General features: G+C 38.3%; 62 protein-coding genes and 1 riboswitch (1 of these 63 running past the window's edge). Of the genes, 25 read left to right on the forward strand and 37 right to left on the reverse strand.

The window, feature by feature from the left end; genetic code table 11:
- A protein-coding gene (tkt, locus tag CKJ95_RS13725) for a transketolase (protein ID WP_099354004.1) crosses the window boundary here: on the reverse strand, positions 1-763 show its 5' end (the start). The gene continues 1,247 nt to the left of window position 1, outside the view; 763 of the gene's 2,010 nt are visible here — the first part of the coding sequence; it begins with the start codon at positions 761-763; its stop codon lies off the left edge, out of view.
- Positions 764-1,083: 320 nt separating this feature from the next.
- Between tkt and CKJ95_RS13730 the strand changes: the two genes are divergently transcribed.
- Positions 1,084-2,247 (forward strand): ROK family protein, encoded by a 1,164-nt coding sequence (locus CKJ95_RS13730; protein ID WP_099354005.1) that lies wholly within the window; start codon positions 1,084-1,086, stop codon positions 2,245-2,247.
- A gap of 33 nt (positions 2,248-2,280) precedes the next feature.
- Here CKJ95_RS13730 and CKJ95_RS13735 read toward each other — a convergent pair whose 3' ends face one another.
- The 7 genes from CKJ95_RS13735 to CKJ95_RS13765 all read right to left on the reverse strand — a co-directional run bounded on the left by CKJ95_RS13735 (position 2,281) and on the right by CKJ95_RS13765 (position 7,967).
- A complete protein-coding gene (locus CKJ95_RS13735) occupies positions 2,281-3,066 on the reverse strand; it encodes an ABC transporter permease subunit (RefSeq protein ID WP_099354006.1) in 786 nt (261 codons plus the stop codon).
- Between the two features lie 16 nt (positions 3,067-3,082).
- Complete coding sequence (locus CKJ95_RS13740) at positions 3,083-3,877, reverse strand: ABC transporter permease subunit (RefSeq protein WP_099354007.1); 795 nt, start codon at positions 3,875-3,877, stop codon at positions 3,083-3,085.
- Positions 3,878-3,883: 6 nt separating this feature from the next.
- On the reverse strand, positions 3,884-4,768 hold the full coding sequence (locus CKJ95_RS13745; RefSeq protein ID WP_099354008.1) for an ABC transporter ATP-binding protein: 885 nt from the start codon (positions 4,766-4,768) through the stop codon (positions 3,884-3,886).
- A gap of 152 nt (positions 4,769-4,920) precedes the next feature.
- Complete coding sequence (locus tag CKJ95_RS13750; RefSeq protein ID WP_099354009.1) at positions 4,921-5,457, reverse strand: HD domain-containing protein; 537 nt, start codon at positions 5,455-5,457, stop codon at positions 4,921-4,923.
- A gap of 230 nt (positions 5,458-5,687) precedes the next feature.
- The gene (locus CKJ95_RS13755) at positions 5,688-6,410 is read right to left on the reverse strand and encodes an amino acid ABC transporter ATP-binding protein (protein ID WP_099354010.1); all 723 of its coding nucleotides are present in this window, start codon (positions 6,408-6,410) and stop codon (positions 5,688-5,690) included.
- On the reverse strand, positions 6,407-7,063 hold the full coding sequence (locus tag CKJ95_RS13760; protein WP_099354011.1) for an amino acid ABC transporter permease: 657 nt from the start codon (positions 7,061-7,063) through the stop codon (positions 6,407-6,409). Before CKJ95_RS13760 ends, CKJ95_RS13755 begins: the two co-directional genes overlap by 4 nt.
- A gap of 70 nt (positions 7,064-7,133) precedes the next feature.
- Positions 7,134-7,967 carry a basic amino acid ABC transporter substrate-binding protein gene (locus CKJ95_RS13765; RefSeq protein ID WP_099354012.1) on the reverse strand — a complete coding sequence of 278 codons (834 nt, stop codon included), beginning with the start codon at positions 7,965-7,967 and terminating at the stop codon, positions 7,134-7,136.
- A 243-nt stretch (positions 7,968-8,210) separates the two neighbouring features.
- On the opposite strand from CKJ95_RS13765, the gene CKJ95_RS13770 reads away from it, so the two are divergent.
- The 3 genes from CKJ95_RS13770 (at position 8,211) to CKJ95_RS13780 (ending at position 10,458) form a co-directional block, all read left to right on the forward strand.
- Positions 8,211-9,128 carry an ABC transporter permease subunit gene (locus tag CKJ95_RS13770; RefSeq protein ID WP_099354013.1) on the forward strand — a complete coding sequence of 306 codons (918 nt, stop codon included), beginning with the start codon at positions 8,211-8,213 and terminating at the stop codon, positions 9,126-9,128.
- A gap of 9 nt (positions 9,129-9,137) precedes the next feature.
- Complete coding sequence (locus tag CKJ95_RS13775) at positions 9,138-10,037, forward strand: ABC transporter permease (RefSeq protein ID WP_099354014.1); 900 nt, start codon at positions 9,138-9,140, stop codon at positions 10,035-10,037.
- A 79-nt stretch (positions 10,038-10,116) separates the two neighbouring features.
- Entirely contained in the window at positions 10,117-10,458 is a 342-nt protein-coding gene (locus tag CKJ95_RS13780) for an ASCH domain-containing protein (protein ID WP_099354015.1), read from the forward strand.
- A 44-nt stretch (positions 10,459-10,502) separates the two neighbouring features.
- On the opposite strand, the gene CKJ95_RS13785 is transcribed toward CKJ95_RS13780, so the two are convergent.
- Positions 10,503-10,931, reverse strand: coding sequence for a YbaN family protein (locus tag CKJ95_RS13785; RefSeq protein WP_099354016.1), 429 nt, complete (start codon positions 10,929-10,931; stop codon positions 10,503-10,505).
- 179 nt (positions 10,932-11,110) lie between these two features.
- Between CKJ95_RS13785 and CKJ95_RS13790 the strand changes: the two genes are divergently transcribed.
- Positions 11,111-11,566, forward strand: a complete 456-nt coding sequence (locus CKJ95_RS13790; RefSeq protein ID WP_099354017.1) for a DUF2269 family protein — start codon at positions 11,111-11,113, stop codon at positions 11,564-11,566.
- A gap of 27 nt (positions 11,567-11,593) precedes the next feature.
- Here CKJ95_RS13790 and CKJ95_RS13795 read toward each other — a convergent pair whose 3' ends face one another.
- From CKJ95_RS13795 to CKJ95_RS13805, 3 genes are all read right to left on the reverse strand, one after another.
- The gene (locus CKJ95_RS13795; protein WP_099354018.1) at positions 11,594-11,872 is read right to left on the reverse strand and encodes a hypothetical protein; all 279 of its coding nucleotides are present in this window, start codon (positions 11,870-11,872) and stop codon (positions 11,594-11,596) included.
- Between the two features lie 145 nt (positions 11,873-12,017).
- Complete coding sequence (locus tag CKJ95_RS13800; RefSeq protein WP_099354019.1) at positions 12,018-13,529, reverse strand: acetyl-CoA hydrolase/transferase family protein; 1,512 nt, start codon at positions 13,527-13,529, stop codon at positions 12,018-12,020.
- 151 nt (positions 13,530-13,680) lie between these two features.
- A complete protein-coding gene (locus CKJ95_RS13805) occupies positions 13,681-14,325 on the reverse strand; it encodes a LytTR family DNA-binding domain-containing protein (protein WP_099354020.1) in 645 nt (214 codons plus the stop codon).
- A gap of 163 nt (positions 14,326-14,488) precedes the next feature.
- Between CKJ95_RS13805 and CKJ95_RS13810 the strand changes: the two genes are divergently transcribed.
- Positions 14,489-14,965 carry a DinB family protein gene (locus tag CKJ95_RS13810; protein WP_099354021.1) on the forward strand — a complete coding sequence of 159 codons (477 nt, stop codon included), beginning with the start codon at positions 14,489-14,491 and terminating at the stop codon, positions 14,963-14,965.
- Between the two features lie 664 nt (positions 14,966-15,629).
- On the opposite strand, the gene CKJ95_RS13815 is transcribed toward CKJ95_RS13810, so the two are convergent.
- The gene (locus tag CKJ95_RS13815; protein ID WP_099354022.1) at positions 15,630-16,685 is read right to left on the reverse strand and encodes an AbrB family transcriptional regulator; all 1,056 of its coding nucleotides are present in this window, start codon (positions 16,683-16,685) and stop codon (positions 15,630-15,632) included.
- 96 nt (positions 16,686-16,781) lie between these two features.
- On the opposite strand from CKJ95_RS13815, the gene CKJ95_RS13820 reads away from it, so the two are divergent.
- From CKJ95_RS13820 to CKJ95_RS13830, 3 genes are all read left to right on the forward strand, one after another.
- A complete protein-coding gene (locus tag CKJ95_RS13820; protein WP_099354023.1) occupies positions 16,782-17,201 on the forward strand; it encodes an acyl-CoA thioesterase in 420 nt (139 codons plus the stop codon).
- Between the two features lie 409 nt (positions 17,202-17,610).
- Complete coding sequence (locus CKJ95_RS13825) at positions 17,611-18,753, forward strand: coiled-coil domain-containing protein (protein ID WP_099354024.1); 1,143 nt, start codon at positions 17,611-17,613, stop codon at positions 18,751-18,753.
- Positions 18,754-18,927: 174 nt separating this feature from the next.
- Positions 18,928-20,109, forward strand: coding sequence for an MFS transporter (locus CKJ95_RS13830; protein ID WP_099354025.1), 1,182 nt, complete (start codon positions 18,928-18,930; stop codon positions 20,107-20,109).
- Between the two features lie 80 nt (positions 20,110-20,189).
- Here CKJ95_RS13830 and CKJ95_RS13835 read toward each other — a convergent pair whose 3' ends face one another.
- From CKJ95_RS13835 to CKJ95_RS13875, 9 genes are all read right to left on the reverse strand, one after another.
- On the reverse strand, positions 20,190-21,128 hold the full coding sequence (locus tag CKJ95_RS13835; RefSeq protein WP_099354026.1) for an ATP-grasp domain-containing protein: 939 nt from the start codon (positions 21,126-21,128) through the stop codon (positions 20,190-20,192).
- Positions 21,129-21,161: 33 nt separating this feature from the next.
- Positions 21,162-22,295, reverse strand: a complete 1,134-nt coding sequence (locus tag CKJ95_RS13840; protein ID WP_257215797.1) for a M20 family metallopeptidase — start codon at positions 22,293-22,295, stop codon at positions 21,162-21,164.
- Between the two features lie 23 nt (positions 22,296-22,318).
- Complete coding sequence (locus tag CKJ95_RS13845; RefSeq protein ID WP_099354027.1) at positions 22,319-23,302, reverse strand: ABC transporter ATP-binding protein; 984 nt, start codon at positions 23,300-23,302, stop codon at positions 22,319-22,321.
- On the reverse strand, positions 23,289-24,299 hold the full coding sequence (locus CKJ95_RS13850) for an ABC transporter ATP-binding protein (protein ID WP_099354028.1): 1,011 nt from the start codon (positions 24,297-24,299) through the stop codon (positions 23,289-23,291). The genes CKJ95_RS13845 and CKJ95_RS13850 overlap by 14 nt, the downstream gene beginning before the upstream one ends.
- 34 nt (positions 24,300-24,333) lie before the next feature.
- Positions 24,334-25,239 (reverse strand): ABC transporter permease, encoded by a 906-nt coding sequence (locus CKJ95_RS13855; protein WP_099354029.1) that lies wholly within the window; start codon positions 25,237-25,239, stop codon positions 24,334-24,336.
- Positions 25,240-25,248: 9 nt separating this feature from the next.
- A complete protein-coding gene (locus CKJ95_RS13860; RefSeq protein WP_099354030.1) occupies positions 25,249-26,202 on the reverse strand; it encodes an ABC transporter permease in 954 nt (317 codons plus the stop codon).
- A gap of 68 nt (positions 26,203-26,270) precedes the next feature.
- Positions 26,271-27,854, reverse strand: a complete 1,584-nt coding sequence (locus tag CKJ95_RS13865) for an ABC transporter substrate-binding protein (RefSeq protein WP_099354031.1) — start codon at positions 27,852-27,854, stop codon at positions 26,271-26,273.
- Positions 27,855-28,118: 264 nt separating this feature from the next.
- Positions 28,119-28,619 carry a preQ(1) synthase gene (gene queF, locus CKJ95_RS13870; protein ID WP_099354032.1) on the reverse strand — a complete coding sequence of 167 codons (501 nt, stop codon included), beginning with the start codon at positions 28,617-28,619 and terminating at the stop codon, positions 28,119-28,121.
- 92 nt (positions 28,620-28,711) lie between these two features.
- Positions 28,712-28,759: riboswitch (PreQ1 riboswitch) on the reverse strand.
- A gap of 117 nt (positions 28,760-28,876) precedes the next feature.
- On the reverse strand, positions 28,877-30,217 hold the full coding sequence (locus CKJ95_RS13875; protein ID WP_099354033.1) for an FAD-dependent oxidoreductase: 1,341 nt from the start codon (positions 30,215-30,217) through the stop codon (positions 28,877-28,879).
- A 160-nt stretch (positions 30,218-30,377) separates the two neighbouring features.
- Between CKJ95_RS13875 and CKJ95_RS13880 the strand changes: the two genes are divergently transcribed.
- Positions 30,378-31,760 carry a Glu/Leu/Phe/Val family dehydrogenase gene (locus CKJ95_RS13880; RefSeq protein WP_099354034.1) on the forward strand — a complete coding sequence of 461 codons (1,383 nt, stop codon included), beginning with the start codon at positions 30,378-30,380 and terminating at the stop codon, positions 31,758-31,760.
- A 110-nt stretch (positions 31,761-31,870) separates the two neighbouring features.
- Here the strand turns inward: CKJ95_RS13880 and CKJ95_RS13885 are convergent, their stop codons facing one another.
- A complete protein-coding gene (locus CKJ95_RS13885) occupies positions 31,871-33,577 on the reverse strand; it encodes a DUF2207 domain-containing protein (protein ID WP_180271512.1) in 1,707 nt (568 codons plus the stop codon).
- 92 nt (positions 33,578-33,669) lie between these two features.
- Between CKJ95_RS13885 and CKJ95_RS13890 the strand changes: the two genes are divergently transcribed.
- The 3 genes from CKJ95_RS13890 to CKJ95_RS13900 all read left to right on the forward strand — a co-directional run bounded on the left by CKJ95_RS13890 (position 33,670) and on the right by CKJ95_RS13900 (position 35,789).
- Positions 33,670-34,458: a Cof-type HAD-IIB family hydrolase gene (locus CKJ95_RS13890; RefSeq protein WP_099354036.1), complete on the forward strand. Its 789-nt coding sequence runs from the start codon at positions 33,670-33,672 to the stop codon at positions 34,456-34,458.
- Positions 34,459-34,656: 198 nt separating this feature from the next.
- Positions 34,657-35,412, forward strand: a complete 756-nt coding sequence (locus CKJ95_RS13895; protein ID WP_099354037.1) for a DUF2087 domain-containing protein — start codon at positions 34,657-34,659, stop codon at positions 35,410-35,412.
- 20 nt (positions 35,413-35,432) lie between these two features.
- Positions 35,433-35,789 carry a GIY-YIG nuclease family protein gene (locus tag CKJ95_RS13900; protein WP_099354038.1) on the forward strand — a complete coding sequence of 119 codons (357 nt, stop codon included), beginning with the start codon at positions 35,433-35,435 and terminating at the stop codon, positions 35,787-35,789.
- A 107-nt stretch (positions 35,790-35,896) separates the two neighbouring features.
- On the opposite strand, the gene CKJ95_RS13905 is transcribed toward CKJ95_RS13900, so the two are convergent.
- The 3 genes from CKJ95_RS13905 to CKJ95_RS13915 form a co-directional block, all read right to left on the reverse strand.
- Positions 35,897-36,118, reverse strand: coding sequence for a hypothetical protein (locus CKJ95_RS13905; RefSeq protein WP_257215798.1), 222 nt, complete (start codon positions 36,116-36,118; stop codon positions 35,897-35,899).
- Positions 36,119-36,729: 611 nt separating this feature from the next.
- A complete protein-coding gene (locus CKJ95_RS13910) occupies positions 36,730-37,242 on the reverse strand; it encodes a YbaK/EbsC family protein (protein WP_099354039.1) in 513 nt (170 codons plus the stop codon).
- A 116-nt stretch (positions 37,243-37,358) separates the two neighbouring features.
- Entirely contained in the window at positions 37,359-38,072 is a 714-nt protein-coding gene (locus CKJ95_RS13915) for a YwmB family TATA-box binding protein (protein ID WP_099354040.1), read from the reverse strand.
- Between the two features lie 153 nt (positions 38,073-38,225).
- Here CKJ95_RS13915 and CKJ95_RS13920 point away from each other — a divergent pair, with 153 nt between their 5' ends.
- From CKJ95_RS13920 to CKJ95_RS13940, 5 genes are all read left to right on the forward strand, one after another.
- Positions 38,226-38,618, forward strand: coding sequence for a cytosolic protein (locus CKJ95_RS13920; RefSeq protein ID WP_099354041.1), 393 nt, complete (start codon positions 38,226-38,228; stop codon positions 38,616-38,618).
- 144 nt (positions 38,619-38,762) lie between these two features.
- Positions 38,763-39,374, forward strand: a complete 612-nt coding sequence (locus tag CKJ95_RS13925) for a hypothetical protein (RefSeq protein ID WP_257215802.1) — start codon at positions 38,763-38,765, stop codon at positions 39,372-39,374.
- A 134-nt stretch (positions 39,375-39,508) separates the two neighbouring features.
- Entirely contained in the window at positions 39,509-40,003 is a 495-nt protein-coding gene (locus CKJ95_RS13930) for a L,D-transpeptidase family protein (protein WP_099354043.1), read from the forward strand.
- Between the two features lie 96 nt (positions 40,004-40,099).
- Positions 40,100-40,327, forward strand: a complete 228-nt coding sequence (locus CKJ95_RS13935; protein ID WP_099354044.1) for a hypothetical protein — start codon at positions 40,100-40,102, stop codon at positions 40,325-40,327.
- The gene (locus tag CKJ95_RS13940; RefSeq protein ID WP_099354045.1) at positions 40,317-40,568 is read left to right on the forward strand and encodes a LexA family protein; all 252 of its coding nucleotides are present in this window, start codon (positions 40,317-40,319) and stop codon (positions 40,566-40,568) included. Before CKJ95_RS13935 ends, CKJ95_RS13940 begins: the two co-directional genes overlap by 11 nt.
- 190 nt (positions 40,569-40,758) lie before the next feature.
- Here CKJ95_RS13940 and CKJ95_RS13945 read toward each other — a convergent pair whose 3' ends face one another.
- From CKJ95_RS13945 to CKJ95_RS13955, 3 genes are all read right to left on the reverse strand, one after another.
- Positions 40,759-41,127, reverse strand: a complete 369-nt coding sequence (locus tag CKJ95_RS13945; RefSeq protein WP_245863960.1) for a YkvA family protein — start codon at positions 41,125-41,127, stop codon at positions 40,759-40,761.
- A 165-nt stretch (positions 41,128-41,292) separates the two neighbouring features.
- Entirely contained in the window at positions 41,293-43,083 is a 1,791-nt protein-coding gene (pepF, locus tag CKJ95_RS13950; protein WP_099354046.1) for an oligoendopeptidase F, read from the reverse strand.
- 145 nt (positions 43,084-43,228) lie between these two features.
- Positions 43,229-44,008, reverse strand: coding sequence for a Cof-type HAD-IIB family hydrolase (locus tag CKJ95_RS13955; protein WP_099354047.1), 780 nt, complete (start codon positions 44,006-44,008; stop codon positions 43,229-43,231).
- 226 nt (positions 44,009-44,234) lie between these two features.
- Between CKJ95_RS13955 and CKJ95_RS13960 the strand changes: the two genes are divergently transcribed.
- The 3 genes from CKJ95_RS13960 to CKJ95_RS13970 all read left to right on the forward strand — a co-directional run bounded on the left by CKJ95_RS13960 (position 44,235) and on the right by CKJ95_RS13970 (position 47,226).
- Positions 44,235-45,410 carry an SLC45 family MFS transporter gene (locus tag CKJ95_RS13960; RefSeq protein WP_099354048.1) on the forward strand — a complete coding sequence of 392 codons (1,176 nt, stop codon included), beginning with the start codon at positions 44,235-44,237 and terminating at the stop codon, positions 45,408-45,410.
- 192 nt (positions 45,411-45,602) lie between these two features.
- Complete coding sequence (locus CKJ95_RS13965; protein ID WP_099354049.1) at positions 45,603-46,007, forward strand: MarR family winged helix-turn-helix transcriptional regulator; 405 nt, start codon at positions 45,603-45,605, stop codon at positions 46,005-46,007.
- A gap of 4 nt (positions 46,008-46,011) precedes the next feature.
- Complete coding sequence (locus CKJ95_RS13970) at positions 46,012-47,226, forward strand: MFS transporter (protein WP_373604854.1); 1,215 nt, start codon at positions 46,012-46,014, stop codon at positions 47,224-47,226.
- Between the two features lie 43 nt (positions 47,227-47,269).
- Here CKJ95_RS13970 and CKJ95_RS13975 read toward each other — a convergent pair whose 3' ends face one another.
- Genes CKJ95_RS13975 through CKJ95_RS13985 form a run of 3 tightly spaced genes read right to left on the reverse strand, consistent with a single transcriptional unit; the run spans position 47,270 to position 49,725 of the window.
- Positions 47,270-47,923, reverse strand: coding sequence for a TetR/AcrR family transcriptional regulator (locus CKJ95_RS13975; RefSeq protein ID WP_099354051.1), 654 nt, complete (start codon positions 47,921-47,923; stop codon positions 47,270-47,272).
- An 18-nt stretch (positions 47,924-47,941) separates the two neighbouring features.
- On the reverse strand, positions 47,942-49,003 hold the full coding sequence (locus CKJ95_RS13980; protein WP_099354052.1) for an ABC transporter permease: 1,062 nt from the start codon (positions 49,001-49,003) through the stop codon (positions 47,942-47,944).
- Positions 49,000-49,725 carry an ABC transporter ATP-binding protein gene (locus tag CKJ95_RS13985; protein ID WP_099354053.1) on the reverse strand — a complete coding sequence of 242 codons (726 nt, stop codon included), beginning with the start codon at positions 49,723-49,725 and terminating at the stop codon, positions 49,000-49,002. The genes CKJ95_RS13980 and CKJ95_RS13985 overlap by 4 nt, the downstream gene beginning before the upstream one ends.
- A gap of 174 nt (positions 49,726-49,899) precedes the next feature.
- On the opposite strand from CKJ95_RS13985, the gene CKJ95_RS13990 reads away from it, so the two are divergent.
- Positions 49,900-50,163, forward strand: coding sequence for a phage holin family protein (locus CKJ95_RS13990; protein WP_099354054.1), 264 nt, complete (start codon positions 49,900-49,902; stop codon positions 50,161-50,163).
- Positions 50,164-50,244: 81 nt separating this feature from the next.
- Here the strand turns inward: CKJ95_RS13990 and CKJ95_RS13995 are convergent, their stop codons facing one another.
- From CKJ95_RS13995 to CKJ95_RS14005, 3 genes are read right to left on the reverse strand one after another with little or no spacing between them, the layout of a single operon-like run.
- On the reverse strand, positions 50,245-50,661 hold the full coding sequence (locus CKJ95_RS13995; protein WP_099354055.1) for a hypothetical protein: 417 nt from the start codon (positions 50,659-50,661) through the stop codon (positions 50,245-50,247).
- A 56-nt stretch (positions 50,662-50,717) separates the two neighbouring features.
- Positions 50,718-51,176: a hypothetical protein gene (locus CKJ95_RS14000; RefSeq protein WP_099354056.1), complete on the reverse strand. Its 459-nt coding sequence runs from the start codon at positions 51,174-51,176 to the stop codon at positions 50,718-50,720.
- 19 nt (positions 51,177-51,195) lie between these two features.
- Complete coding sequence (locus CKJ95_RS14005) at positions 51,196-52,254, reverse strand: LLM class flavin-dependent oxidoreductase (RefSeq protein WP_099354057.1); 1,059 nt, start codon at positions 52,252-52,254, stop codon at positions 51,196-51,198.
- Between the two features lie 321 nt (positions 52,255-52,575).
- On the opposite strand from CKJ95_RS14005, the gene CKJ95_RS14010 reads away from it, so the two are divergent.
- The 3 genes from CKJ95_RS14010 (at position 52,576) to CKJ95_RS14020 (ending at position 55,013) form a co-directional block, all read left to right on the forward strand.
- Positions 52,576-53,121, forward strand: a complete 546-nt coding sequence (locus CKJ95_RS14010; protein ID WP_099354058.1) for a sigma-70 family RNA polymerase sigma factor — start codon at positions 52,576-52,578, stop codon at positions 53,119-53,121.
- Complete coding sequence (locus tag CKJ95_RS14015) at positions 53,096-54,454, forward strand: DUF4179 domain-containing protein (RefSeq protein WP_099354059.1); 1,359 nt, start codon at positions 53,096-53,098, stop codon at positions 54,452-54,454. Before CKJ95_RS14010 ends, CKJ95_RS14015 begins: the two co-directional genes overlap by 26 nt.
- 196 nt (positions 54,455-54,650) lie before the next feature.
- Positions 54,651-55,013, forward strand: a complete 363-nt coding sequence (locus CKJ95_RS14020) for a hypothetical protein (RefSeq protein ID WP_099354060.1) — start codon at positions 54,651-54,653, stop codon at positions 55,011-55,013.
- A gap of 82 nt (positions 55,014-55,095) precedes the next feature.
- On the opposite strand, the gene CKJ95_RS14025 is transcribed toward CKJ95_RS14020, so the two are convergent.
- Both CKJ95_RS14025 and CKJ95_RS14030 read right to left on the reverse strand, forming a co-directional pair.
- Entirely contained in the window at positions 55,096-56,169 is a 1,074-nt protein-coding gene (locus CKJ95_RS14025; RefSeq protein ID WP_099354086.1) for a branched-chain amino acid aminotransferase, read from the reverse strand.
- A 224-nt stretch (positions 56,170-56,393) separates the two neighbouring features.
- The gene (locus tag CKJ95_RS14030; protein WP_099354061.1) at positions 56,394-57,380 is read right to left on the reverse strand and encodes a Gfo/Idh/MocA family protein; all 987 of its coding nucleotides are present in this window, start codon (positions 57,378-57,380) and stop codon (positions 56,394-56,396) included.
- Between the last annotated feature and the right edge of the window lie 291 nt (positions 57,381-57,671).

Consider the following 57,671-nt stretch of genomic DNA (forward strand, 5'->3'; position numbering starts at 1 on the left):
CGATTGTTGTTTTAACTTCAATTAATGTTGGACGGTTTAAATCCGCTTTTGCTTCTTGTAATGCTTTTTGAATTTCTTCTGTATCATTACCATTTTCAACGCGGATAACTTGCCAGCCGTATGCTTTAAAACGATCTTCAACACTTTCAGAGAAAGAAAGGTTTAAATCACCATCTAATGAAATATCGTTTGAATCGTACATCACGATAAGACGACCTAATTTTAAGTGACCTGCTAATGAAGCTGCTTCTGCGGAAACACCTTCCATTAAGTCTCCGTCACCACAAATTGCATATGTAAAGTGGTTAACTAATTCATAATTGTCTTTGTTATATGTTTCAGCTAAATGTCTTTCTGCCATTGCCATACCAACAGACATTGCAACACCTTGGCCAAGTGGACCTGTAGTTGCTTCAACACCTGGAGTATGACCAAACTCAGGATGTCCTGGAGTTCTACTTCCCCATTGACGGAAACCTTTTAAATCGTCCATTGTTACATCGTAACCAAATAAATGTAGTAAGCTATATAAAAGCATGGAACCATGTCCAGCTGATAATACAAAGCGGTCGCGGTTGAACCAGTTTGGATTTGCAGGGTTATGATTCATTTCTTTTGCCCAAAGAGTGTAAGCCATTGGAGCTGCACCCATTGGCATTCCTGGGTGTCCAGAATTTGCTTTCTCTACACCATCAATTGATAGAGTTCGAATCGTATTAATTGCTAACAAATCTAATTCTTTGTTATTTAAAGCTGTTTTCATGTAACCACACTCCTAATCTATTAAATTAAAGATAGTAATCCTATTGTTATACCCTACCTAAAAAATCCAATCTTTTCAATCTTAAAAATAAGTTGTATAATTAATTCGTTCACTAAACAAATTATAACCATTTATAATGTACCACCCTAACCTTTATTCGTCAATTATCTAAATACAAACAATAATGTCAAATGCAAATTTAATTTTTTGAAAGCGTCATCATAGAAAAATTTCACATATTGCTATTAATTATGTATAACTTATTGATGAAATCTTCTTTTTAAAATTTAGTTGTACCAACTACCAGATGGAGGATTTGTATGATTACTGGAGATGCAGCATATATAAAAAAAATAAATCGCTCGCTTATTTTAGAAAAAATAGTTCAAGAAGGTATGATCTCGAGGGCTGACATTTCCAAAGCAACAGCACTTACAAGGGCCACCGTTTCTGCACAGGTTGCTGATTTATTAGATGAAGACTTAATCATTGAAACTCAGCTAGAGCATAATAGTGTTGGGCGAAAGCCAATTATGCTTTCATTAAACGCTAGGGCCGGATATGCGCTGGGAATAGATGTGGATTACAACCAAATCTCATTCACGATATCGGACTTGCTCGGGAAGCTTGTTTTTGAAAAGTCGATCGAATGTAAAAGCCGAGCCTACGAGGACATTCTTCAGATACTAATTGAACAAATCAATTTACTTGATGAGGAATACAGTGACAACCGTTATGGCATTATCGGTGTCGTAATTGCGATTCACGGACTAGTTGGAAAAGATGAAAAAATTCATTTTGTACCTCGATTCTTGTGGCGCTCAGTTAATTTAAAGGAAGACCTTGAAAAAGTATGCGAACTCGAGATTCATATTGAAAACAATGCAAATATGTCCGCATTTGCTGAAAGGGTCTTTCTTCACCATGAAACGAACAGCCTACTATGTACCACGATTTATTCTGGAATCGGGCTTGGCATCATTATGGACAATCATTTCTTTCGCGGTAATGATGGGTTCGCTGGTGAAGTTGGTCATATGGTCGTCGTTCCACACGGGAGGTCATGTTCTTGTGGCAATGAAGGGTGCTGGGAACAATATGCTTCAGAGTCCGTCTTTTTAGAAAATATAAGAGTGGAAAAAGGTCTTTCCTCTTTTACATATGATGACTTGAAAGAACTAATTGCGGAAAGCGACCAAGATATCCTTGAGCGTCTCGAACACTTTATTTATTACCTATCTATTGGTTTAAATAATATGATTAACATGTATAATCCGGATACCATTATACTTGATGGAGAAATCTTACGTCTCTATCCCGATTCTATAAAAAAAATAGAAGAGCATTTATCCTCTTCTATCAGTCACTATCGTGAATTATCAGTTTCAACTTTAGGCAAAAGAACCGTTCGAATGGGTGCATGTGCCTTTGCAATCAAACGCTTTTTAGGCGTACCCATTTTAAATTTAACCTATAAAAAATGAATAACCTTCTAAGGAGCAGTAACCTGCTCCTTTTTACACGTTCAGATCTCTTTTTTTATAAAAAACATAGGTTAGTGCTATTAGAATGACGATCAAGCAAACGGATATAACCACGAACACTGGTTCAAAGCCATCCCCTGTCAGCATATTTTCCGCTGTAAAATACTTAAATGGGACAACATATTTAAGGACTTCAAGTTTTTCACTTAAATCAATGACAATCGATAAAATAAATGTTAGTAGCAGAATTCCTGTAGCAATTGGGGCCGCTCTTTTCGGATTCCGGATAACTGCTGCAAGTGCAGAACCAAGCACTAAAAAAAGGATTTGTAAAATAAACATTCCGCCCATTAACATAAGTAGGTCCTCAATCCCATTATCCATTTCAAAAATCAAAACCGTCGCAAACGTTGTAACAGCATTAAAAACGACAAGATTAATACATGCAGCTACTAGCTTCATCGTAATGACCTTTGTACGGGTAATGGGTTTTACAAATAAGAATTCAAAGGTCTTATCCCGCTCTTCCTTGGCAATGATGGAAGCCCCCATCATTGAGGCATGTATTGTCGCCATCAAAAGCAAATATAAATACAGAATCGCGAAATACCCAATCGGTGTCGATAAATCTAACGTACCCGTCCCCATTAAAGCTTGAAGTGCTTTTGGCATCGACTCAACAAGTTCATTCAAGGATTGCCCAGATGAAGAAAGGCTCGAGTATTCGGTGTTTCCCATGAATATTAAGAGGACAAGTCCGATGCTCCAAATGATGAGAGACTTACGGTATGCCTTCATTTCTCTTAAAAATACATTCATACAAAGACCTCCTTTCTTACACAGAATGAATATCTTTTTTCGTATAGTAGATATAGCTCGCGATAATTGCAACAGCTACAATCCCTAATCCAACTAATAAAAATGCTCCCTCATAACTTGTGTGTTCAATCATATAGTACGAATCAAAGTATTTGAAAGGGGACAGATACCGTTTATACTCGTCACCATTTGAACTAAGCATCCCTATAATGAAAAAAGCAAAAACAGTTCCTAGAGAAACGGAGAGTACCGATTTTATTTTTGGCAAGTAAACGGAAAGGAATATCCCTATCGCAAGAAAGATGACTTGCAATAAAAACAACGAAATCGAAATTAGTAAAAACGCTTTTGTACTGTATTCATCCGTTGCCACTGCAGCTACCATTAGCCACGAGGCAACTAAATATACAATGCTTGTAAACAGAATGGATGTAAATGCAGCTAAAACTTTTGCCGTTAAAATGGTTTTTCTTGTGATTGGTTTTGTTAGTAAAAAGTCCGCTGTCTTTTCTCTTACTTCCTTTGACACAATCGCTGTGCCAAAATTCATTGCCTGGATCGCCCCACAAAGGCTAATGTACACAAACACGTAGGAGTAAAATCCGAGAACGGAACCAAAGGTATCAACCTGTAGTCCTAATGCTTGTTTCATTGCATCTGGAAAACCATCCAACACCTTTTTATAATCTTCAATATCCTTTGCAATCGTTGGAAACATCGACATAAACAAGACCATGATTCCAACGAGCGATAATGTCCAAATGAGCGTGGTTTTTCGATAGGCCCTACATTCATGAAGAAAGACGTTCATATCATTTTAGGCCTCCTTCTCGTAATAATGCATGAAAATCTCCTCAAGGTCTGGCTCTGTTACGGACAGATTGGTAATCTCAATTCCAGCGATTTTTTCCATTACAGTATTGATATTACCTTTAAACAGGAAGCTAATTTTCTTATCTGAAACCTCTAAATCATTTACCCCTAGAATTGAAAAATAGCTTTTTTCAATTGGAGTTAATGGTTCAACGATAAATCTTTTAAAATTGTTATCTTTTAAAGTACTAATCTTTTCTACGGTTACGATTTTACCTTCCTTGATAATAGCAACCCTATCACACAGGCGTTGAACCTCGCTTAAAATGTGGGAAGAGAAAAGAATCGTCACACCTTTTTTATTTTCTTCCTCTAGCAAATCAAAAAAGCGCTGCTGCATTAATGGATCGAGCCCACTCGTTGGCTCATCAAGTATCACAAGCTTTGGTTCATGGAGAAGTCCCTGGACAATGCCTACCTTTTTCTTGTTTCCAAGCGATAAATCATCAATTTTACGATTAAGGTCGAGCTCCATAATATCAGCCAACTCTTTGATTCTCTTGGAGCAATCTTTTTTATAAAAGCTTGCCGAATACTTAAGCAGGTCTTTCACTTTCATATTGTCATAATAAAAGACTTCTGATGGTAGATAACCGATTTCCTTTTTAACTTCAGACGAGAATTGAACAGTATCTTTCCCGAAGATTTTTGCACTTCCACTTGTCGGGTAGATGAGTGACAGCATGGTTCGAATTGTTGTGGACTTTCCAGCACCATTCGGCCCAATAAATCCGAAGATCTCCCCTTCTTCCACATGAAAGCTAATATCTTCAATCCCCCGCGCCTTTCCATACATCTTTGTTAGGTTTTGAATTTCAATGACATTCATTTTTCTAGACCTCCCATAATCTGTGTCGTATGTATATTTCTATTATATCTTGCAATATACCCTTATCATTGTTAAGTTTGTAAATTTCAGCGATTAATAATGAAAATATCAAAAAAAATGCCCCAAAGACTATCTTTGAGACATAGAGATTCCTAACCAAACAATATATCGATTTCCTTTTTAAGCTCTTCTAATAATGGAAAAGTTGAGGTATGGCCTAGGCTTTCGGCTACATTCCGGTAATACCACTCTTGTTTTTCCTTGCCACGGCTAAATCTGCGCCAAACTTGATCACCTTGCTCCTCATAATCTCGGATGATTGACCTGATATTATGCAACTTATCTGCACATACGACTGTTCGGTTATCTTCTGAGGCCGCCCTTAGAAACGAAATCGTATGTTCTTTCCTTGCTTCCCACGGCAGAGATTTATCCGGTTCTGAACAACCGTCAACAAGTTCTGCTACCTCATCACCAAAGCCATCTCTAATATCCGTTAGAGTTAACTCGGTATCCTCCACTGTATCGTGTAATATTCCTGCAGCTACTAGTTCCGTGCGTGCATTAATCTTCATTAAAATAAGGCCTACCCCAAGTGGATGCGTAATATATGGAATATTCGTTAGTTTACGATACTGCCCGTCATGTGCTTTACTCGCAACAATAATTGCTTTCTCAATCATGTCCATGGTGTTGATCTCCTCCTATCAAATGCGCCTTGGCGTATTTGCGCCCGATTTTTAGGCCCACAGGAAGTGGGTCATAAAGACGTTGCCACAGGACGTGGCGTTCTTAGTCTTTGAACTTACTGCTCGAAAAATTACCTTTGAAAAATCGTGGCATCCGCCGGAGGCTTTAACTTTATTCATCGGAATAAAGTTAAAATAACCTGACACAAAATGATGCCAGGTATCCTCAATTACAGTACTTTACTCAAAAATGCTTTCGTACGGTCATGTTGTGGATTTTCAAATAATTCCTTTGGTTTATTCTCCTCAACAATATAGCCACTATCCATGAAAAGAACCCGGTCACCAACTTCACGAGCGAAGCCCATTTCATGGGTCACGACCACCATTGTCATTCCTTCTCGTGCCAGTTGCTTCATAACCTCTAACACTTCTCCAACCATTTCAGGGTCAAGCGCAGAAGTTGGTTCATCAAAAAGCATGATTCTAGGTTCCATGGCTAGTGCTCTCGCAATCGCAACACGCTGTTTTTGACCACCAGACAATGAATCCGGATAAGCGTCTGCTTTCTCTTCAAGACCAACCTTTTTCAATAACTCCATCCCTTTATTATACGCTTTTTCATTCGAAACCTTCTTTACTTTCAATGGGGAAAGCATAATATTCTCCATGACGGTTTTGTGAGGAAATAAGTTAAACTGCTGGAATACCATCCCGACATCTGTTCTAATTGAATTGATATTTGTTTTCTTATCAGTAATATCGACACCCTCTATAAAAACATGCCCTTCATCTATGGTCTCTAATAAATTAATGCAACGTAAGAAGGTTGATTTCCCCGAACCCGACGGGCCAATGACTACCACAACCTCCTGGGGCTGAATATCAACTGAGATTCCTTTTAACACTTCATTCTTCCCAAAGGATTTTTTTATATTGTCTACTTTGATCATTCTGTTTTCAACCTCTTTTCAAGATAGTTTAGTAGGATTGTCAATGAAAGTGTTAAAATCAAATAAATGAAGGCGGCAGTTAAATATGGTTCCCACACACGCGCATATTGGCCTGTCATCATGCGGCCCCAGTGCATTAATTCAGGTGTTGCCACTACCGAAAGAAGGGACGAATCTTTTATTAGAATAACAAATTCATTTCCTAATGGAGGGATCATTCGTTTAAATGCTTGAGGGATAATGACGTATCTCATTGCTTGAGCATGAGTCATTCCCAACGAGCGAGCGGCTTCCATTTGCCCACGGTCAAGGGATTGGATACCTGCTCTAAAAATCTCTGCTATGTAGGCTGATGCATTTAATGTAAGTGCAATAACACCTGCAACAATTCCGTTTGTTCCACCTAAAAATAGAGGAACAACCCCAAAGTGAACTAAAAAGATTTGGACGAGTAGTGGTGTCCCGCGGAAGAAAGTTACGTAAAACATAAATGGAAGAGCAATCCATTTATTACGAATCATTTTTCCAAGGCCAATAAATAGACCTAGGATTGTCCCAAGTAAGATTCCGGCGATCGATAAGCCGATGGTTAATAAGGCTCCTTTCCCAAAATAGGGAAGATAATCTATGATTATATCAAACCTAAAATCCATGGTGTGTCCCCCTTTTTATAAGCCAAAAATTGCGTAACACATTGAAGTCGTTACGCAATTTTTCGTTCGTTTATTTCGAAGCTTCTTGTTCTGCCTTTAATGCTTCTAAATCTGGCTCTGCTCCAAACCATTCTTTATAAATTTCTGTGTATTTTCCGCTTTCAATTATGGCTTCAATTGCTTTATCCAAATCAGCTTTTAAGTCGTCACTACCTTTAGGGAACATCATGCCGTAGAACTCAGCATCAAATGTGTCTTTGTCTCCAACAACCTTTAGCTTTTTGTCTGGATTTTGTGCTGCGTAGTATTCAATAACACCATTATCCGCTACAACCGCATCCGCTCCACCGCTTTCAAGCTCCAGAATGGCTAAGTTATTATTTTCAAATGCTTTAATATCAGGATGCTTTTCACCAAGTACTTTTTCGACCGCGAAATGTCCAGTGGTCGATGCTTGAACCGCTACCTTTTTTCCTTTCAAATCATCAGCAGTTTGAATATCGCTATCTTCAGGGATCATAATTTTATTAGTTGATAGGAAAAATGGAATCGTAAATAGATACTCCTTCTCACGGTCTTCGGTAATCGAAATCGACGATATCGCCATATCATAAGACCCTTTATTTAATTCAACAAAAATTGGATCCCAACCCGTATGTTTAATATCTAGTTCGTAGCCTGCCTCCTCAGCTACAGCATTAAGAACATCAATTTCGAAACCAACAATTTTGTCACCTTCCATAAACTCGAATGGTGCATATGCCGCATCTGTCATAACCTTAAGTGTCTTTTTCCCTGATTCTTCTCCCTCTTTTTCTCCGCCTGTCCCACTCGTATCGCTAGTTCCACAGGCTGCCAAGAAGAGAAATACAAGCATGATTGAAAAAACCGTTATTTTCTTCACGTATGTAACCCCTTTCACTTTTTATAAAATTTAAAATAGTTAACTTTTTTCCTATAATATCACAATGATAGTCTAAAAGAAATATAGAATTGATTTTCCCCCTTTGATGAATGCCTATCGTTACATTTTATGAACCATATATAGAACTATAGAACTAACTAAACGACAAATCGGGTGGTGACAGGAACTGGAATTTCGAATATATTTAGAATAGTAGCTATTTTCGAAAAGGAAGGTGTATTTGTGGGGGTTGTGAAAGAATTCGGAAAGATTTTAGCCATTTATTTATGTGTATTTCTATGTGTGATATTATTTGTACTTTTCCCTCGCGAACCTAGTATTGATTTTTCCGGTAAGGCAATGACTGTTGAGTATTCCTATCATTTTAATTTGAAAGAATATGCAACTAGTGTAGGCGCATTTTTAAAAGATGTTTATGAGAATAAAAGTCTTGGAGGAACTAAATTTGCCTCCCTCTCAGCCGAAGATGAAATTGCGAAGTTTTTTCCGAGAAGTCTTAAAATCATTTTGATTGGGTTCATTCTTAGTGTCGTATTCGGAATAGTAAAAGGAATCCTTGACTATCGATGGACAAATTCGAAAAAGAGCTTTTTAGGAAGTGGTGCCACCTGGTTCCTCTCAGGAGTTCCTGACTTTTTTATTATCATTTGTTTAAGCTATTTTCTACTATTATATGTACCGGATTTTAGCATCATGGGAACGGAAGCCTGGTGGAAGTTCATCGCACCTAGTATTCTGGTATCGATTGCGCCAATGCTTTATGTAGCAAGAATTACGTCGGTTTCACTTCTTACTCAAGACCGCGAACCCTACATTCAAGTGGCATTTGCTAAGGGATTCACAAAAAATAAAGTGTTGCTCAATCATATGATGAGATCGTGCTTAATTACGGTTTCCAGCCATTTACAATCAATAATGGTATTTGTTCTATCAAACTTATTGGTTGTCGAATATTTACTAGGTTACCAAGGAGCTGCCTATCGGTTATTTTCGGCAATTGGCTATACCAACTTTATCCCACCAGGTGGCGGTGCCGATGAACGTGGTCTAATCATTGGAATTTGTATTAGCTTTCTAATACTTGTAATGGTGGCTCATATGATAAGCCAAGTACTCAAAATGAGATTAGATCCAAAATAGGGGTGTTTTATGTTAAATCGAAATTGGTTTTTAATCACTGGCATATTTATGTTAAGTATCCTTCTTCTCATAACCTTTGTGGGTCCACATATACCGTATGTTAAAGAAGGAATTGAAGAGGGCAGAATTCGTTTTTTAGACGGTGGCAAAGGATTGCTTAAAGCACCTTTTTCACCAGGGCAACAACCTCCATTTGGCTCTGACCACGAGGGTAGAGATTTATTAAGTGTGATCATCGTTGGTGCGAAAGATACACTAAAAATCATCTTAGGAATAGTAGTTATTCGCTATTGTTTAGCCATCCCTCTTGGGTTACTAGCAACACGTAAAAATAATCCGTTCTCCTGGATTGTTACAACTTGGAACAATGTCTTTTCTAGTATTCCGATTATTTTTTCGGCACTGCTCTTATTGGCAATTCCAGCCCTTGTTATGAATGAAAATCGCTTGTGGTGGTCGGTTTTACTTTTAGCATTAATTGAGGTTGGAAAGGTAAGTCATATCATCCGTGAGGAAACCCAAAGAATCGTAAGGAAACCGTATATAGAGGCTGGAATTACAGTCGGCATTTCCCCACTTCGACTAGCGTTAGGAAACATTTTACCCAATACATATCCTGCAATTATGGTAAATTTTTTTATTGATATCGGAAGAACCTGTCTTTTAATCGCACAGTTAGGTATTTTTGGTGTGTTTCTTTCACAAGTGTTTGTTCAAACCAATTATGGTGTAGGAGAAATGATTAATACTAGTCTTAACTGGCCAACGTTACTTGGACAAGCTAGAAAAGACATGATTAGCTCGATTTGGATTCCATTTTGGACTTGTGTCGCAATCTCCTTTACCATGTTTACTTTTACCATTCTAGGGGAAGGCTTGAGAAGGTATTTTGATCGAAAAACAACCTAAGTTGTCAATATTCCTTGTTAAAGTGTATAGTTATGATGGGAAATATTATTGAAAACTGTAAGTTGAAAGGAGCTTGTTAATGACTACACCAAATAATGAATTACCAGCTAAAACATGTACCATTGAGCGTCTTGTGACAATGGATTCAGATGTAAAAAAAGTATTAGAAGGTAAAAAAACAGCTACACGCAGAAATGGTCGATATGCAGATGTTGGAGAAATCATGACTCTTGAGGGTCAACAATATAAAATTGACCGTGTATATGAACAATCCCTAGGTGAGTTGACAGATGCGGATGCGAAAAGGGAAGGCTTTGATACCGTTGACGAATACAAAGAATCAATTCTTTCCTACCACCCTGGCATGCCTTGGCTCCCTCATATGAAAGTTTGGGTTCATGAGTTTAGTAAGGTCGACTAAAATAAGAAAACCCTTGTCATTAATAAGGTGGACAAGGGTTTTCTCTATTTATGACTTGTTTTTTCAAAGAGCGCCTGCTGCTGTAACGCATAATCTTCAGGTGCTACCGTTTTTATTTTCGTGATGAAATAATAGTATTTATAAATAACAACTGCGACCAAAAATAACTTTAACCCGATGCTGTCTAAAATAAAAAATGGAACTGCGATCATTGCATCTGCGGTTAACAAAATGGTCAACTTTTGTTTTAACGTCATTTCACGCCGCTTCACAAAACCTTCTAAATGCTTTTTATAGATACTAGTCCCTTTAAACCACCGATCAAATTTTTCCGAACCTTTTACAAAAAAGAATGAGGCTAGTAGTAACAGGGGCGTAGTTGGGATGATGGGCAATACGATTCCTACTACCCCAAGGCCAAAGAAGATAAAACCTAAAACAATATATAAAAATTTCGTGATACTCTTCACCATATTGTCCCCTTTCTATGACTATAAGGACTTCTTTCCTATTATACCACGTATCTTTTACTGGAAAACAACTGTCACAAAATAGTAAGATTATGAATAGGGAGTTGTGAGGTACATCACTTACCTTTTTTATTATAGTGCTATCATAATAGTGGAATATGTTGTAAATGGGGGACCATAAAATGGATGTTGTTTATCAAGCACTTGTTTTCATACATATTTTTTCAGCCATCCTTGGAATGGGACCTGGCTTTATTTTAACAACGGTTGTGAAGTCGGGAGATACGATGACAGAACTTAGACATTCCTATGCAATTAGACATAGGCTACACATATTTGTTATGGTTGGTGGTATACTCCTGCTCGTTTCTGGACTTTTGATGGGCGCTATCAATCCTTATCTCTTTACAATGGGCTGGTACGTGACAAGCTTATTGCTATTTCTTGTTGCGCTAGCGATGGGTCCCTTCGCCCTGACACCTAAATCAAAGCCAGTAAAAGCTCTATTAGAATCACATCAAGGTGAAGACATTCCTGCCGAATACTATCCTTTGGCAAAAGCTCTTTTTCGAGTAGAACATATCGAGAATACACTCTTTTTGATCATCATTGCATTAATGATTTTAAAGCCTTTTTAATGATATATTTTACAAAATCCCCATCATTCATTGGTGGGGATTTTCTTCGAGAGTTTGTTTCTTTTTGAATGGGAATGTGGCTCCTTGTGTAATCAGGCTTATTAATAGAACAACCCCAACAAGTAAGGATGCGATTATCCAAAAGTTAATGCCAAATCCAACGACTTTGAATGCCCCCTCGTAATAATTCACGTCTGGACGGTTCATATTTGATGATATGATTGCAGCCGTAACATGTTTTGTGGCATACAAAAAAGCAGAAACCGCGATGAAAAAGCACCCCACAAATGCCTTAACTTGTTTCATTCTACCCCTCTTCTCTATTTCACTTTTGGTTAATCGTACCATGATTACAGTTGGTAGGACATATTACTTTTTACCTATGTTCGATACAGGGTTTCTCACAAAAAAATGCCGCATAAAGAATTTCTTCTTTATACGGCTCTAATGTTTATGCTTCTACTAATTCTTTTTCTAGCATGGTTCCTTTTTGTGCAAAGTTTGTATGCCATGAGAATGCTTTTTCTAATACATGTGGTGTTTGGCCACCTCTTGTTAGTGCTTCTTGGTAGTAATCACGAAGCTGTTGCTTATACATAGGGTGTGCACAGTTTTCAATAAGTAACTCTACACGTTCTCTTGGTGCAAGTCCTCGTAAGTCAGCGTATCCTTGCTCTGTTACGATGACATCAACATCATGCTCTGTGTGGTCCACATGTGAGACAAATGGAACGATACTTGAAATGTCGCCACCTTTTGCAATTGATTTTGTAACGAAAATCGCTAGGCGTGCGTTTCGAGCAAAGTCACCAGAACCACCGATTCCGTTCATCATCTTTGTACCTAGCACATGGGTTGAATTGACGTTTCCGTATATATCAAGTTCAAGTGCTGTGTTTATAGAAATAAGTCCGAGACGACGGATAATTTCAGGATGATTTGAAATCTCCTGTGGTCGCATAATTAAACGATCACGATACTTGTCAAAGTTCCCAAACACTTTTTTCATCTTTTCTTCTGATAAAGTTATCGAACAGCAGGAAGCAAAGCTTACTTTGCCAGCATCCATTAAGTCAAATACCGCATCCTGTAATACTTCAGAATAAACCTCTAAATCTGTGAAATCAGAATCAAGCATACCGTGCAATACCGCATTTGCCACAGATCCAATCCCAGATTGTAGTGGTGCAAGCTTCTCTGTTAAACGGCCAGCTTCAACTTCTTTTCGTAAAAAGGTTAAAAGATGCTGTGCCATTATTTCTGTTTCTTCATCTGGTGGTACGATTGTTGACGGAGAATCAGTTTGGTCTGTAAACACAATTCCCTTGATTTTTTCAACATCTACTTTGATTCCAGGCAAGCCAATTCGATCATCTGACTTTGTTAACGGAATAGGTTCTCTTTCGCCTTGCTTTCCTGGTGCATATAAATCATGAACTCCTTTAAGCTCTGTTGTTTGTGCAAGGTTGATTTCAACAATGATTGATTTAGCATGCTGTGCAAAAGTTAAAGAGTTCCCGATTGAAGTTGTAGGAATGATTAACCCATCACCATCAATTGATATCGCTTCCAAAATTGCAACATCGACATCCATCACATTTGAACGAATTAATTCGGATGTATGAGATAAATGCTGATCCACAAATAAGAAGTCCCCATTGTTAATACCTTTTCTCATTGTTGGATCAGCTTGGAATGGTAAACGCTTACCTAAAATTCCTGCTTCAGCGAATAATTTATCAACATCAGAGCCTAATGATGCCCCTGTATATACGTTTACTTTTAGGCTTTCCGTTTCAGCACGTTTGACAAGCGCGAATGGTACCGCTTTCACATCACCGGCACGTGTAAAGCCACTAAGGCCTAATGTCATACCGTCCTGAATCCACTCCGCTGCTTCTTCCGGTGTTACAACACGGTCATGTAGACGGGTGTCCTTAATGCGATCAAGTTTATTAGTCATATTCTCCCATCCCCTTTATGAAATTGAATATTAAGATAATTTTACCTATATTCTCCACATGAAAAGGTATTTCTGGAGTAAAGAACATAAAAATTCGATAAAAAAGAAGAACAAACCCCCGAAACAGAAGATTTGTTCTTTTTCTAGCGAATTAGAAGCCTAGCAGTTTCCGAAAATAACTTGAATAGTTTTGACTAACTGGGACACGGGCACCGTTTTTCATTTCTAAGACAAATGTGGAATGAGTATCAGGATGGATTTCCTTGATTTGATTCACATTCACGATAAATGAACGGTGGCAGCGAATAAAAGAGTCCTTTGGCAACGTGTATTCAAATTCCTGAAGTGAATATTTATGTGTCCCCGAAAAACCTTTTGTGTACACATGTGTTTTTTTATCCTTTGCCTCAAGGTATAGCACATCTGAGAACGGGATGGGAATCCAGCCATCTGGAGACTTTACGGTTACCACCGATTTTCCATCTGTTAATGCTGGGTAGATTGCCGTTACGCAACCTTCCAATTGGTCCTCATGAAAAAAAGGTACGGCCATGCCATGATAAGGAATGCCGAATACGTCACGATTAATAAATTCAGAAGCCTTTTGTCTTGACGTAATGGCTTTATACGCGATGGTACCCTCTTTTACTTCATCACCTGGTTTAATTTTTAAATCAATTCGTTTACTTGGTCGATAATAAAGGTATTCTTTTGTATTTGAGACAGCAATTGATATCTCGTCGGAGAACAATTCCCCAATCACATCTAAGAGTGAGCCAATTGTTATATCCTTCACACGTCAACATCCTTTGTTGTAGAAATCTAGTATCCTCTTCTATTTTACAAGTAATTCATAGATAAAACATCATCCTTCACAAAAAATCATCATGTGCGTTTAAAATGGCTTTTAGTTGTGTATGAAGTATAATGTTGGTAATCACGTTTTAGGAGGAATACATATGTACCATACACTTGAAGAATTTTTACAAGATTGGAATTATGAAGGTAGTGCCACTCAAAAAATCCTAGACGCTTTAACAGATGAGTCATTATCACAGTCCGTTGCAGCTGGTCACCGTACATTAGGTGAACTTGCATGGCATGTTGTGACTTCCGTTCATCAAATTATTTCACAAACTGGACTCCAGTTTGAAGGTGCGGCTGGTGAAGCAGTCCCAGCATCAGCCAAGGAAATGGCCGATAGCTACCGTATAACAAGTGAAAACTTAGTCTCTGCGATTAAAGAACAATGGAACGATGCAACATTGAAGGAAATAAAAGAAATGTTTGGTCAACCAATGCCTGTTGCCGTTATACTTGGCATGACGAATACCCACCAAATTCATCATCGCGGACAAATGACAATCCTAATGCGTCAAGCTGGATTAAAAGTCCCTGGAGTTTACGGTCCATCTAAGGAAGAGTGGGGCGCATAATTTAAACATAAGTTTGGCCACTAGGGTACCCTAGTGGCTTTTTAGAATTGATCTGCTCTGGTTGATTCGTACTAAGTGAGTTTAGGGTGATCAGGGTCCAGGTTTCAGGATGCTTTTGGTGTTCTAAGCATCTTAGAGTGATAACACATTCCAGTTATTAGGATGTTGATGACACTCTAAACCTTTTGGAGTGATATCAAGTTCCAGTTTCTAGGATTTTGATGGTAATCTAAGCCTCTCAGAGCAACACCACTTACCAGTTTCTAGGCTGTTGGTGGTACTCTAAACCTTTTGGAGTGACATCAATTTCCAGTTCCTAGGATGTTGATAGTACTCTAAGCCTCTCAGAGCAACATCACTTACCAATTTCTAGGATATTGACTGTACTCTAGCCTCTTTGAAATGCACCGCTTCTCCGATATTCCTCTAACAAGCGTAAAACCCCACTCTAGTTGACATAATCTTTTTCAAACAAACGTTTGTTTAGCGGTCTATCCTTTGGGGCACATGGGGGTTCATTTTCAATCAAACGTTTGTTTGAATTTTTGCTTACAGAATTTCCAGAAACTACAAATGCTCCCCTCAAACGCTCGTTTAACTTACATCCCTTGGCACACAAGGGTTTCCGTCTTCAATCAAATGTTTGTTTGAATTCTTCTTTTTGTTATGCGGCTACTTTTTCCCTTCTCGTAAACATCCATTTTAAAAAGCTCGGTACGATTAAAATTATGAACAAAAGTCGAATTAGTTGTAATGAACTCACTACTGCTGGATCTGCACCGATTGCGGTCGCAGTTAATACCATTTCAACCAAACCACCTGGTGAAAAGCTCAGTAAAGCAGTTGGTACATCTAAATCTGAAATTATGGCAAATAGATAGCCAAAGCCAAATGAGAATACGAGTAATAACAACGTGAGAATAAAGTAAACTCCACAATATTTTCCACCAATCTTTAAATCTCTTAGATTGATATTATTTCCCATTCTCATCCCAACCGTGATTTGGGCAAGAATTAATAACCATGATGGAATAGGTGGTAACCCTACTCCCACTACACCAAGTAAAACCGTAACTGCAAGTGGACCAATTACATACGCCGCTGGGAGCTTATTTCGAAGGAGCCACCCCGCTAAGAACGCTACACTGAACCATAAATATGCATAAGCAGGTACACTGCTTAGATTTTTCGTGACCTCATATGGATTTCCAACACTTGCTATGAACCAATGTGTCACAATAAACGGAACCATGAACACAACCGTTAACAAGCGAACCGTTTGAAAAATCGTTACCATTGCAGAATTTGCTTTTAACGAATGACTCGCGGCAACCATTTCGGATAGTCCCCCAGGAATCGAGCCGAACACACTTGTCATCGGATCAATTTTAATAAACCGGGTTACAAAAATACTGTTTACTACGCTAACCGTCAAAAGTAATATCGTCATTATTAAAAACGGGATAATATAGGGATAGACCGTAATAAAGGTTTCTTTAGTAAACGACAATCCGAAGTAGATTCCTAGTGTTGCGAGTCCAATATTGTACAAGCGTGCCGACACAACCATTGTTCGATGTGTAATGGCTTTGTATAAAATCATGAATGTCATCGGTCCAAGTATCCACGGAATCGGAAAGTGTAATAAATAGAACACCATCCCCCCCGCGCCTGCTATAATATAGGACTCTATTAAGCCTTTCTGCTGTGAAAATTTCATATATATACGACCTTTCTCCTTTATCATTCTTCTATTATAATATGCAGGAAAAATTCCCTCTTTGCAGAATATACTTTGTAAAAAGGAGGGAACAGCTTGGAAAACTTTCATTTTTCACATACGATCCGTGTGAGGTATTCTGAAATCGATGGTCAAAAAATTGTTTTTAACGCGCATTATCTTACATATATAGATATCGGCTTCACTGAATACATGCGTGAAATACTTGGGCCTGATTGGCTTACGAATCAACACTCTTCCCAATTTGAACCAGTTCTTGTGAAAAGTACCGTTGAGTACAAAAAACCTGCATTATTAGATGATCTCATCACTATTTATGTTCGAGTAAAAAAATTGGGTACTTCCAGCCTCACCCTTGAGAGTATCATAACACGAGATAACGAAATCTTAGTTGAAGCCGAAACCATTCAAGTAAATTACAACAATATTACAAAATCATCTACACCTATACCTGATGACATTAAACATAGAATACAGGAATTAGAAGCTTTATAGCATAAAATGAAGGCGCTAGTCGACACCTTATTTTTCAATCAAATGTTTGTTTAGCGCCTGTCTCTCCTTTTTTTAAGAGGTTTCCACATTCAATCAAACGATTGTTTGAAAAAGCAATGAAATACTTCAATCACGTTACGACTCCCTATAATCTCCTCATAGGCACGAGGCCCTTTCAAATCCTACTTTAGTAGGAATAATATTCCGCTTATATTACAAATATATTTCGACATTGACATATTTGCTCTTTTACGAAACCTTGATTCTAATAGGTTTTGAAACATTACAATATTAACAATATGTAACAATTTCGCGACAAATGGAGAATTTTATAGAAACTTATGATAATATGGTAGAGTAAAAGACTCGGATACAGACTAAGTAGATTAGTAAGAAAGTAGGAATTATCTTGAAAAAGACACTCGTAACCTTAAGTGCCACTTTAATGATAAGTGCCTTTTCTCCATATGTAATATCAACTAGTGCAGAAACAATGAGTTCACTTCAAACTGAGCTTTCTGATACAAAAAAAGCATTAGCAGAATTAAATGCTCAAATTGCAAAGGTTGACCAAGCGATTGAAGATAACCGTAAAATGATCGCTCAAACAGAAGCAGAAATTAAGAAAACAGAAGAACAAGTTAAAACTCTTGAAGCTGAGATTGAACAACTTGAAAAAGAAATTGAAGCTCGTAATGAAATTTTAAAAGAACGTGCCCGCATGATGCAACAATCTGGTGGAACGATTAGTTACCTAGATGTTATTTTCGGTGCACAAAGCTTTTCTGATTTTATTAACCGTGTGAGTGCAGTCTCTACCATTATGCAAGCTGACCAAGAAATAATTGATGAACAAGCGAAAGCAATCAATCTGGTTGAAGAAAAGCAAGCTAAGATTCAGGAGACTCTAACTGCATTAACAAACGAAAAAGAAGAATTGGTAGCCATGCAAGGTCAAATTGAAGACCAAAAAGCTCAAAATGATGCATTAAAGGCTGCATTACAATCAAAAGAACAAAAAACTTTAGCGGACATTGAAGACCTTCGTGCTAGTATGATTACTGCAACACCTGCAGTTAGCACTACTGTTTCATCTAGTTCAGCTCCAACAACATCTAATACTACTGCTACTGCTTCAGTCCCTACCTCTACACCAAAGGTTACGGGTTCAATCAGCACAGTAATAAATGCAGGATATAAATACATAGGAAACTCCGTCTATGTATTTGGTGGCGGAAGAAGTGCTTATGATATTGCAAATGGCCGATTCGATTGCTCTGGATTTGTACACTGGGCATTCGCACAAGCTGGTGTAAGTGTTGGTTCCAGTACTAGTGTATTAAGAAATCAAGGTACCGCTGTATCAGTTAGTAACATGAAACCTGGCGATTTAGTATTCTTTGACACCTATAAAAAAGATGGACATGTTGGAATTTATATGGGTGGCGGTAAATTTATCGGCTCACAAAGCTCTACCGGTGTTGGTATTGCTGATATGACAAGCGGCTATTGGAAAAACCATTTTAAAGGGCACGTAAGACGAGTTATGTAATGGACGAGCCCAAGACTAAAGCATCTTCATCTTTGAAGGTGCTTTTTTTGTGAAGAAAATGGGAAGATATTGTCCCTCACAAAAAATTTCTTTGACTCTCCCCCCGATTACTTTCAAATTGTTTTCATTTAATTTATGATAGGAAAGTAAGCTATCATACTGGAGTGACATACGTTGGATACAAAAAAAGCATTACCTATATTATTTGCAGTTATGTTTTTGGTTTATGTCGGGTTCGGGATCATTATTCCTGTCATACCCTTTTATGCAGAAGATCTTGGTGCTTCACCTACTGAATTAGGATTACTCATGGCTGTTTATTCATTAATGCAATTCTTGTTTGCACCGATGTGGGGAAGAATTTCCGACCGTATTGGACGTAAGCCAGTTATTATGATTGGTATCTTTGGACTTGCGGTTTCATTCTTTCTCATGGCGTTATCGACAGAATTATGGATGTTGTTTGCAGCAAGAATCATTGGTGGCTTTCTTTCAGCCGCAAATATGCCAACCGTAATGGCATATGCTGCCGATATTACCTCCGAGGAAGACCGTGGTAAAGGAATGGGCATCATTGGTGCATCTATTGGGCTAGGATTTATCTTTGGACCAGCAATTGGTGGTATTTTCTCAAAGACGGACTTACAAATGCCATTTTACATAGCTGGAACCTTGTCTTTACTTACCTTCTTCCTTGTCATGTTCATCCTTAAAGAATCTCTATCAAAAGAGCAGAGGCATCCGAAAGACCGAAAAAGAACGGGTCTGTTAAAAGCACTTAACGGTCCTGAAAGTGTTCTGTTTTTCCTTTCTCTTTTTATCACTTTATCCCTATCAGGGCTTGAAGCTACGTTTGCTTATTTTGCGGCGGAAAAAGCTGGATTGGGGACGACTGAGCTCGGTTATATTTTTATGATTATGGGACTCGCTGGAGCGATTGTACAAGGTGGATTAGTGGGAAGGCTAACGAAACGGTTTGGTGAAGGTTTTGTCATCCAAATTGGAATATTCTTGTCAGCCGTAGGTTTTTTCCTTATTTTATTTACAAAGGATTTCGTGACAGCCGCGATTTATTTAACCATATTTGGAGTAGGAAATGGCATCATTCGTCCTGCAGTTTCGGCATTACTAACGAAGCGATCTAAGACGGGACATGGAAGCGTCACTGGGTTATTGTCCTCCTTCGATTCGCTTGGACGAATTCTTGGACCTATTTTAGGTGGTCTGCTTTATACAATTTCAATGGGATTACCCTATATATCAGGTATATTCCTATCCGCTGTCGCTTTCATACTGTTTAGAATGTATACAGCAAAAACGAAGAAAATGCATACGGCACAAACGAACAAAGGGTAGCAATCATGCTACCCTTTGTTTTCACTTTATCATTAAATTGGAAAGAACCAATAGAACCGTCCCTATGGTCCCTGTCCAACTTATATTCTATTTAGTGCCTCGCCAAGAAATTTTGCAAGCTCAAGCATTCCGTATTTTTCTGCTTTCGCTTCTGCATCGGAGTTGTAGTTGGTGTTTGTGTTAACATCATAGGTGAAGACTTCACCATCTGCATTTTTCACAAACTCAATACCTGCTACATCAATGTTTACATCTTTCAAAAATGCTTCGTAACGCGCAATCTGTTCTGGGTCAACATCGTCGATAATTTCAAACTTAGGACGTACTTCAACCTCTTCCCCAACTGGGCAAAACAAATCGCCAATTTGACATGCATCTGCAGGGCAAAGCTCAAATCCTTCTGACGTATCAACTCGTACAGAATATACATACTTACCACCAACAAATTCAGCTCTTGTAATATAGGATTCTGGTGATTGGATATACTCTTGGATGAGTGTAATCCCGTCGACTGGCTCTTCGAATGCAGGGCTATTTACGTATGCCTTCAAGGACTCAACAGTTTGGAATAATTGTACACCAAGTCCTTTACCTGCACGATTATGTTTTGTAATAAAAGGTACTGTTCCTAGCTTTTCAGCAGCTTCAATAATTTGCTCACGGCCCACTGCACCAATTGTTTTCGGAGTGCGTACCCCATTTTTTTCAAGCGCCGTGTATTGCTTGATTTTACTCAACTCAAGACGAAGGGCATTACTACCATTTAAAACAGTGCGATTATGGAATTCGAGCCAATCTAAAATCCCGCCTGTTAATTCAGGAGCAAATCGGTGATCCCTTGTGTGCGAAGAAGCACTCATGCGGTTATAAAAAACACCCTCAGGTGGTTCTGCAGTTAAATCAATGACCCCTTTATCAAGATGCCATGCCTCATATGGTAAATTTAACTCATCCAATCGTTTTGTTAAATGTGAAGTCCAATCATCATTTTCATGGATAATATATATTTTTTTAGACATATAGAACGTCTCCCTTCGTATTACCTATTGGTCCTATTGATCACTTAGTCTCTGAATCACGTTTGCTAGTAAGTTTGTTCTTACTGTAAGTGAAGGAATATGAAGAAACTCTGATTCCTCATGTGCATTTCCACCCTCAGGACCAAGCCCATCTATGGATGGAATACCCATATATCCAGTTAAATTCCCGTCTGAACCTCCACCACTTTTTTCATGAGAAAGTTCAAGGCCAAGCTTTTTCCCTTCATCTGCTATTATATCAATAAGCTTCTGAGACTCCTCAGTTAATACCCATGCCGGTCTCGTAATCTTTCCTGATAATTCAAGCGTTGTACCTGGAACATCCGACTTGCTACAAATTTCTTTGATCGCCTTATCAATGGCGTCTCCCTGCTCAGCGGTATTAATTCTTACGTCAATAAAAGCTTCAGCATAAGGTGCTATCGTATTGACGGATGTTCCACCTTTTACAATCCCGACATTTACATTAATTCCTTCATCCCGGTTTGTTAACTTGTGCAACTTTATGATTTTATTCCCTAGTTCCTCAATTGCACTTACTCCATTTTCAGGTGCTATTCCCGCATGTGAAGACTTCCCTGTGATTTTTAGTAAGTACTTGCCTCCACCTTTACGTTCGCTTACCAGATTACCATTTTGCGCAGGTTCAAGGATAAGGGCATATTTTTTATCTTTAGCTGTTCTTTCAATAAGTTCTCTAGAATAGATAGAACCAATTTCCTCATCCGTATTTAGGATGATTTCTACATTCTTATAGGCGTTGCTACCACCTTCGATTAATGCCTTAAGAGCAAATAGGGTCGTAACTTGGCTTGACTTCATATCAATCACACCAGGTCCATATGCGTAATCTCCTTCTCTTCTGAAAGGTCTTTCCGCAACGGTCCCTTCTTTAAACACAGTATCCATATGAGCAATAATCACAATTTGGGGACTAATAGCTTCTGGATGGCGTATTAAAAGATTATTTCCGACAATTTCTTGTTCATCGATTTCCACTTGAAACCCGATAGATTTATATTCTTCAAGAAGAACCTTTCCAACCTTGTCAACACCGTGCTTGACGTATGTACCACTGTCAATATTGACAAGAGTTTCAATTAACTCAAGCATCTTATCCTCATTACCAATAATGTTATCCTTCACTTTTAGACACTTCCTTAGATCAATTATTCATCATATAGATGGCATTGTACTTCATGATTACCATCCACTTGAACTTTAACTGGCTTTTCTAATCTGCATCGTTCTGTAGCATATGGACAACGTGTATGAAACACACACCCACTCGGAACGGAAAGTGGTGATGGAACGTCCCCTTTTAAAATAATCCGTTCCCTTCTACTTTCTGGGTAAGGAATCGGAACTGCTGACAATAAAGATTGAGTATACGGGTGTAATGGATTTTTAAATAGTTCATCAGTTGGTGCCTTTTCAACCATTTCACCGAGATACATCACTCCGATTCGGTCCGCAATATACCGAACCACACTCAAGTCATGACCGATAAATAAATAAGATAGCTTTAGATCGGTTTGAAGCTTTCTTAACAAGTTAAGAATTTGTGACTGAATTGAAACATCAAGTGCAGAAACAGGTTCGTCGCAAACGATAAACTTAGGGTTTAATACGAGCGCACGAGCAATTCCAATTCGTTGTCTTTGGCCACCAGAGAATTCATGTGGAAACTTATCATAGTGCTCTTTACTGAATCCAACCTGTTCAAGAAGGTCAAGCACTCTTTCCTTTCGCTCTGCTTTCGTACCGATTTTTTGGATGATCATCGATTCTTCAAGGCTATATCCAATTCTTTTTTTAGGATCAAGCGATGCATAGGGGTCTTGAAATATCATTTGTAAATCCTGACGAATCGTCCTAAATTGCTTCTCTTTCATGTCAAAGATATTTTGGTTATTATAAAATACCTCTCCCCCAGATGGCTCTGTCAGTCTAAGGATTGTTCGACCGGTCGTACTTTTACCACAGCCCGATTCTCCAACAATTCCAAATGTCTCACCTTCATAGATTTCAAAGGAAACATCATTTACTGCCCTGACTACATTTTTCTTAAAAAAGGATGATGATGCAGTTGTGAAGGACTTCTTTAAATTTTTCACTTTTATGATTGGTTCTTTTTCTTTAAGAATTGCCATTTGAAGTCCCCCTCTTCAAGGAAATTTCTTGATGATGCCAGCATCTTACCTTATGTGAGTCTGTTACTTCCTCAAGCATTGGAGCTTCATTTCTACATTTGTCCGTAGCAAATTCACATCTGCCCGCAAATCGACACCCTTGTGGAATTTGATGAAGAGATGGTACAGAACCATCGATTTCATGGAGTTCCTTTGTTCGATCACTATCCATGTTTGGCATTGATTTAAAAAGACCGATTGTATATGGATGAAGAGGATTATTGAATAAATCCTTCACATCTGTTTCCTCGATCACCTGACCGAGATACATAACGACTACTCGATCGCATGTCTCTGCTACAACCGCTAAATCATGGGTAATCATCATAATTCCCATACTTGTTTTCTTTTGAAGGTCTTTCATCACATCCAAGATTTGCGCTTGAATCGTAACATCTAATGCGGTTGTTGGCTCATCCGCAATTAACAGGGTTGGCTCGCAGCAAATCGCAAGAGCAATCATAACCCTTTGCCGCATTCCGCCTGAAAGTTGATGAGGGTAATCATGAATTCTTTGTTCAGGAGAAGGAATTCCTGTTAATCGCAGTACCTCAATCGCTTTTTGATAGGCGTCTTTCTTTGACAGCTTTTTGTGTAATCTCAACGATTCAACAATTTGGTCACCAATTGTATAGACGGGGTTTAGTGAACTCATTGGGTCTTGAAAAATCATTGAGATTTCATTCCCCCGTATTTTTCTAAGGGATTTTTCTGATTCTGTTAAGAGGTTCTGGTTATGATAGGATATTGTTCCCTCGTAATCGGTCAATTGGTCATCATGTAATTTCAGGATAGACTCCGCAGTTACACTCTTACCACAACCTGACTCACCAACAACCCCCAGTGTTTCACCCTGTTTTATATAAAAGGAAGCATCTTCAACAGCCGTTAATCGCCCTTTCTCTGTCCAGAAAGAAACTCGTAATTTATCAATCTGTAGTAAATAGTCGCTGTTCATGCTATCCCCTCCTAATGGTACAAATTCTACAATTTTATTTTTTTACAAGACTCTTTTTTCGCTTTGCGTGGACAATTTTTGGATCCATTACATCTCTAAGGCCATCACCCGCAAGGTTTAATCCAAGAACAAGGAGGACGATGAAACTACCCGGAAATACAGTCATCCACCAGGCCTTATATATCACGCTTTTCCCATCAAACAATATATTTCCTAAGCTAGGTTCTGGCGCTGGAATCCCTGCGCCTAAGAAGCTTAAGGAAGCCTCCGTTAAAATAGAAACAGCGAATATAAAGGTGGTTTGAATAATAACCGGTGAAAGTACGTTGGGAATGGTGTGAATAACTAGTATCCTCCATGTACTTGCCCCTTGTGCCTTTAGTGCTTCAATATATGTTTGCTCCTTTACAACTAATGCTGCAGATCGAACTACCCTTGCAATGGAAGGAATATAGACAATCACAAGAGCAATCATCACGTTTACTGTATTGGGTCCTCTGACAGCCACAATAGCCATTGCTAGAAGAATAGAAGGGAAAGCATACAGACCATCGACTATTCTCATTAAAATATGGTCAAGCACAGTAAAATAAGCGGATAAAAGGCCAATGATTAAACCAATGATACCCGTAATAATTGCGACTGAAAGCCCAACTATAATTGATACCCGTATTCCATAAAGGACCCTTGTAAATAAATCTCTACCAAAGTTATCTGTACCAAACCAGTGCTCTCCACTTGGTGGCTGAAGTCGGTTCTGTGGATTAATTTCATAAGGACTAAATGGTGCTAAAACAGGTGCTAATAAAGCAATGATGGTTAATATCGAAATGATGATTAAACCAGTAAGGAGCATATTATTAGATAGGAGCCGCGTCCAATTACGTTGTTTTTTTACGAAAAGAGTCGATGGCTTACTTACTTGTATTTCACTCTTCATGTAATCTCCTCATTTTCTCTGATTTAAGCGAACTCGCGGGTCAACCACGCCGTAAAGCAAATCAATCACTAAATTTAATAAAACGTAGGTTACAGTGATCATTAAAACTGTTCCTTGAATAACAGGAAAATCTCTTCTCTCGATTGAGTTAACAATTAACTGTCCAATTCCAGGAATATTAAAAACAGTTTCAACTACAGCTGCTCCTGTAATTAACGTTCCAAAGCTTTCTCCGATGACGGTTAGGATTGGAATAAATGCACTACGGAGAGCATGCTTGAAGGTGATTTTGTTTGGATGTAACCCCTTGGATTTAGCCGTTTTTATATAATTCGTCTTCATTACATCTAGCATTGAAGACCGCGTCATTCTTGCAATTAACGCAGCTTGCATCATGCCAAGGGCAATTGCAGGTAGGATAAGGTAACGGAGATGTTCCCAGAACCCATCACTTAAAGGGCGATAGCCTGCAACAGGAAGCCATTGCAATTGAACGGAAAAAATTAAGATTAAAAATAAACCTACTAGAAAGCTAGGTACTGAAATACCAAATAGAGATATTCCCATAACTGCCTGATCCATGAAGGTGCCTCTCTTTTTCGCTGCAAAGACACCAAGAACAAGGGCCACAATAATCGCAATAATTTGCGAGATGATCGCCAATGATAAAGTCGGTCCTAAGTATTCGAAAAATGCTTGTGTTACTGGCATTTTCAGAAAATAGGAATCTCCTAAATCACCTATGATGACCCCTTTGAACCACAGGAAGAACTGAGTATAAAGAGGCAAATCAAAGCCGAGTTCCTTTCGCAACTCGGCTTTGGTCTCTTCTGAAGCTTCATCTCCAAGAAGAACGGTAACGGGATCACCTGGTGTCAGATGGGCCAAGAAAAAGACAACTATGGCAACTACCAGCAATATGGGAAGTAATGAAAATAATCGTTGTACAATATACTTTAGCAATTTATCATCATCCTTTACTTCTGAATGAAGGCGATCTAATCGGCCGCCTTCATCGCTGGAGCTTCACCTTATTCACTCTTACTTACATTCCATAAGATTGGGCCAATGAGATTTTTATAACCCTTTACATCATCACTTACAGCTACTAAGTCTTGGATATTCCCAACCTTAGAGACTGGTAAGTAATTCCAAACCTCTGTTTGAAGCTCATCAATTAATGGTTTTGCATCCTCAAATGATGAAGCTGATTTAATATCTACAAGTAATTGGTCAATTTTTCCACTGTTAGTCCAACCAGGATACTCTGCTTTAGAGTCCAGGAATGGATTTTGGTGAATCGTTGGTCTAACAGCAAATGTCATGGCAAACATATCAAAGTTATTTGGATCTACACGTCTTTCTTGAACTGTTGGCCAGTCATATACGTCTAGTTTTGCTTTTATTCCAATGCTTTCAAGTACTTGTTGAGCAACAACAGCTAAATTGTACTGATCGGTGTAGTCTTTCGTTGCTAATATAACAACTTCCTCACCGTTATAACTTGATTCCTCTACTAACTTTTTCGCTTTTTCAATGTCACCTATATTATACTTTTCCTTTGCTGCATCGCTATGCCAGTTAATTTGGTTTGGTAATGCAAGACCAGAATCCAATGTAAAGAATCGATCATCACTATAAGCAGCAATCATTGCTTCTTCTGCATTAAGAGCAGTATTAAACGCTTCTCTTAATTTTAAATCAGAAAACGGACCTGATTTTTTGTTAAACACATAAGTGGCAATTCCACCTTCATCAAATACATTCGTTACAGCATCAGTTGATTCAATTTGATCTGCACTGTCAAACGGAACTTCAAATGCAATATCATATTGGCCGGTTGTAACACCTGATACCCTTGTAGATTCATCTGTGACAATGTGGAAGTAAACATCTTTTACAAGCGCTTCTTTCTTTCCGCCAAGGCCACTGCTTTCGTCTTCTCTTGCTGCGTATTCGTCAAATCGTGTTAAGTGAATATGTTGATCAACTTTCCATTCTTCAAGCTTAAATGGACCTGTACCAATATATTCTGTTAATCCAGTATCACTAGCACCTTCAACTGATTCTTTTGGAACAATTGCTGGGAACGGAGCTGCATCAGCCAGTACAAAAGGAACAATTAAAGATGGCTTATCAACATGCAATTCTACAGTGTATGGGTCGACCTCAACAAATTGTGCACCACTTAAGTTTGCTTTACCTTGAGTCGATGTTTTCATCCACTTTTCCATAGAAGCTACAACATCATCTGCCTGCATTTCTTCTCCATTATGAAACTTTACGCCTTGTCTTAGTTTGAACGTATACGTAAGACCATCAGTACTTACGTCATAAGATTCAGCCAGCATCGGAACTACTTCATAGTTCTCATTAAGTGTTAAAAGCTGTTCAAATATTTGTCTTGCTACGTCTCTTGTTGATTGATTTGTTGTTAAATGTGGATCTAATGTTTGTAGGTTTGTAGGATATGCGATATTTAATTCAGCATCCTTATTAATCGTCGCTTCTTTTGACTCAGAGCCTGATTTCGAATCTTCATTATTACCACATGCTGCAAGCAAAAGAAGTGCACTTAGTAATAATAATGAAATGAGTTTTGTTCGTTTTTTCAATGTCACTACCCCCCGATGATATGTAATCTTATACGTTTAGTCCTGTTAACTACTACTCTTTTAAGCTTTTATTTTATTTATCTTATAAGAGAGATTTATCGAAAAATTAATTCCTACTAAACATATACGATTTAACTATTTTATTGAGTCCATGTCAAGTAAAAGTGATTACATTTGCAATAAGCATTATTTACCAATTTTTTAGAGCGTAAAAAAATGCACACGTTATGGACACGTGTGCATTCATATATAGAAAACAATCCCTTATCGGTTATCTACTTTTTCAGGATAGAGGTCATGGTTCATCATGCGAAACTGTGCCATTTCCTCATATTTCGTACCCGGTTTACCATAATTACACCAAGGATCGATTGAAATGCCTCCGCGTGGAGTAAACTTGCCCCATACCTCGATATAACGTGGATCCAATAGTTTAATAAGGTCATTCATAATGATGTTCACGCAATCTTCGTGAAAATCACCATGGTTACGGAAACTAAATAAATATAGTTTTAAAGACTTGCTTTCAACGATTTTCTTATCTGGAACATACGAAATGTACATCGTTGCAAAATCCGGCTGATGTGTCAGTGGGCAAAGACTCGTAAACTCCGGGCAATTGAACTTCACAAAATAATCCCGGTCTGGATGTAAATTATCAACAGACTCCAAAACCTCTGGTGCGTACTCAAAACTATATTTTGTATTTTGATTTCCAAGTAAAGTTAAATCATTCAATCCTTCTTCATGACTTCTTCCTGACATGAAAAAACCTCCCTGTTCTAGTATTCTTTTCAAACTAAATTGAACAAACATATAAAAAGCCACGTCCAATATGGACATGGCATCATAGTCATGTATCCATAGTTTTTTATAGAGGGTTATGAGCTATGAACCTCTCTCGATTAAACCAAGTATCTTCCCATATAATATAAGACCCCACCAAAAACGTCAAGCATGGTGGGTCACAGGGACAGGTCCCTTGTCCCACCAATTTTTGGTAGGACACAAAACCTGTGTCCTCATTTCGCTTTTCTTGCAGCCTGCTGAATAGGATCCCAAACGCCATTGTAAGGTGGGGCATATGCTAAATCTAAATCCAATAATTCGTCTATATACATGTTGTGAAATAGGGCGGTGGATAGGACGTCAATCCGTTTGTCTACACCACTTTCGCCAATGATTTGTCCACCAAGAAGCTTGCGGGAGACTTTATGGTAGATTAATTTCACGGTCATCTTCTTTGCATCTGGATAATAGCCCGCAATGTCTCGCGCACGGATTGTGACAGAATCAGTGGGTATATTCAACCTCTCCGCTTCTTTTTCTGAAAGCCCAGTTCGACCAAGTGATAAATCAAAAAACTTAATAATCGATGTTCCAACTACACCCTTAAAGGTTCTATGTAAATTGACCATATTCAATCCAGCGATCTGCCCCTGTTTGTTGGCATGAGTCCCAAGGGGAATATAATCATCCCGCTCCTTGATTCGGTGATACTGTATTGCACAGTCACCCGCTGCAAAAATATCCTCCACATTTGTTTGCATAGACGAATTTACTTGGATTGCTCCCTTTATTCCTGTTACAATTCCCGTACCATTAATAAACTCTGTATTTGGTTTCACTCCTACGGCAATTAAAACCAAATCCGATTTAATTTCACCTTTATCCGTTTTTACAGATTCAACAAAGCTTTTTCCTATAAAACCTTCTACTGATTCCCCAAGTCTTAGTGTTAGATGATGCTTCTTCGCCTCATCATGAATGAGATCAGCAAGATCTCGATCGAAAATGCCAGCAAGCTGATCATTTCTCTCAATGATGGTGACGTTTTTTCCTATTTCCGCAAAGCTTTCTGCCATTTCAAGACCTATATAACCACCACCGATGATTGTTACGTCTTTGACATCTCGGAAGCCCTTGTACACATAATCTAAAATTTCTTCAGTATCTGGTATTGTTTTTAGCGTAAAGATGCCTTGAAGTGAACCCCCTTCCCAATTTGGGACAACTGGACTGGCACCCGTTGCAATTAGCAAACGGTCATATGATTGTTCAAAGTCTTCTCCCGTGGAAAGATTAATTCCCCGTACAACCTTTTGTTCCGCATCAATGCTCTTTACCTCATGAAAGACCCTTGCATCAATATCATACTTTTCTTTGAATTCATGTTGTGTTCTTGCAATCACTTTGTCTGTAGACTCAATCTTCCCACCTATCACATAAGGCAACCCACATTGACCATATGAATAGATGCCGCCCTTCTCAAACACGGTAATCGAATTTCCTGAGCTATTCCGTACAATTTGCATAGCAGCACTCATTCCCGCTGCATCGCCACCAATAATAATAAATTTCATCAAAATCCCTCCATTCTAGTATTTTCCTTCCATTTGCCAGTTTATGTAGTGAAACGAGCTTAATCCTTGGGAAAAGGGGACAGGTCCAGTGTCCTGAACCCACATTTACACCGTCAATATGTTACAATTGTAGGTGTAACAACGCTTTCAACAAGGAGGAATGGAATTGAATAAAACAAAGCTGATTGTCCAAAATTCATTAGATGCATTAATGAAGGATGATACGTTTATTCCAGAGTTATCTGGGGAAACCCGTGAGCAAGCTTTTACCTCACTAGCCTCAATACTATCAACCCCGAATCATGTTCATAAGTCTTTTTTAAGAATCCCGTTAGAAAATGGTCAGGTGGTTCGTATTCCAGCCTATCGCGTCCAGCATAATAATGCTTTAGGTCCTTATAAGGGTGGGATCCGTTTTCACGAAACAGTCAATGAAGATGAAGTAATTAATCTTGCATCTCTGATGACATTAAAGAATGCCCTTCATGACGTTCCTTTTGGTGGCGGAAAAGGCGGACTCGTTATCAATCCTAGAACACTTTCTGAAAAAGAACTTCATCTAATTTGCAAAAAATATGTTCGTTACTTTTCAGATAGTCTCGGTCCTGATAAAGATATCCCAGCACCAGATGTTGGTTCAGGCGAGCGCGAGATGGATTGGATGATGGCAGAATATAAAAGCATCCGACCAGGCACACCATATCGCGGGAGTTTTACCGGCAAAAGCGTGGTCAATGGTGGTTCATTAGGACGACGTGAAGCTACCGGGAAAGGTGTCTATTTTACGTTCCGATACCTGTTTCATGATTTTCTTCAAAATCAAAGGGGCCTACTTACGAAAACCGATAATGTGTTTGCAAAGACAGTGGTCAAATTTGAAAACCAGTCAATGAAGCTCGCAGTACAAGGCTTTGGTAATGTCGGTTCTATCGCTGCTCTAGAGGCTTATCAATGTTCTAATTTGCAAAATAAAGTTGTAGCTGTTAGTGATCGGAATGTTACTTTATTTAATGAGGATGGTTTAAACGTCCCATCCCTCGTGAAATTCACGAAGAGCAACAAAGGGGATCTCCCTATTTCCGATGAGGAGTTAGTCGCAGCAGGCGTTAAGGCTGAAGTCCTTGACCGAGAGGCTATCCTTTATTTAGATGTAGACACCCTTATTCTTGCTGCCTTAGAGGATCAAATCCATAAGGATAATATGGAGAAAATTAAAGCACCTATTATTGTCGAGGGTGCGAATGCCCCTATAACCAAGGACGCAGATGATTTCTTAAGTAAAAAAGGTGTCCTGATTGTACCGGACATTCTCGCAAACGCAGGCGGTGTTATCGTCTCTTACTTAGAGTGGCTGCAGGGTCGCGAAACTCAATTTTATTCCGAGGAAGAAGTGTTTAGTCAGCTATTGCAGAAAATGAAGGCAACATTGGATGCGATCTTACCGACGTTCTTCGTAGACTCCTTCACACTGCGCCAAAACTGTTATATTCATGCCGTCACTAGACTATCAACAGTCCTATATCGACAAGGAAAATTATACTGACAATAGGTAAAGCGGAAGCCAGTGGGCTCCCGCTTTAATTTGTGGGTCAGAGGGACAGGTACATTGTCCCTGTAAAAATATGGTGGGACGCGGGACCTGTCCCTGTGTCCCTAAAATGCGCCAGATCCGCCTCCGCCGCCTCCGGTTCCTCCTCCACCTGTGCTGCTCGAGCTGCTGCTTCCACTTCCAATGGATTCATTTGCAGATTCAAAGTGGGCTGTTGCGTTAGGTCCAACATAACCAAATGAGGCTACCGAATAAGGATAAAAACCAGCGCTATTATTGTAATAAGGCTTAGTAATTGCGGATATTAAATCCTCATTCTGCTTTTTCAATTCCTTGTCTCCCATACCAAGTCCATATATATAGGCACGCATCTGGTCATCCTCGGACCATTTTTTCCATTCATCCGTTGACAATGTTTTATAACTCTCTTTAAACAGGAGCCATTTATGGTAAATTCGCAAACCTTCGATATTTTTCGGTCGATAGGCAATCAAATAGATGATGATTCCTCCAAACAAAATCAAATCTAAAACAAACCAAGAAAATAACTCATACATTGGAAACAAGATTAAAAACGGAACCAGTATAATGCATAATAGCCCAAGAATCAATTTGAACTTTGATTTGTCCTCATAAAGTTGGCGTTCCTTAATTTCGTTTCGAACAGCCTCGCCCCACTTCATTTGGAAGCTAGAGTATTTATCGGAGTTCTTCTTGTTTTTTGAATAGTCTTCTAGGTCTGTAAAACTAAACTCGCCATTTTGACCAATCTTTTCAAATAACCACTCAATTAATAGGCTCTCATGGGGTAGTGCCCCAGTTTGGTTCACAAGCTGAAACTTTTCATCCGGAACCTGTCTAACCATCTTCTTCCTCACCAAGTCCAATAACGTAGCTGCCAACAACTGCCCTTGTGGAAGATAATTGTGGTTAGTAAAAAGGATAGTTGCAGGCAAGCTAAGGTCCTGTTTTGGAAGTACACCCGGATTTGTCATTTCGCTTCTTACCAACACTAACTTTGCTCGACCTTCCATCCGATTTCGAATCATTATGAGAATAAACACTAATGCTAAAAGCGGTACTAATACAATCGCTACCTTAGAAAGAGTGTCTTGTGTCTCAGTCCATTCCTGCGCTTTCGCAAGCAGTTCATTTTTTGCATTCATAATTTCTGCTTTCATCGGTTTATCAGAGGTTACATAGCTTGCTCCAGAAAAAAGACTAACATCATAAGCAATCCGGATATCTCCATTTGATTCACTCGGAACTTCTCCGAACTGATAGACAACAGAGCCGTCCGATTTCACAGTTTCCTTTTGAAATGCCTCATCATACCCGAATGCAATCACTTTGCTTGTTGATTGAGGCGGATGAACGGTGATGACGAGATTTTCATAGGTCGCCTCATTTCGATTATCAAAAAATGGCCAATAAAATTGAGCTACATCCTGATAAATTTCCAAACCCTTTTCAATCGTATAGGAGAGTGTGACAGTTATTGTCTCATCCTCACCCTTACGATGAATTTTATAAAGATCATCTTCCTTTTCTACTCGTAACTCCGCTCCATTTTCAGTAGCGGAAAAGTCCTTAATCGCACTTCCTTCTTTCGGGATGACAGTCCGTGTTATCCCGTTAAACTCACCGTCAAAATCGTATGTATGAGTTTCCGTCACGTGAACAGTACCGTCATCCTGCAAATGCGCATCCATATTTACATCATTGATCCAAAAATCAACCGCAAAACCTTGCATGGGAAAAAACAAAAGGAATACTAGTAATAAAATAATGCCACCAATTTTCTTACGCATACCCGTCCCCTCCTTCATACTTATTCATACGAATAAACACCTCATATGGTTTCAAACTAACGTGGTATACTATTTCAAAAAGGAGAAAATAAATGCCTGATATAAAAATTGTGTTTCTTGACATAGACGGAACGATTTTACGACCGGACGATACCATTGAAGAATCCACCAAAAAAGCGGTTGCCCACCTTCAGCAAAGTGGAATTGAAGTATTTCTCGCAACTGGTAGACCGCTTCATGAAATAACGGATATTGGAGACGAACTGTCAATTTCATCCTATATCGCATATAATGGTGCTTTTGCCATTCATCGTGGTGTAACACTGTTTAATGAACCACTTCCAGCTAGCTTAGTTGACAACCTTTTACATACGATCAAGGAAAACAATTACGATATTGTTCTATATTCTCAAAACAAAAATATCTTCAATAGCATGGAATCTAAAATTGTAAAAGAGTTTATCAAAACCTTCCATCTACGAAAAAATGCGATTTACGATGAAACGAAAAAAGAGAAAATTTTAGGTTCCACGATAATTACGACGGAGGAACATTCAGAAACATATTTCGAACATATCGATGGGATTCATCTCTCCTCCGTTAATGTGGACGGTATGAGAACATGTCACGATGTCATTCGTGATAAGGTAAACAAAGGGGTTGCCGTAAAAGCTGTGTTAGCTTCCCTTCACTTTTCACCAGAACAAGCCGCTGCTTTTGGAGATGGCATGAATGACAAAGAAATGCTGTCAGCAGTCGGCTCTGGATTTGCCATGGGAAATGCCAATCCTGATTTATTTTCCTATGCAAATTATAAAACAACGGACGTTGAGCACTCTGGGGTATACAACGGATTAAAACAGCTGGGGCTGGTTGAATGAATGAAAGACTAGGATAAATAGGTCCTAGTCTTTTTTCGTACGGTAATTAAACTTTTAGACAAAACGTTTACTTTTATACAAACAATTAGATAAAATGTTTGACTTTCAGCTAAAGTAACTATAAAATTTTGGTTAAAAGATAAACATTTTACAAAAGTGTTTGTTATTAATCAAACTTTGAACGGATGTGTTTATACAATGGATGTCTCGGAAAATTTTTGGAACGCCTCACTAGATGAACTTAAAAAGGGGTATATCCAAGAGTCAGATTCATATGTCTGCCTTTTATGCGGCGAGAAAATAGAAAAAGGGGTCATTTATCCCCATGAAAAGGTTCTTTATGAAGCGGAGAGGTATATGCGTATTCATATCGAATCTACCCATCAATCTGTGTTTGATTATTTAATCGAACTTGATAAAAAACTAACTGGGCTTACGGATCACCAAAATCAGCTACTTCGTCTTTTCTACCAAGGAAAAAGCGATAAAGAAGTTCAAGCAGACATGGGGATTGGCAGTACCTCGACAATTAGACATCATCGTTTTGCATTAAAAGAAAAAGAACGCCAAGCTAAGACCTTCTTAGCCATCATGGAGTTGCTAAAAGAAAAAGATCAATACGCACCAGCCTTTGTCACCCCTCATAAAACAGCGACAATGGTTGATGATCGATATGCTGTTACAGAGCAGGAGCAACAAGAAATCATTGATAAGTTTTTACCAGAAGGGATCGATGGTCGTTTATTAAAATTCCCACCAAAAGAAAAACAAAGACTGATTGTATTGCGTGAAATAACAAAACGTTTTGAGAGTAACATCACATACAGCGAAAGAGAAATCAATCAGATATTAAAAGGATTGTATGAAGATTTTGTATTGATACGAAGATATTTAATCAGTTATGGATTTTTAGAAAGAAAGAATGATGGCAGTCAATATTGGCTGAAACAATAAGAAGAAAGTGAGTGTCCACTATGGATCGAAAAAAAGAACTGAAACAACAATATAAAGAAATGCCAATTGAAGCAGGTGTTTACCAGATAAAGAACAATCAGAATGGGAAGCTTTTCATTGGAAGCACGAGAAACTTTAAAACGTTAAACGGGTTAAAATTCAGTTTAGAAGCAGGCACAGCCTCACCTACGAACAAAGCGCTCCAAGAAGATTGGAATCATTACGGTGCAAGTGCATTCAATTTTGAGATACTAGAAACACTCAAAAAGAAAAACGATCCCTACTTCAATGAAAAAGAAGCCTTACAAGAACTCGAAAACAAATGGTTAGAACACCTCCAACCCTACGAAGACCGTGGATACAACAAGAAAAAATAATGGGACACAGGTTCATTGTCCCTGTAAAAATATGGTGTAATGGTGCAATCCTCAACTTGTTGGCACATAAAGGGAGCTTGAGTTAACAAGCTCTTTTTTTCATTTAGTTATGGTATGTGATGAGATAATCTCCCCATCATCAATGGCATCAATACTTCAAAGAAGCGATAAGTAGGCTTTTCATTTGTGTATTGTTGTAGCGCTTCTTCTAATTTTGGAGAGATTACCTTATGTGCAGACTCGGCATCTTGTTTGGTATCCCAATAGTTTACTGCCCTATATTCACCAGAAGAATCATCAAAAAAATAGACATTTCCTCTAAATCCCATTAGCCCTCTACTAACTCAATCAAACTCTTTTGTTAGCTTCTCTGCAGTTAACCTCTGCCCATTTCCTAGTGTATATTGAACCAACCGTGCATAAAACATCTGTAACCCTCCTGTTGCTTATTTTTTAGTATGGATTTTTGGGCCTTCATAACAGATTATGTTAGATTGTTTGATTGGTTCCGATTAAATGTGCCTTGGTATTTTACAAGATTTAAATAAAGCTCTCGTCGGGGAAATTAATTTGGACGAGAGGCAGATTGAGCATGATGAAGGGGATTCCTCTGTATCTACCGACTTGATTTCCTCTTCATAAACTCGATGAAGAGGATTTCTATGGAGCTACGAACTCGTTTTCCTCTTCATAACCCCGATGAAGGGGATTTCTATGGATCTACCAACTTGATTTCCTCTTCATAACCCCGATGAAGAGGATTTCTCTGGATCCACCAACTCGATTTCCTCTTCATAACCTCGATGAAGAGGATTTCTCGGGATCCCCCTACTCGTTTTCCCCTTCATAACCTCAATGAAGAGGATTCCCCTGTATTTGTAACTACCCAAACGATTTTATTATCCCTGTAAAAATACGGTGGACGAGGGAGCTATCCCACTTATATGTTTTGGACTGCTTCTTTTTCTGCTGTTTCCTCGGGTTTCCAGCCTTTGCATACGTCGATCCATTGTTTTGCTTCAGAGTATTGGAATAGTTCATCACAAGTTAGTTCAATAGCAGAATTGATGCTGCCGCATGCTGGAAATACGGTGGTGAAACGCTTTAGTGATTCGTCCAAGTAAACGTCAAGATTGTTCGCCAGGCCAAACGGGCAAACACCACCTATGACATGTCCAGTTTGTTCGATCACTTCTTGTGCAGACAGCATTCTTGCCTTAAATCCAAATGTATTACGGAATTTTTTATTATCAATTTTTGCATCCCCCGCTGCTACAACTAAAATAGCAGCATCCTCTTTTCCTCGAAAGGAAAGGGTCTTTGCAATCCGTTCAGGAGCCACGCCGATTGTATCAGTAGCCTGATCAACGGTTGCACTTACTGAATCAAACTCCATCACATCTTTTTCACGGTTCCATTTTTTGAAATGCTCTTTTACACTCTCAAGTGACATAATATTCATCCTTTCTTCGAAGTTTATTCTATTAATTTAGCATACAATTTAAAAAAATCACAAAATATGCTCTTCAATTTAAAAATAGCTTGGAAACTAGCCCAAGCTACTTAATTCTAATATTCAGTTGTAATAATTGGCGTTCCAATCGTTACGTCGATTACATTTTTATCTGCATCTGCTCGTAAACCTAGTTGAAGATTAATTTTATCCTGATTTACTGTTTTCAATTCAGATTCAAAAACTTTCGAATAAGCTGAAACCGACACAAAACTCTTTTCTTGTAGCTGTTCCACCATTATTGCATTAACATCTCCAACCATCTTTGCAGCAACCTCATCTAATTGGTTTGCTTTGGATTTCATTACTCCAGAGACTGTATAAAAAGTATTACTTTCCATAAAAGTTTCACCTACCCACTCAACATGGTCTGCAGTAAGCTGATTCCCTTTTGCTTCATTCGTGATGGCGATTTCGTACTGATCACCCGATTTATAGGCTTTTAGCTTAATTGACTCCGTAATTCCATTATCATTTTCTTTTAATCCTTGCCAAACATAATGGCTGTTTTCTTCTTTAAGAATGCTTTTCCAACTATATGAACCATGATCGCTCATGAATGTTTCAATTTGTTGTTTCATTTCATGTACATTATTTGCTTGTCCAACCTTACCACGAGATAAGGCCATCCAAGATGAAATTTCAACTTCATTTTTATCTGCCATTTCTTTTATATCCACTAGATCATTTTTTTTAATAATTTCTTCCTGATTATTATAAAATCCTGCTAAAATTCCGAACGATAGGATTAATGCAATTGTCATTTTCATTTTGTCCCTCACCTCTTTAACAAGGATAGCCAGGGTTTTTATGATCTATACCTAAAAATCTAGTAATCTTAAAAATCGATTAATTTTCTTTTAGCTGTTTTACTTTTTATATTTTTAGTACAATCTAAAGATGAGCCTAAGGAGGTGTGATTTTTGAAATCAATTACTGTTTCGTTTCATAAAGAAGATGCTGTTGAAGCAATGAAGGTCGGTATTCTTGAAGAAGACGATTTTAATCGTGTGACTGAAGGTGGTACGCGACACTTATTTGAACTTGATACAAATATTGGTTTTTTTGTCTTTTTCGATGGCGCGGATGCCGAAGGGAATATCCATTATCTTGCCCTTCAATATGAAGAAGATAGTGAAGAACCTACATACTGTTTCTCATTTGAGCTTAAGGATTTTTATGAATTTATGGCATTGTACCTTAATGACCTTGAGTTCTCAGATGAAGAAACAGAAGACGAAGAGCAAGAGTATGGACCCATCCATCACCTCGCTCACCTGCTATACCATATCGTTGAAGATGCAAAACAAGCGTAAGAGGAAGGCCACAGCAATGTGGTCTTTTTCCTTTTCAAAAAGCTAAAAATATGAAAAAATAGATATATAGAAAATAATGTAAAAACCAAGGTCGGTGATTATTTGTTTGTAGATATCTTTTTTTCAATTGTTTTCATACTTGGTGTGTATTATTTGTTTCAATACAGAATCAGTATTAAAAAGGCAGTCGATCTTTCAAAAGAAGCCCTTTTCCCGCAAACGGAAGCGGAGTTCCGTGGCCTCCTCATCCCAAATGAGTATAAGGAAATGGAGCCACTATCTAAATCAACGAGATCTTATAAAATTGTCAAATGGGGAACGGCGGCTGTAATCGTAGCTCTCATAGGACTATTAATTGTTATTCTTACAACAGATTATTTAGGGTCTTCCTTTTTTTCTATGGCCTATTTCTTTTTTGCACTCATTAGTGCAGTTCGCCACCGTGGAAACCTCTTTTTATTACCAAAAGGTATTATCCTTCAGGGCCGATATTTTTCCTATAGCCGAGTCAAGGAATATGAAGTCGAGCGAATTGTCCGCTGGCATGATTTGTATGGCATAAATGACCGTATTAATTTCGGCTATAAGTTAACGATTAAGGTAAAAAGTATTTTCCCATTCTTCAATTTCGTTGTTGTTGAAAATGAAGAACATCTTGATAAGATCATCGAATTGCTGGAGACAAACGGCATTCCCGGAAAAAGAATTCCAGACCCAACGCAACAATCAAATTCAACCATTTCATCCAAATCATAATTCACCAGGTCTTGTAGCCTGGTGTTTTTTTATTCCCCTTAACATAGGTTGGCTTGTCAAGCCACAGGTACAGGCTCTTTTCATTGGTTAATTAATAAGATAAATATATCCGTATAAATAAGGAGGTACTCCTATTGATTCATACTGTAAAACCTGGTGAAACATTGAGTCAAATTGCCCAAGATTATCGAAAACCACTTTTTGAAATTATTCGAGCTAATCCTTCCATTAATCCTAATCTGATTTATCCAGGACAATCCATCGTGATCCCCGGTTTCCCAGACCCTTCAACCCTTCCCTTTAAAATTGAGGTCTCTATTAATAACCGTACATTACGATTATTGAAAAATGGAGTCTTACAAAAACAATATCCAATCGCTGTTGGCCGCATGCTACATGCCACACCTATTGGGAACTTTATTATCATTAATAAAGCACCAAATCCAGGCGGACCGTTTGGCACGATGTGGATGAGTTTATCGAAAGAACACTATGGAATCCATGGAACCAATGATCCAAGCTCTATCGGTAAATTCGTTTCAAGAGGCTGTATTCGAATGCATAACCGAGATGTCGAGGAACTGGCACGAACCATTTCAATTGGCACACCTGTTTTCATACATCCTTAATTTATTTAAACATCTCCCAAAACACGAATAAACGTTCCTATTTATGTTGATAATAGAATGTACGTTCGTATATAATATAAAAAAGGAGATGATTACATGCGCGGGATTTTACAACGAGCCCTGGCTCAGCACACACCTATCGAAATCATCTATATGTCTCAAAATGGCATACTTACACAACGCCTAATCAACGTTTACGAAATCAATGAACATACCATAAAAGCCTATTGTTTGCTTCGTCATAAAAAGAGAACCTTTAAAATAGATAGCATCTTATCTGCTGATAAACCAAGGAAAAAAGGAGTTGTTAAGTTTGCAAATTAGAACACTACAAAAGCGTATGGAGGACACCGAACAGGAATTACTTGAACAAATCGAAAAATATATCAAGAAATTCCACAAAGCTCCGACGATGCGTGAACTTTCTAGACTCTGTACTTCGGTGAGTTCAACAAGCACAATCAAAGCATATCTAGATCGCCTTAAAGAAAAAGGAGCCCTGCATTATGAACCCAGAACACCACGATCCATCACTCTAAAAAAAGAACTACCCCAGGCAAAATAAGGGTAGTTCTTGTTAAACTTAATCAAATACGCCTTGACGTATTTGCGCCCAGGTTTTTTCGTGCTTGCTCGAAAAATTACCTCTGAAAATCTGTGGCATCCGCCGGAGGCATTAACTTTATTCAGTCTGGATTTGAACCATAATCAAACAACTCTTGCTTACATAAGTAGAGGACCTCTGCTGAATAAAGTTATAGTTTTTCATCCACCTCTGAGGTATCGACATCATCTCCAAACCAGTCAACTAACTTTGCTTTTGCCTTTGCTTTGACATTGTCATCAATATGGATGGCAACTTGGAAAAGGGCAACACCTAAGGCACCTAAGTCATCTGTAAAACCGATACCTACCGCAAGGTCTGGAATGAGGTCCACTGGAAAAATAAAATACCCCAACGCAGCCAAGATCGTCACCCTTGCTTTTGCAGGCAAATCTGGTTTTTGAAGGACATAGTACAGTAATAGTGCCGTATATACGACTGAATGACCCGCTCTTAACGCAAACTTTTTAAGTTTTTCCCAAAATTTATCGTCTGAATAATGCTTTTCCATTTCATCCATGTGAATCCCCCATTTTAAGTTATCTGAATCTTTTACTACTATTGTACTACATAGGCGAATAAATGAATCATTGTACAAGCTTTAAAATTACACTTTCCTTATTATGCCTCAAATCCATTTTTACACAAAAAAACCTAGCCAAAATGACTAGGTTGAATCTTTTGATCAAAAACTTCTTTCAAGCTCATCTACCAATGAACCAACATAGGCAACTGCTTTCTTAATTGGTTCTGGAGTTGACATATCCACGCCTGCAAGCTTCATCAACTCGAGTGGTTTCAGAGTTCCACCTGCTTTTAATGCAGATAACCAGCGATCGACTGCGGGCTGGCCTTCCTCTTGAATCATCTGGGAGGCAGCTGTTGAAGCAGTTAGACCTGCAGAATACGTATATGGATATAGACCCATGTAATAATGTGGCTGACGCATCCATGTTAATGCAGCTAGCTCATCCATTACGACATCATCGCCCCAGAATGTCGACAGTAACTCTGTTTTTTGTTCACATAAAAGTTTGGCTGTAATTGGGGTTCCTTTATCAGCCAACTCGTAGACACGACGTTGTAATTCACCTTCTAATATATGTGTGACGAAATTATGGTAGTAGGTGCCTAACGATTGTAGAATCACCCAGCGCTTCATCCGTTCATCATTAGATTGCGAAAGAATATGTCTACTCAACAACATCTCATTCATTGTTGATGGAGCCTCGATAAAATAACGTGAAGGACGAGTGTTTGAGATCCGTTGATTACGTCCCGCTAACACAAAGTGACCAGCATGACCCAGTTCATGTGCAAGAGTAAACGTATTTCGCATAGAATTATTCCATGTCATTAAAATATATGGGTGGGAGCCATATGGGCTCGAACAAAATGCACCCGATCGTTTCCCAACATTATCAGCTAAATCGACCCACCGATTATGAATGCCTTCCTCCATAATCTTACTATATTCCGGTCCCATAACCTGGATGGCATCAAGAACATACTTTGAAGCCTCCTCATACGTTATCTCTGGGTCAAAGTCTGGATCAAGCGGAGCCTTTAAATCACTATAGTACATTTTTTCAAGCCCTAGTACGCGCTGCTTTAATTTAGCGAGGCGTCGCATATGTGGCGCTAACTCAGTTTGAATGGTATGTAACTGATTATGGTACATTTCCTTTGTAACCTGTTGTTCATCAAGTAGCATATCTGTTACAGACTCATACCCACGTAAGCGCGCTTCAATGACTTGCTTTTTTACCTCTGTAGCAAACGTGGCTGCATAGGTATTTTTATATTTATCCAGTGTTTTAGCAAAAGCTGCAGAAGCCTTACGACGCAATTCCGTATCCGGAGAGTCCTCATATTTTGGGAATGAGTTAAAAGTAAGTGGATGTTCGATGCCATCATCCGTCTTAAATGCTGAAAACTGCATATCTGATGTTTTGCTTCTTTGATAAATCATATATGGAGAATCCATCACCTCACCAAACGCAGCTAAAACCTCCTCGGCATCAGAGGATAGTGTATATTCCTTGGCCTCTAAGATATCTGATAACGTTTTTATGAACTCTTGTAATCCTTGTTCCTCTTTTATGTAAGTTTGGATGGTTTCTGAATCTAATGCAAGTAGCTCTGATTTTATAAATGACATACTCGCACTTACACTGGAGACTAAGGATGCAGCCCGGGCAGCATTTGTTTGATAAACGGAATTCGTACCGTCTACCGACATATGTAAATCTGCATAACTCACTACACGCATAACTCTTTCCTGAAGTGCGTCTTTTGCCAATAAGCAATCAAGCAAGTTCTTAGCACTCTTCCCAACAGTCCCCTTAAATTGAGTTACGGTTTGGATGTCAATTTCAACAGACGAAAGCTCTCTCTCCCAAGCTTCATCTGTTTCAAATAAGTCTTGCAGGTTCCATGTTTGTTCAACAGGTACTTCTGAACGTAATAAAGCCATTTGAATTTCCCCTCTCAATATTTCGCAAAACGAAATAATATATCTTTATTATAAAATAAACAAGCAAAAATTTAAATGAAGTTCCCAATTTTCTTAAAAATCCATATAGAAAAGAAGATCAAGTAATCTCGATCTTCTCTCATTTCTATAACAACCCTACCATTTTTAGTCCGTGTAGAATTCCGTCATCCTCAACTGATTTGGTTACGTACTTCGCTACTTCTTTTACTTCGTCAAGTCCGTTCCCCATGGCTACACTATTTTGAACAGTGGTGAGCATTTCCATATCATTCAACCCATCGCCAAAGGCATAAATGCGTTCTGAAGGAATCCCTATTTTTTCAACAAGTTTCTCTATTCCGTTCGCTTTTGAACCCCCACTTGGGATGACGTCTACGGAAACCGGATGCCAGCGAACAAAATCAAAGTCCTTGTATTCTTTTTCATACTGCCCCTCTTCGCCTTCTTGGACAAATAATAGCGATTGGAACAATTTACGACCTTCATAATACTTTGGATCATAGGTTGGGAAACTTTTGATTTTTAATGTTGCAATGCTTTCCGTAATAAACTCATGTTCAGGCACATTTGCTTTCATGTCCTCGTGGTCCATGTAAACAATCGGATGATTGTTGGCAAGTGCCTCTTCAGTTAATTGAATCAGGGCTTCTTCATTTAATGGGTTTGTATAAATTTCTTCACCGTTTAACACAACATACTGCCCATTGTAGCTAACATATGTACCGATTCCTAGCTCTTCGCGAAGGTCTTCAAACATAAAAGGAGCACGACCAGTAGCAATCGCAACTTCATGTCCGAGTTCCTTTAGTTTAAAGATGGCTTCCTTCGTTGAAGATGGAAGTTTTTTATCATGGTTCAAGAGTGTTCCATCTATGTCAAAAAAAATTAGGCTACGTTCTTTCATTTCATCTTCCCACTTTCTATCTCACTTTTGCTCAATCACATATTGTCTACGATACATTATTTTCGCGCTTTAAACAAATGAAACAATTCTGAAAGAATACATATGAAAACAGGCAAAAAGTACTATGATCTGGCATAAATTAGAAGTATGTTTGACATATTCAGTAGAAGTCCCAATGGGCACAAATTCGCCAAGGCGCATTTGATCTACATCAAGGAGAGCGAGCATGAAAAAAACTTGGTTATTAGGGTTTGGCTTTTTTAGCATTAGTCTAGGATGGTCTTTGTATAACGGATTTGTTCCTTTTTTTCTGGATAATTTCATTACAAGTACTGCTTTGATTGGGTTTCTTATGACCATCGATAATTATATTGCTCTCTTTTTACAGCCGTATATTGGACAATTAAGTGACCGAACTCGAACTCGCTTCGGACGCAGGATGCCTTATATACTTGTTGGTGTGCCGCTTGCAGCCCTATTTTACACCCTCATTCCCTTCCACACAGGGCTAATATCCTTACTTATTTTTATGTTATGTATGAACTTATCGATGGCGATTTTCCGTTCTCCTACGATAGCTTTGATGCCCGATATCACCCCTGAACAAGACCGTACAAAAGCAAACGGTATCATCAATTTTATGGGGGGCTGCGGTGCTATTTTAGCATTTAGTATCGGCTCATTCTTATTCAGCGTCGATGAGACTCTCCCATTTCTTGCCGTTTCCGTTGTATTTCTACTCACCCTTTGGATTGTATTTAAACAGATAAAAGAACAACGTGATGCCCTTTCCTATACAGAAACAGTTATACCGAGGATTAATTATAAGGAAGAATTGAATGCCTCCACGATGTACCTTTTAGCAGCTATCTTTTTTTGGTTTATTGCCATACAAGGAATGGAGGCTTTGTTTACACTATATGGTGTAAATGAATTAGGTCTCTCCAGAAGCGCTTCTGCTTTTTCACTTACTTTTTTTTCATTAAGCTTTGTGATTTCAGCCATTCCAAGCGGCCTCCTAGGTGCAAAGATTGGCAAGAAAAAAGTAATTGTCATTGGTGTCATTGGCTTAATTGTTTCGTTTTTACTTTTAAACTGGGTTGATTCGGTTATTCTTCTGAGGTCGATTTTATTTTTGGGAGGCATCTTTTGGGCATTTGTTAACATTAACGCATACCCATTTATTGTTTCGACGGGAAGTGAAAAAAGTTTCGGAACGAGAACGGGGCTTTATTATTTAGTTTCCTCATTGGCAGCAATCACCTCACCCCCGACCCTTGGATACTTAATTGACCTGTTTGGGTTCAGTGTGTTATTTCTTGCTGCATCAGGGAGCTTGGTTCTTGCATTGTTTTTTATCACCAGGGTAAAAGAGCAGGAAAGCGCGGTGCTTGGCTCATAGCGAATCCTCAAGCAATGATCATAAAGGGCGTGTAAACTGGAAACAGTTTTATCACGCTTTTTTCATTTTTATTTGTTTATTTCATAGACTATTACAATGATGTCTGATATTATAATCAAATGGTTACCTTTGTTAACTATTACCTTGAGTAACTATTCCTAAAAGAGGTGAAATCCAATCGAAAATTTCCAATTGTTTTTTCAACAATTAACTCAATTATATCGACCATTTGAGAGTAAGCTGAATGTTGAACTTGGTAAACACCAACTTTATAGAGCACAATGGTCCATTCTGTACTACATTGTAAACTTTGGCTCACCTACACTCGTGGAAATTTCCAATTACCTGGGAGTCGAAAAGCCAACTGTTACAAGAACCATAAATCGTTTAGAAGAACTCGGGTATGTAGAAAACATTCCTGGGAAAGACAAGCGAGAAAAAAGAATGCAGCTTACTGACCTTGGTAAGAAAGTGTACTTAGAAGTCAGGGAAACCGTTGATGAATTTGAAAAGGAAATAACAGAGGGAGTATCCGAAAAGGAACTGCTCCAAGCCATTCAGATTATGAAAACCATACGGAACAATTTAATAAAGTGAGGGGATTTTCAACTTGGATAATCAAAAACTGTGGACGAAAGATTTTATCATTGTGTCCTCCATCAACTTTTTCTTAACCTTTATCTTTTACCTATTGGTTGTCATCATTGCCGTGTATGCGGTTGATGAATATGGTGCTTCTACGAGCCAAGCAGGGCTTGTCACAGGTATCTTTATTGTCGGAACATTAATTGGCCGACTTTTTATTGGCCGTTATATCGATATGATTGGTCGTAAAAAAACATTATTTATTGGGTTGATTCTTTTTACAATCACCACCTTCTTATACTTCGTACATGCCGGAATCACGTTTCTCCTAATCAATCGTTTCATTCACGGAGTCACACTTGGTATCGCCAGTACGGCAACAGGTACAATCGTTGCTCAAATCATCCCGCCTAAACGTAGAGGTGAAGGAATTGGCTATTTTAGTATGAGTGCTACATTAGCAACGGCTATCGGACCATTTATCGGATTATTTATGTCTCAGCATACGACCTACCAGGTTATCTTCGGTCTATGTCTTGTGATTGGTGTCATCACTCTTCTCACTTCACTCATCCTTTCTGTGCCACCAATCGAATTACAATCAAATCAAACTCAAGAGAAAAAAGGCTTTTCAATTGCGAATTATGTGGAACCGAAAGCACTTCCGATTGCGATTGTTACTTTTGCAATTTCGCTTTGTTACGCAAGTGTTCTTTCGTTTATCAATTTCTACGCAATTGAAATTGAATTAGTAACTGCAGCAAGCTTCTTCTTCCTTGTGTACTCCATTGCGATTCTGCTTTCTCGTCCTTTCACTGGACGGTTAATGGATATAAAAGGTGCAAATTACGTCATGTATCCAGCCTTTATCGTATTAGCAATTGGTATGTTTCTGTTAAGTATTGCTCATAACAGCATAACTCTCCTACTTTCTGGTGCGCTTATCGGGCTAGGATTCGGGAATATGCAGTCATGCACTCAAGCTGTTGCGATCAAGTTAACGCCAGCACATCGTATGGGGCTTGCGACCTCAACTTTCTATATCTTCTTAGACGCAGGTCTTGGGTTTGGCCCTTATCTATTAGGCTTTCTTGTTCCAATTACAGGATACAGCAAGCTATATTCTATTCTAGGAATTGTTGCTCTAGCGAGTATTATTCTTTACTTCTTTATGCATGGGAAGAAAGAAGCTGCAGGTCGAAAAAATGAAACATTACCGATATCGATGTAAAAATGAAGCCTTGCTCGGCATGTTTTATCGGGCAAGGCTCTATTTATTTTCTGATACCATCCATCACAAAACGGACTAAGTTTTCCGCTTCTTGGTCGATATCCATTTTTTCTTGGGATGGCTTAAGCACAAAATGAGTTACGAGAAAACCACCGAATGTCGTCATTAGTATTTTTAACAGGGTATCTGTAGGAAGATCCTTTATTTCTCCACGGCTCTTGAATAATTCGATTGCATGTGCAACGCGATTCATTACATTGGAAGAGAAATACGGAACAAATTCCTTTCTCAATGCTTCACTATATAATATTTCCTTGACGATGATTTGAAAAATTTCCTGATTTTCATTAATAAATTCAATTCTATTTTTGAGGATCCGCCTTAAAAAATCTTCAAAATACAGTGTATCCTCAGTTAGTACTTCTTTAAATACTTTTTCAGCCATTCCTGGTAAAGCTTCTTTTAAGAACGGAATCATAACCGAAAGCAATAAGTTATCTTTCGTACCATAATGACGGAAAATAGTTCCCTCTGCAACTCCTGCTGCTTTTGCGATTTCACTTGTAGATGTATTGGCATATCCCTTTTCTGCAAACATTTTTATAGCTGTTTCAATTATTTTCTGTTGTTTTTCAGTTGGTTTCTTGGACAAATTAGTTTTTTCAATTATGGCATCTAATAGATTTTCTTTAGACAAATTCCCTTCACTTCCTTACTATAATGCGCGATACTTTTTCAGCGCGAAAACATTTAGGATAATAAAAATGGCTGCGAACATGATTAACACAAATAAATCAAAGCCGATATCAGCTAATCCCAAACCTTGATACATGACTCCCTTTAATGCATGCGCAGCGTAATAGATAGGCATTATTTTTGCAATGACCTGCAGCCACTCTGCCATTCCCTCAAGTGGAATAATTCCAGAGAAAAATATTTGTGGAATTATGACAATCGGTATAAATTGAATCATTTGAAATTCAGATGCTGCAAACGCCGATAACAGAATACCTAATGATAAAGCAACTAACGCAAGCACTAAATTAATAAGAATAACATTCCATATTGAGCCTACTAGCACGACATCCAACACATTAATGGTAAAAAACACAACGATAACTGTTTGAATGATAGCAAATATTCCAAAGCCAACTAAATATGCAGTCACAATTTCTCCCCTACGGATAGGAGTTGACATTAATCTCTCTAGCGTACCTGTTGTCCTTTCTTTTAACAATCCAATTCCTGAAATCAGAAATACAAAAAAGAATACGAAATAACCGATCAAAATCGGACTTAGCACATCAAAAAATTCAGTATCACTATTACCGTAAACATAGTTTATTTCTAAATCGGTTGTAGGTAAATCCTTGAGTGTAGGTATTTGATTGACTAGATTTTCCTGTGCCTGTGAGGCAAATGCCTGGTTGACCTTCATCTGCAACGTCTTTGCGGATGATGGATCGCTGTTTGTTAACGTTAATACTACCTGATTATTCTCCATCACTAGCAATCCATCAAGTTCATGGTCTAGGATCATTTGTTCAGGGTTTGTCGCTTCGTTATATTCTTCTATTTGAATATCTGCTTCTTTTATGGTTTCAACAAGTTTCTCCTCAATATTTACAACTCCTATAGTAGGATTAACGGAAGGTCCATCAAACAATACGTTCATGAGAGACAAAATGAGCAATGGGGCTACAAATAGTAAGGCTAATGTCCGCTTATCACGAAGCAACTGCTGAAAAATTCTTTTTATGAGTGCGACGATTCTCATTGCCTCACCCTCCCTGCTTGTAAAAATACTTCATCAAAATTGCTGGCACCATATGCTTTTTTCAGATCACTTGGCGTACCTCTCGTTATTATTCGACCATCTCGGACCATTGCAATATAATCGCAGCGTTCCGCCTCTTCCATGACATGAGTTGTGACGATAATCGTCTTACCTTCTTCCTTTTTTAAGCGGATTAGTTCATTCCAAATAGAGAGTCTCAACTCAGGGTCAATGCCAACAGTTGGTTCATCAAGAATCAATATTTTCGGGTTTTGTATCAACGCAATGGAAAGAGACAAACGTCGTTTCATCCCACCGGAGTACGTAGATACTTTTTTATTTAAGTCATCCGTCAGATTGACTAGGTTTGAGGTATATGCAATTCGTTCTTTCGTTTGGGCACGATTTAACTTATAAAGTGAAGCAAAAAAAGCAAGATTTTCCTTACCTGTTAGCTCTGTATACAATGCATCGGATTGAGCCATATAGCCAATATCCTGCAAAAGCTCAAGATTAGGCATTTTCTCTCCTAACACTTGGATAGAGCCTTGATCTGGCGAGTCCATTCCTACAATCATTTTGACTAATGTGGTTTTACCCGCACCTGAGGGTCCAATAAAACCGTAAATCGTTCCTTTCTCAATAGATAGGTCAATTTCATTTAGCACCACGTTTTTCCCAAAGCTTTTACTTACTTTATTAATTATTACCGTATCGGCCATCAAACTGCCTCCTCTACAAAAAAATGAGTGATTACTCACATTTATTATCGTTCTTTTTTTGGATGACGTCAATAAAAAAATGAGTATTCACTCACTAAAAATTTTTATTATAGGGATATCCGAACAAGCACATCTTCCTTACCTTTCATACGATGAACTAAGGAGGTGACAACCATGGACTTGCTTGAATTTTTAAATGAAAATTACTATATGTTGGTACCTGCTCTTTGGGTGATTGGGTATTTCCTAAAAACAACGCCTAATATTCCGAATTGGTCTATTACATGGATTCTATTAGGGGTTTCTCTAGCAGGTGGCACATTTTTCTACGGATTTACTGCAGAGGCTGTATATAACGGAGTAATTGCAGCTGGGGTTGCAGTTTTCGGTCATCAACTATACAAACAAACTGCTGGGGCAAGAGCTACAAAAAAATAAATCCACTTTATGCACTAATCTAATTTCCACTTATAAACAAACGAAACGCTTGGATTTTTTCCAAGCGTTTGTTCGGTTATTTCATTGATTTCTGTACCAGACGAACCAACCATTATCTTTACTTTTTGATACAAAGATTTGGCCATCCGCTGCAATGCCACTTTTTCCTTCCCATCTTGGAAAATGCAATGTAACTAACCACGACTTGTCTGCAACTTCTTGTCCACAATATTTGGTAGACATTTGGTATTCTTTCGCAACTTTTTCATCTAAAGGTTGCGCTGTTACGACTTCCCAATCAGAAAAATGATTTCCATAATCACTTTCACCAAATGTACGAGGAATGATTGTTTCTAATGCCTGTATGAGTTCATCTTTATTAGTTATTGATGTATCCTCTAACAGACTTACACTTGGGCATTCCACTCTTGCTTGTGCACCGACTTGGAATGGGAACAAGACGACAAGGGTAAGCAGGGATATTACTATTTTTTTCATAATTATTCACCTCAAGTAGTAATATCCCAATTTTTAACATAAGTTATGCATGCCGGTCATGAAATTTTATTCATTAGGTCTGCTAAATCTACCAATAAGAGCTTCTTACTTTCTTCAACTTTAACAAGTTCTGTGTACTTTTTAACTTGAATAATGGTTTCTTCAGCTTGGCTTATTTCATCTAGAACGATATAAGACCTCGCCAACGCTTCGTATGCGTAAGCAATATAAAATGGAGCTAGCTCTGCCTTCTTACTGATTTCTACGCATCGCTTTGCAAAGTATAAGGCCTGAGCTCCATTTTCCAATACAGCATAAACCCGTGAAAGTTGCCAATATCCAATTGATAGATTTTGTTCGGTATGATCTGTTACTTGCGTCCAATGCCAAAACGAAGCATGACATAGATGCATCATTTCCTCTGTTTCAAATTCCGTACGATTTGTATTTTCTAGTAAATCCCACACTTTGTTAAAGCATTCTGTTGCTAACTGTTTATGAGATAGATTCCCCATTACTTTCTCCTCTATTTTCTTATTTCGCTTCGTTCTCTGCTTCCCATTTCGCCACTTCTTCCCTGACACGTGGTGCTACTTCTTTCCCAAGTAGTTCAATGGAGCGCATGACATCCTCATGCGGCATTGTTCCAACAGGGCAATGAAGCATAAAACGAGTAACCCCAACGTTTTTACGTAAATGTATGATTTTATTGGCCACATATTCAGGGTCACCTACATATAACGCACCTTCAAAGCTTCGGGCATGTTCAAAGGTATCCCGGGTATATGGACCCCATCCACGCTCTTTTCCTAATTTACTCATCGACTGCGCTGTTGATGGGAAGAATTTTTCCGCAGCTTCTTCCATGCTTTCACCAACAAATCCGTGTGAATGGGAGGCAATCGCTAATTTTGAAAAATCATGTCCTGCATGCGCAACAGCTCTCTTGTATAGCTCAGCAAGTGGCGCAAATTGAACGGGTCTTCCTCCGATTATTGCAAGAACGAGTGGTAATCCTAATAGACCCGCACGTACCACTGATTCTTGGTTTCCTCCACTTCCAATCCAGATTGGTAATGGATCTTGAACAGGTCTTGGATAGATGCCTCTATTGTTAATGGCTGGTCGGTGCTTCCCTTGCCAGGTCACTTTCTCCGACCTTTGAATGTGTAGCAGCAGATCTAATTTTTCTTCAAAAAGCTCATCATAGTCCTTTAAATCATAGCCGAATAGAGGGAATGATTCGATGAAAGATCCTCTTCCTGCCATAACTTCAGCTCGTCCATTCGAAATGGCATCAAGGGTTGAAAAATCCTGGAAAACACGAACAGGATCGGCCGACGAAAGTACGGTAACCGCGCTAGTTAGGCGAATTTTCTTTGTTTGCGATGCAGCCGCTGCTAGTATAATAGCAGGTGCTGAAGCAGCATAATCCTCACGGTGATGCTCCCCAACACCGAATACATCTAGACCTACTTGGTCGGCTAAAACAATTTCCTCTACCACTTCACGAATTCGCTCTGCATGGCTAATGACCTCACCTGTCCGAGGATCCGGCGTTGTCTCAACAAAAGTACTGATTCCTATTTCCAATGTCTGTACCCCCTATTATTGTTTGATTTATCTTTTTGCTAATCTACTTCTATTATTTAACAATGTTGGTTTTGAAGCAAATTTTTTAGACTTTGGGTTGGGGACAAATGGAAATCATACCTTGAACTGCTTATAGCCGATTGAGAGATGTACGTACACATTGTAATCGTACTTAAGAGCACTAAAAAAATATGGAACGAATGACATCGTTACAAAGTCTAATAAGTAGACAATCGTTTAGAATCCGGACTAAGCAATTATGTCTTATCACATAAAATCATAGTAAAATGAACTCAAATAGAGGGGGGGAGTCCTGTATAAATGTCTATTTTTAAATCATTTTATAAGAAGTCAAATTCAGCTGAATACTCTTTTGAAACACTCATCAAAAAAGAGCAAGAAAAACTATATAAGGTCGCCTATTCTTATGTAAAAAATGAGCCAGACGCTTTGGACATAGTACAAGATGCAATCATAAAGGGCTTCAAATCCTTTGATAGATTAAAAGAGATTGAATATTTTTCAACATGGATTACTCGTATTCTAATAAATACCGCCATTGATCATATCCGCAAATCCAAAAACGTTATTACACTTGAAACCGACTGGTTTGATCCCGGGCGCAGTGAAGAAAATAATTCAATTATGACTATGGATATTGAGCTGGTCTTTGAAAAGCTAAAGCCGCAGCAAAAAACATTACTTCTATTACGTTTTTATTATGGCTATTCCATCAAAGAAATCTCTGAAATCCTCTGTAAACCCGAGGGTACTATTAAGTCCCAATTACATCGGACTCTTCAGTTTGTAAAGGAAAAACTTGAAAATGGAGGAGATACATATGGAAAAGCTTCATCAAGAAATTAAAAGTATGGTAGATCATGTTTCCGTACCTACTGAAAAACTTAATGAAACTGTCCAAACAGCCCTATTATCTGGGAAGAAGCAACAGATAGGCTCTCTATTTCAGATGCCAAACGTTATGGCTAGTATTGCTTCCCTATTCATTTTAGCAATTGGGGGAATATTGTTTACTTCTTATTACCTTGGATCAACTGAAAATGATACACATTTTAGCGGTAAAGAACTAGCCGAAAGTATCACATATACTGATAGTATTTTTTATCAGGTTGGTGATGCTGGTCTTAAAAGAATGGCGATGGAAGGAAATACGATGAACCTTTCACTAGAGTCAGAGGATCAAGGATTAAAAGTAATTCTTGAAGAAGGGTATCTTGACAGCCAGAGAATGGCTATTTCCTATCGTCTAGATTTAACGGGTTCAATGGAATCCGTTAAAGAAACTTCCATTTCATTAGACCTTTATGTTAACGGAAAATACAAAGGTTCCCACGGTATTGGTGGATTGCATACAAACCAACTTTTCGATACTGGTGATATTTTTCAATTTGAAACATCAGAAGGGTTTCCAGAACATCCAGAGATTGAAATACGAATTACATCCATCAATAATATCGAGGGAAAATGGTCTTTCATATTTGATTTACAAAAGGAAGAAGAATTTATCAAAAAATCTAGTGTAGCCGAAAAGGGAGACAAGAAAGGCAACCACTTTACTGTCAATCAAGCTCACCTTACCCCTTCTCATTTACAACTAAACACAAGAACAACCCTAATGTTAGATAATTCATATACTGATTTGAGTCATTTTGAATTGTCAGTTACGGCTATCGGACCAGATGGAGTCGTATATCTAGAAGATTACACTGGAAGAAGTAGTAATGATTCATATCTACTTAAAGGTCCAGAGATAACAGTAAATGAAAAGGTGGATATTCCAAGAAAAATGAATGCCTATTTGTATAATATCGTTCCATATATTGCAACTCATAAGGGTGAAAAGGTGGATGACAACGGATATACATGGGATGAAATTACTGCACCATTTAATAAAGGTGTAATGATAGAAACCAATTCTAAGATTAAGGTTGTTGGGATTAAAGATAATCCTGGGGAGACAATTGTTTACTATGAAATGAAATCAGAATTACCGATTTTCCCAAAAATAATAGATCGACGTAATGAAATAGAATACCAAGCAATTTCTTATAAAAAACAAGATAAACTCCTGGAAGTAACATATCCGAAAGTAAAGGATTCGAAATCCTCACAGTTTTTTATGTATGATGCAACTTACGAAGTTTTTTCGGATTTAGAAGTTGAGCTGGACTTAAAATAGTAGTATAAGGGCCTCCCTCCCCCGGATGCCCTTAAATTTATAAGAAAATACTGATGTTCTCACTCATACTTATCATAGAACCTAAAAAAATGGAATATTATTGGATAATTGTAAAACTTTTTACTGTTTATTTCGTATACTATATATATAGGATTTTTTACATACTTCATATACCATTCTATTAGGAGTGATGAACATGCAATTAGTTCCTGAAAAAATTCGTGAACCACTCTCACATTTTAATTTCGGAATTTTCGAAACAGAATCTCTAAGTACGTTTTTCTTAGCCTTCCGTCTTAAAAGTTATTTCCTGCTTCTAGTCTCTCCTTTTGGATTAGGAGCGTCAGCTTACTTAGCCAAAGTTTCAATAGGAGTCGGATCTATTGGTATTTCCCTCGGTTTGATTTTCCTAAGTCTATTACTTTTACTCCCTTGGACACTAGTACCTATCACATTCCTTTTTACAACTTTTCAACCAGCCACATGGCAACGTAAGCTATCGTGGGCATACACTGGCCTGTTAGTAGCCTCTTATATTTATTGGCTCGTTATCTTTTAAAATAGCATTGTGCTTCTGGGACAAGGAACTTGTCCACGCCGCAAAAAAGTGCTTACCGATTCGGTAAGCACTTTTTTATTCCTTATAATTTTACAGTCCAGCCAAACGGATCTTCTACTGTACCGTTTTGGATTCCAGTAATAGTTTCGTATAGTTTTTTTGATAACTCTCCTGTTTCACCATTGTTTATAATAGATTTTTCATTATTGTAGAAAAGCTCTCCAACTGGTGAAATAACAGCAGCTGTGCCTGTTCCAAATACTTCTTCAAGCATGCCATCGTTATAAGCTTGTTGAACCTCTTGAATAGAAATTTTTCGTTCAGTTACAGGAACATTCCAGTATTTTAAGAGTTCAATAATAGATTTACGAGTGATCCCATCTAAAATACTACCGTTTAATGCTGGTGTGACAACTTCTCCATTGATTTTAAAGAAGATGTTCATACTGCCAACTTCTTCGATGTATTGTTTCTCTCTACCATCAAGCCATAATACTTGCGAATAACCATTTTCACTTGCAATTTCTGATGCTAATAAACTTGCAGCATAGTTTCCTGCTGTTTTTGCATCACCTGTACCACCTGCAACTGCACGAACATATTTATTTTCTACAGCAATTTTGACAGGATTGATACCTTCTTTATAATAAGAACCCACTGGGGATAATATAATCATTAATTTATAGTTTTTAGCCGGATTAACGCCAAGATGTGCTTCCGTAGCAATCATAAATGGTCTGATGTATAACGAAGTACCCGGAAGATTTGGCACCCAGTCTCTATCGATTTCAATTAGCTTCTTCAAAGCATGAATGGCAAATTCTTCGTCGAACTGCGGCATGACCAAACGCTGGTTAGACTTATTGAATCTTTTCATGTTTTGATCCGGTCTGAACAATAAAATTTCCTCGTCCTTTGTACGATAGGCTTTTAATCCTTCAAATACAGATTGACCATAATGAAAAATAGTGGCTGCAGGATCTAAAGGAATCGATTGATAAGGTACAATTCGAGCATCATGCCAACCTTTTCCTTCCGTATAATCCCACATAAACATATGGTCAGTGAAGCTTGTTCCAAACACCAACTGGTCGAATGGAGGAATTTCCTTCTTCTTAGTTGTTAGGGTGATATCAATTGTAAAATCTGTCGTCATGTTAATCCCAGCTTTCATTTAATTTAAATCTTTTAAGTTTTTATTAATCGAAATCTTATATTATTCTGATAATAATATCAACTATTTTATCACAATATTGCTAAAAAAAGTGTATTAAAGTATAGCAATCTTTTATATTTTTGTTTCCATTTAAAGTTAATTACAAAAATCCACAAAAAATAAGCCCCCGAAGAAGCAATACGTACTTCCCGTGGGCTAGACTTTCACTGATTGGAATAATACCCTTTAACCATTTCTCCCATTACCCAGTTTGTTCGAGCTCCTGATTCGCCAGTGCTTGGGCAGATGACGCCCTTACCGGTCAATTCAGCTACAATGTTTTCCACTAGTGGTTGGTGTACGTGCTGAGGACGTTTAAAGCTCCACTCCTCCGTTCCATTAGTTGTTGTTAAGACGACAGGCTCATTTCCGAAAGTAGAGAACGTAATTTTTCCTTTGCTACCCACAATCTCATTCACGTCTTCATTTTGAAATGCTGTAAAACACCAATTGCCAACACCATGTACGCCAGATTCAAATACATAAGTACCCGTTACAATATCTTCTGCTAGATATAGGCCACCATGATTGGACGCAAAACCATGAACCTCTTTAATCGGTCCCACCAAGAAATCTAATATATCAAGAGTATGGCTTGCTAAATCAAAGAATAGGCCACCACCTGATAACTCTGGATGAACTCGCCATGGAAGGTTGTTCGGATCTTCTGATGCTTTGCGATATTGTGTAGTTGACACAAAGCGGATATCCCCCACTGCACCGTTGTCCAGTAGTTCTTTGATTTTCAAAAACCGCTCTTGTGCTCTACGATAATAAGCGACATACAAAGGAACATTTGCTTCTTTACAAGCCTCAATCATTTCTAGACATTCTGCGTAAGTACGAGCCATAGGCTTCTCAACATATACTGGCTTTCCAGCCTGTGCTGCTTTCAGTGTATATTCTTTATGAGATCCTGGGGGAGTTGCGATATAGATTACATCCACCTCTGGATCATTGATAAGCTCGTCCGCATTATCATACCATTTCGATACATTATGCCTTTTTGCATAATCTTCCGCTAACTCCCCTGTTCTTCTCATGACTGCAACCAACTCGGAATTCGTGATTTTTTGGAATGCTGGACCACTCTTTACTTCCGTCACATTCCCACAACCAATAATCCCCCACCGAACCTTGTTATATGTCATATTTGAACTCCCCCTGTCGATTATCTCCATCATAAAGTATACCCCAAAAAGTTTAGCCATCACAAAAATGGCCACTCTACAATTTATTTTTGTAAAGTGACCTGGGGATTGACTTACCTTATTTGACGTGAAAGCGTTGGGTTATGTCTAAAAGTGATTTGGACAGAGTATGCAGTCTTTTCCCTACCCCGTTTGTATTTTCCATTTGTTGAATTTGACTTTCACTAAAAGCTAACATTTCTTCAGCGCTTGCTAACTATGTAAAGCCATTGTAAAGATTGTGTAAATGGT

Source organism: Fredinandcohnia onubensis (assembly GCF_002734285.1).
Lineage (GTDB): Bacteria > Bacillota > Bacilli > Bacillales > Bacillaceae_L > Ferdinandcohnia > Ferdinandcohnia onubensis_A.

Excerpts from the sequence above, each read along its gene's own strand:
- CKJ95_RS13910 (WP_099354039.1), bottom strand. The coding sequence starts at position 37,242 with ATGTCACTTGAGAGTGTAAAAGAGCATTTCAAAAAATGGAACCGTGAA.
- CKJ95_RS14010 (WP_099354058.1), top strand. The coding sequence starts at position 52,576 with ATGTCTATTTTTAAATCATTTTATAAGAAGTCAAATTCAGCTGAATAC.
- CKJ95_RS13905 (WP_257215798.1), bottom strand. The coding sequence starts at position 36,118 with ATGGGATTTAGAGGAAATGTCTATTTTTTTGATGATTCTTCTGGTGAA.
- CKJ95_RS14020 (WP_099354060.1), top strand. The coding sequence starts at position 54,651 with ATGCAATTAGTTCCTGAAAAAATTCGTGAACCACTCTCACATTTTAAT.
- CKJ95_RS13955 (WP_099354047.1), bottom strand. The coding sequence starts at position 44,008 with ATGAAAGAACGTAGCCTAATTTTTTTTGACATAGATGGAACACTCTTG.
- CKJ95_RS13730 (WP_099354005.1), top strand. The coding sequence starts at position 1,084 with ATGATTACTGGAGATGCAGCATATATAAAAAAAATAAATCGCTCGCTT.
- CKJ95_RS13750 (WP_099354009.1), bottom strand. The coding sequence starts at position 5,457 with ATGGACATGATTGAGAAAGCAATTATTGTTGCGAGTAAAGCACATGAC.
- CKJ95_RS13845 (WP_099354027.1), bottom strand. The coding sequence starts at position 23,302 with ATGGCAATTCTTAAAGAAAAAGAACCAATCATAAAAGTGAAAAATTTA.
- CKJ95_RS13800 (WP_099354019.1), bottom strand. The coding sequence starts at position 13,529 with ATGACTAATAAACTTGATCGCATTAAGGACACCCGTCTACATGACCGT.
- CKJ95_RS14030 (WP_099354061.1), bottom strand. The coding sequence starts at position 57,380 with ATGACATATAACAAGGTTCGGTGGGGGATTATTGGTTGTGGGAATGTG.
- CKJ95_RS13945 (WP_245863960.1), bottom strand. The coding sequence starts at position 41,127 with ATGGATGAAATGGAAAAGCATTATTCAGACGATAAATTTTGGGAAAAA.
- CKJ95_RS14015 (WP_099354059.1), top strand. The coding sequence starts at position 53,096 with ATGGAAAAGCTTCATCAAGAAATTAAAAGTATGGTAGATCATGTTTCC.
- CKJ95_RS13995 (WP_099354055.1), bottom strand. The coding sequence starts at position 50,661 with ATGAAAAAAATAGTAATATCCCTGCTTACCCTTGTCGTCTTGTTCCCA.
- CKJ95_RS13935 (WP_099354044.1), top strand. The coding sequence starts at position 40,100 with ATGCGCGGGATTTTACAACGAGCCCTGGCTCAGCACACACCTATCGAA.
- CKJ95_RS13815 (WP_099354022.1), bottom strand. The coding sequence starts at position 16,685 with ATGAAATTTTCACAGCAGAAAGGCTTAATAGAGTCCTATATTATAGCA.
- CKJ95_RS13850 (WP_099354028.1), bottom strand. The coding sequence starts at position 24,299 with ATGAACAGCGACTATTTACTACAGATTGATAAATTACGAGTTTCTTTC.
- CKJ95_RS13990 (WP_099354054.1), top strand. The coding sequence starts at position 49,900 with ATGGACTTGCTTGAATTTTTAAATGAAAATTACTATATGTTGGTACCT.
- CKJ95_RS13795 (WP_099354018.1), bottom strand. The coding sequence starts at position 11,872 with ATGAAACAAGTTAAGGCATTTGTGGGGTGCTTTTTCATCGCGGTTTCT.
- CKJ95_RS14000 (WP_099354056.1), bottom strand. The coding sequence starts at position 51,176 with ATGGGGAATCTATCTCATAAACAGTTAGCAACAGAATGCTTTAACAAA.
- CKJ95_RS13880 (WP_099354034.1), top strand. The coding sequence starts at position 30,378 with ATGGAATTGAATAAAACAAAGCTGATTGTCCAAAATTCATTAGATGCA.
- CKJ95_RS14025 (WP_099354086.1), bottom strand. The coding sequence starts at position 56,169 with ATGACGACAGATTTTACAATTGATATCACCCTAACAACTAAGAAGAAG.
- CKJ95_RS13790 (WP_099354017.1), top strand. The coding sequence starts at position 11,111 with ATGGATGTTGTTTATCAAGCACTTGTTTTCATACATATTTTTTCAGCC.
- CKJ95_RS13900 (WP_099354038.1), top strand. The coding sequence starts at position 35,433 with ATGGATCGAAAAAAAGAACTGAAACAACAATATAAAGAAATGCCAATT.
- queF (WP_099354032.1), bottom strand. The coding sequence starts at position 28,619 with ATGTCAGGAAGAAGTCATGAAGAAGGATTGAATGATTTAACTTTACTT.
- CKJ95_RS13895 (WP_099354037.1), top strand. The coding sequence starts at position 34,657 with ATGGATGTCTCGGAAAATTTTTGGAACGCCTCACTAGATGAACTTAAA.
- CKJ95_RS13785 (WP_099354016.1), bottom strand. The coding sequence starts at position 10,931 with ATGGTGAAGAGTATCACGAAATTTTTATATATTGTTTTAGGTTTTATC.
- CKJ95_RS13835 (WP_099354026.1), bottom strand. The coding sequence starts at position 21,128 with ATGTCTAAAAAAATATATATTATCCATGAAAATGATGATTGGACTTCA.
- CKJ95_RS13890 (WP_099354036.1), top strand. The coding sequence starts at position 33,670 with ATGCCTGATATAAAAATTGTGTTTCTTGACATAGACGGAACGATTTTA.
- CKJ95_RS13960 (WP_099354048.1), top strand. The coding sequence starts at position 44,235 with ATGAAAAAAACTTGGTTATTAGGGTTTGGCTTTTTTAGCATTAGTCTA.
- CKJ95_RS13745 (WP_099354008.1), bottom strand. The coding sequence starts at position 4,768 with ATGAATGTCATTGAAATTCAAAACCTAACAAAGATGTATGGAAAGGCG.
- CKJ95_RS13810 (WP_099354021.1), top strand. The coding sequence starts at position 14,489 with ATGTACCATACACTTGAAGAATTTTTACAAGATTGGAATTATGAAGGT.
- CKJ95_RS13885 (WP_180271512.1), bottom strand. The coding sequence starts at position 33,577 with ATGCGTAAGAAAATTGGTGGCATTATTTTATTACTAGTATTCCTTTTG.
- pepF (WP_099354046.1), bottom strand. The coding sequence starts at position 43,083 with ATGGCTTTATTACGTTCAGAAGTACCTGTTGAACAAACATGGAACCTG.
- CKJ95_RS13855 (WP_099354029.1), bottom strand. The coding sequence starts at position 25,239 with ATGAAGAGTGAAATACAAGTAAGTAAGCCATCGACTCTTTTCGTAAAA.
- CKJ95_RS13775 (WP_099354014.1), top strand. The coding sequence starts at position 9,138 with ATGTTAAATCGAAATTGGTTTTTAATCACTGGCATATTTATGTTAAGT.
- CKJ95_RS13780 (WP_099354015.1), top strand. The coding sequence starts at position 10,117 with ATGACTACACCAAATAATGAATTACCAGCTAAAACATGTACCATTGAG.
- CKJ95_RS13735 (WP_099354006.1), bottom strand. The coding sequence starts at position 3,066 with ATGAATGTATTTTTAAGAGAAATGAAGGCATACCGTAAGTCTCTCATC.
- CKJ95_RS13985 (WP_099354053.1), bottom strand. The coding sequence starts at position 49,725 with ATGGCCGATACGGTAATAATTAATAAAGTAAGTAAAAGCTTTGGGAAA.
- CKJ95_RS13980 (WP_099354052.1), bottom strand. The coding sequence starts at position 49,003 with ATGAGAATCGTCGCACTCATAAAAAGAATTTTTCAGCAGTTGCTTCGT.
- CKJ95_RS13740 (WP_099354007.1), bottom strand. The coding sequence starts at position 3,877 with ATGAACGTCTTTCTTCATGAATGTAGGGCCTATCGAAAAACCACGCTC.
- CKJ95_RS13875 (WP_099354033.1), bottom strand. The coding sequence starts at position 30,217 with ATGAAATTTATTATTATTGGTGGCGATGCAGCGGGAATGAGTGCTGCT.
- CKJ95_RS13755 (WP_099354010.1), bottom strand. The coding sequence starts at position 6,410 with ATGATCAAAGTAGACAATATAAAAAAATCCTTTGGGAAGAATGAAGTG.
- CKJ95_RS13760 (WP_099354011.1), bottom strand. The coding sequence starts at position 7,063 with ATGGATTTTAGGTTTGATATAATCATAGATTATCTTCCCTATTTTGGG.
- CKJ95_RS13915 (WP_099354040.1), bottom strand. The coding sequence starts at position 38,072 with ATGAAAATGACAATTGCATTAATCCTATCGTTCGGAATTTTAGCAGGA.